At 32.8% G+C, this 49,351-nt stretch carries 50 protein-coding genes and 1 tRNA gene (1 of these 51 running past the window's edge); 24 read left to right on the top strand and 27 right to left on the bottom strand.

What is annotated here, in order from left to right; genetic code table 11:
* On the bottom strand, window positions 1-207 hold a 207-nt coding region (locus GTR01_RS21840), incomplete at its 3' end, for a helix-turn-helix domain-containing protein (protein ID WP_160137680.1).
* Window positions 208-306: 99 nt separating this feature from the next.
* Window positions 307-576 (bottom strand): 30S ribosomal protein S15, encoded by a 270-nt coding sequence (gene rpsO / locus GTR01_RS21835; RefSeq protein ID WP_045494446.1) that lies wholly within the window; start codon window positions 574-576, stop codon window positions 307-309.
* Between the two features lie 173 nt (window positions 577-749).
* Here rpsO and GTR01_RS21830 point away from each other — a divergent pair, with 173 nt between their 5' ends.
* From GTR01_RS21830 to GTR01_RS21790, 10 genes are all read left to right on the top strand, one after another.
* Window positions 750-1,298 carry a pyruvate decarboxylase gene (locus GTR01_RS21830; protein WP_160139839.1) on the top strand — a complete coding sequence of 183 codons (549 nt, stop codon included), beginning with the start codon at window positions 750-752 and terminating at the stop codon, window positions 1,296-1,298.
* Window positions 1,299-1,666: 368 nt separating this feature from the next.
* Entirely contained in the window at window positions 1,667-1,810 is a 144-nt protein-coding gene (locus tag GTR01_RS21825) for a bacteriocin-like protein (protein WP_160139838.1), read from the top strand.
* A 25-nt stretch (window positions 1,811-1,835) separates the two neighbouring features.
* Window positions 1,836-1,976 carry a bacteriocin-like protein gene (locus tag GTR01_RS21820; RefSeq protein ID WP_160139837.1) on the top strand — a complete coding sequence of 47 codons (141 nt, stop codon included), beginning with the start codon at window positions 1,836-1,838 and terminating at the stop codon, window positions 1,974-1,976.
* Between the two features lie 35 nt (window positions 1,977-2,011).
* Window positions 2,012-2,158: a bacteriocin-like protein gene (locus GTR01_RS24935; RefSeq protein ID WP_410492611.1), complete on the top strand. Its 147-nt coding sequence runs from the start codon at window positions 2,012-2,014 to the stop codon at window positions 2,156-2,158.
* Between the two features lie 143 nt (window positions 2,159-2,301).
* Complete coding sequence (locus GTR01_RS21815; protein ID WP_160139836.1) at window positions 2,302-2,445, top strand: bacteriocin-like protein; 144 nt, start codon at window positions 2,302-2,304, stop codon at window positions 2,443-2,445.
* Window positions 2,446-2,474: 29 nt separating this feature from the next.
* Window positions 2,475-2,630 (top strand): bacteriocin-like protein, encoded by a 156-nt coding sequence (locus tag GTR01_RS21810; protein WP_160139835.1) that lies wholly within the window; start codon window positions 2,475-2,477, stop codon window positions 2,628-2,630.
* Window positions 2,631-2,650: 20 nt separating this feature from the next.
* On the top strand, window positions 2,651-2,812 hold the full coding sequence (locus tag GTR01_RS21805) for a hypothetical protein (protein WP_160139834.1): 162 nt from the start codon (window positions 2,651-2,653) through the stop codon (window positions 2,810-2,812).
* Between the two features lie 162 nt (window positions 2,813-2,974).
* On the top strand, window positions 2,975-4,297 hold the full coding sequence (gene mgtE / locus GTR01_RS21800) for a magnesium transporter (RefSeq protein WP_123870408.1): 1,323 nt from the start codon (window positions 2,975-2,977) through the stop codon (window positions 4,295-4,297).
* Between the two features lie 26 nt (window positions 4,298-4,323).
* Window positions 4,324-5,079: an ABC transporter substrate-binding protein gene (locus tag GTR01_RS21795; protein WP_160139833.1), complete on the top strand. Its 756-nt coding sequence runs from the start codon at window positions 4,324-4,326 to the stop codon at window positions 5,077-5,079.
* Between the two features lie 14 nt (window positions 5,080-5,093).
* Window positions 5,094-5,561 (top strand): cupin domain-containing protein, encoded by a 468-nt coding sequence (locus tag GTR01_RS21790; RefSeq protein ID WP_160139832.1) that lies wholly within the window; start codon window positions 5,094-5,096, stop codon window positions 5,559-5,561.
* 59 nt (window positions 5,562-5,620) lie between these two features.
* Here the strand turns inward: GTR01_RS21790 and GTR01_RS21785 are convergent, their stop codons facing one another.
* Both GTR01_RS21785 and GTR01_RS21780 read right to left on the bottom strand, forming a co-directional pair.
* Window positions 5,621-6,070, bottom strand: coding sequence for a GAF domain-containing protein (locus tag GTR01_RS21785; protein WP_160139831.1), 450 nt, complete (start codon window positions 6,068-6,070; stop codon window positions 5,621-5,623).
* Between the two features lie 11 nt (window positions 6,071-6,081).
* On the bottom strand, window positions 6,082-7,509 hold the full coding sequence (locus tag GTR01_RS21780) for a TonB-dependent receptor (RefSeq protein ID WP_160139830.1): 1,428 nt from the start codon (window positions 7,507-7,509) through the stop codon (window positions 6,082-6,084).
* A 54-nt stretch (window positions 7,510-7,563) separates the two neighbouring features.
* On the opposite strand from GTR01_RS21780, the gene GTR01_RS21775 reads away from it, so the two are divergent.
* The 6 genes from GTR01_RS21775 to GTR01_RS21750 all read left to right on the top strand — a co-directional run bounded on the left by GTR01_RS21775 (window position 7,564) and on the right by GTR01_RS21750 (window position 15,850).
* Window positions 7,564-8,331, top strand: coding sequence for an MBL fold metallo-hydrolase (locus tag GTR01_RS21775; RefSeq protein ID WP_160139829.1), 768 nt, complete (start codon window positions 7,564-7,566; stop codon window positions 8,329-8,331).
* A gap of 93 nt (window positions 8,332-8,424) precedes the next feature.
* A tRNA-Leu gene (locus GTR01_RS21770) sits at window positions 8,425-8,504 on the top strand.
* Window positions 8,505-8,834: 330 nt separating this feature from the next.
* Window positions 8,835-11,573: a tetratricopeptide repeat protein gene (locus GTR01_RS21765; RefSeq protein WP_160139828.1), complete on the top strand. Its 2,739-nt coding sequence runs from the start codon at window positions 8,835-8,837 to the stop codon at window positions 11,571-11,573.
* Window positions 11,574-11,822: 249 nt separating this feature from the next.
* Window positions 11,823-12,983 carry a cobyric acid synthase CobQ gene (locus GTR01_RS21760; RefSeq protein ID WP_160139827.1) on the top strand — a complete coding sequence of 387 codons (1,161 nt, stop codon included), beginning with the start codon at window positions 11,823-11,825 and terminating at the stop codon, window positions 12,981-12,983.
* Window positions 12,964-15,228 (top strand): ThiF family adenylyltransferase, encoded by a 2,265-nt coding sequence (locus GTR01_RS21755; RefSeq protein ID WP_160139826.1) that lies wholly within the window; start codon window positions 12,964-12,966, stop codon window positions 15,226-15,228. Before GTR01_RS21760 ends, GTR01_RS21755 begins: the two co-directional genes overlap by 20 nt.
* A 1-nt stretch (window position 15,229) precedes the next feature.
* Complete coding sequence (locus GTR01_RS21750; RefSeq protein WP_160139825.1) at window positions 15,230-15,850, top strand: hypothetical protein; 621 nt, start codon at window positions 15,230-15,232, stop codon at window positions 15,848-15,850.
* A gap of 130 nt (window positions 15,851-15,980) precedes the next feature.
* Here the strand turns inward: GTR01_RS21750 and GTR01_RS21745 are convergent, their stop codons facing one another.
* The 13 genes from GTR01_RS21745 to GTR01_RS21685 form a co-directional block, all read right to left on the bottom strand.
* The gene (locus tag GTR01_RS21745) at window positions 15,981-16,241 is read right to left on the bottom strand and encodes a hypothetical protein (RefSeq protein ID WP_160139824.1); all 261 of its coding nucleotides are present in this window, start codon (window positions 16,239-16,241) and stop codon (window positions 15,981-15,983) included.
* 194 nt (window positions 16,242-16,435) lie between these two features.
* Window positions 16,436-17,194, bottom strand: coding sequence for a T9SS type A sorting domain-containing protein (locus GTR01_RS21740; protein ID WP_160139823.1), 759 nt, complete (start codon window positions 17,192-17,194; stop codon window positions 16,436-16,438).
* A gap of 172 nt (window positions 17,195-17,366) precedes the next feature.
* On the bottom strand, window positions 17,367-18,569 hold the full coding sequence (locus GTR01_RS21735; protein WP_160139822.1) for a hypothetical protein: 1,203 nt from the start codon (window positions 18,567-18,569) through the stop codon (window positions 17,367-17,369).
* Window positions 18,570-18,631: 62 nt separating this feature from the next.
* Window positions 18,632-18,808: a hypothetical protein gene (locus GTR01_RS21730; RefSeq protein WP_160139821.1), complete on the bottom strand. Its 177-nt coding sequence runs from the start codon at window positions 18,806-18,808 to the stop codon at window positions 18,632-18,634.
* A 38-nt stretch (window positions 18,809-18,846) separates the two neighbouring features.
* Entirely contained in the window at window positions 18,847-20,751 is a 1,905-nt protein-coding gene (locus GTR01_RS21725) for a type IV secretory system conjugative DNA transfer family protein (protein WP_160139820.1), read from the bottom strand.
* A gap of 15 nt (window positions 20,752-20,766) precedes the next feature.
* Window positions 20,767-21,528: a DUF5712 family protein gene (locus GTR01_RS21720; RefSeq protein WP_160139819.1), complete on the bottom strand. Its 762-nt coding sequence runs from the start codon at window positions 21,526-21,528 to the stop codon at window positions 20,767-20,769.
* A gap of 12 nt (window positions 21,529-21,540) precedes the next feature.
* Complete coding sequence (locus GTR01_RS21715) at window positions 21,541-21,945, bottom strand: BfmA/BtgA family mobilization protein (RefSeq protein ID WP_160139818.1); 405 nt, start codon at window positions 21,943-21,945, stop codon at window positions 21,541-21,543.
* 141 nt (window positions 21,946-22,086) lie between these two features.
* A complete protein-coding gene (locus GTR01_RS21710) occupies window positions 22,087-22,953 on the bottom strand; it encodes a toprim domain-containing protein (protein WP_160139817.1) in 867 nt (288 codons plus the stop codon).
* 414 nt (window positions 22,954-23,367) lie between these two features.
* The gene (locus tag GTR01_RS21705) at window positions 23,368-24,456 is read right to left on the bottom strand and encodes a hypothetical protein (protein WP_160139816.1); all 1,089 of its coding nucleotides are present in this window, start codon (window positions 24,454-24,456) and stop codon (window positions 23,368-23,370) included.
* Between the two features lie 280 nt (window positions 24,457-24,736).
* Window positions 24,737-25,012, bottom strand: a complete 276-nt coding sequence (locus GTR01_RS21700) for a helix-turn-helix domain-containing protein (RefSeq protein ID WP_160139815.1) — start codon at window positions 25,010-25,012, stop codon at window positions 24,737-24,739.
* Between the two features lie 140 nt (window positions 25,013-25,152).
* The gene (locus GTR01_RS21695; protein WP_160139814.1) at window positions 25,153-26,400 is read right to left on the bottom strand and encodes a hypothetical protein; all 1,248 of its coding nucleotides are present in this window, start codon (window positions 26,398-26,400) and stop codon (window positions 25,153-25,155) included.
* The gene (locus GTR01_RS21690) at window positions 26,391-27,611 is read right to left on the bottom strand and encodes a site-specific integrase (protein ID WP_160139813.1); all 1,221 of its coding nucleotides are present in this window, start codon (window positions 27,609-27,611) and stop codon (window positions 26,391-26,393) included. Before GTR01_RS21690 ends, GTR01_RS21695 begins: the two co-directional genes overlap by 10 nt.
* A 480-nt stretch (window positions 27,612-28,091) precedes the next feature.
* Window positions 28,092-28,562, bottom strand: coding sequence for a hypothetical protein (locus tag GTR01_RS21685; protein WP_160139812.1), 471 nt, complete (start codon window positions 28,560-28,562; stop codon window positions 28,092-28,094).
* 494 nt (window positions 28,563-29,056) lie between these two features.
* Here GTR01_RS21685 and GTR01_RS21680 point away from each other — a divergent pair, with 494 nt between their 5' ends.
* Window positions 29,057-29,302 carry a hypothetical protein gene (locus GTR01_RS21680; protein ID WP_160139811.1) on the top strand — a complete coding sequence of 82 codons (246 nt, stop codon included), beginning with the start codon at window positions 29,057-29,059 and terminating at the stop codon, window positions 29,300-29,302.
* A 284-nt stretch (window positions 29,303-29,586) separates the two neighbouring features.
* Here GTR01_RS21680 and GTR01_RS21675 read toward each other — a convergent pair whose 3' ends face one another.
* Window positions 29,587-30,297, bottom strand: coding sequence for a hypothetical protein (locus GTR01_RS21675; protein WP_160139810.1), 711 nt, complete (start codon window positions 30,295-30,297; stop codon window positions 29,587-29,589).
* Window positions 30,298-30,405: 108 nt separating this feature from the next.
* On the bottom strand, window positions 30,406-30,933 hold the full coding sequence (locus tag GTR01_RS21670; protein WP_228452312.1) for an imm11 family protein: 528 nt from the start codon (window positions 30,931-30,933) through the stop codon (window positions 30,406-30,408).
* Window positions 30,934-31,296: 363 nt separating this feature from the next.
* Here GTR01_RS21670 and GTR01_RS21665 point away from each other — a divergent pair, with 363 nt between their 5' ends.
* The 7 genes from GTR01_RS21665 (at window position 31,297) to GTR01_RS21635 (ending at window position 41,605) form a co-directional block, all read left to right on the top strand.
* Window positions 31,297-31,758 carry a DUF6438 domain-containing protein gene (locus tag GTR01_RS21665; RefSeq protein WP_160139809.1) on the top strand — a complete coding sequence of 154 codons (462 nt, stop codon included), beginning with the start codon at window positions 31,297-31,299 and terminating at the stop codon, window positions 31,756-31,758.
* Between the two features lie 273 nt (window positions 31,759-32,031).
* Window positions 32,032-33,489 carry a hypothetical protein gene (locus GTR01_RS21660; RefSeq protein WP_160139808.1) on the top strand — a complete coding sequence of 486 codons (1,458 nt, stop codon included), beginning with the start codon at window positions 32,032-32,034 and terminating at the stop codon, window positions 33,487-33,489.
* An 18-nt stretch (window positions 33,490-33,507) separates the two neighbouring features.
* Window positions 33,508-34,767 carry a hypothetical protein gene (locus tag GTR01_RS21655; RefSeq protein ID WP_160139807.1) on the top strand — a complete coding sequence of 420 codons (1,260 nt, stop codon included), beginning with the start codon at window positions 33,508-33,510 and terminating at the stop codon, window positions 34,765-34,767.
* Window positions 34,768-34,832: 65 nt separating this feature from the next.
* Window positions 34,833-35,858: a polyprenyl synthetase family protein gene (locus tag GTR01_RS21650; RefSeq protein WP_160139806.1), complete on the top strand. Its 1,026-nt coding sequence runs from the start codon at window positions 34,833-34,835 to the stop codon at window positions 35,856-35,858.
* A 12-nt stretch (window positions 35,859-35,870) separates the two neighbouring features.
* A complete protein-coding gene (locus GTR01_RS21645; RefSeq protein WP_160139805.1) occupies window positions 35,871-36,731 on the top strand; it encodes a hypothetical protein in 861 nt (286 codons plus the stop codon).
* Between the two features lie 18 nt (window positions 36,732-36,749).
* A complete protein-coding gene (locus tag GTR01_RS21640) occupies window positions 36,750-37,400 on the top strand; it encodes an endonuclease/exonuclease/phosphatase family protein (protein WP_160139804.1) in 651 nt (216 codons plus the stop codon).
* A 26-nt stretch (window positions 37,401-37,426) separates the two neighbouring features.
* Window positions 37,427-41,605: a hypothetical protein gene (locus GTR01_RS21635; RefSeq protein ID WP_160139803.1), complete on the top strand. Its 4,179-nt coding sequence runs from the start codon at window positions 37,427-37,429 to the stop codon at window positions 41,603-41,605.
* Between the two features lie 67 nt (window positions 41,606-41,672).
* On the opposite strand, the gene GTR01_RS21630 is transcribed toward GTR01_RS21635, so the two are convergent.
* The 8 genes from GTR01_RS21630 to GTR01_RS21595 all read right to left on the bottom strand — a co-directional run.
* Entirely contained in the window at window positions 41,673-42,110 is a 438-nt protein-coding gene (locus GTR01_RS21630; RefSeq protein WP_160139802.1) for a hypothetical protein, read from the bottom strand.
* Window positions 42,111-42,124: 14 nt separating this feature from the next.
* On the bottom strand, window positions 42,125-42,496 hold the full coding sequence (locus GTR01_RS21625; RefSeq protein WP_160139801.1) for a hypothetical protein: 372 nt from the start codon (window positions 42,494-42,496) through the stop codon (window positions 42,125-42,127).
* A gap of 13 nt (window positions 42,497-42,509) precedes the next feature.
* Window positions 42,510-43,367, bottom strand: coding sequence for a tetratricopeptide repeat protein (locus GTR01_RS21620; RefSeq protein ID WP_160139800.1), 858 nt, complete (start codon window positions 43,365-43,367; stop codon window positions 42,510-42,512).
* Window positions 43,348-44,751: a PAAR-like protein gene (locus GTR01_RS21615; protein ID WP_160139799.1), complete on the bottom strand. Its 1,404-nt coding sequence runs from the start codon at window positions 44,749-44,751 to the stop codon at window positions 43,348-43,350. Before GTR01_RS21615 ends, GTR01_RS21620 begins: the two co-directional genes overlap by 20 nt.
* Before the next feature lie 200 nt (window positions 44,752-44,951).
* Window positions 44,952-45,479, bottom strand: a complete 528-nt coding sequence (locus GTR01_RS21610) for a hypothetical protein (RefSeq protein WP_160139798.1) — start codon at window positions 45,477-45,479, stop codon at window positions 44,952-44,954.
* Window positions 45,457-47,586: a hypothetical protein gene (locus GTR01_RS21605; RefSeq protein WP_160139797.1), complete on the bottom strand. Its 2,130-nt coding sequence runs from the start codon at window positions 47,584-47,586 to the stop codon at window positions 45,457-45,459. The genes GTR01_RS21610 and GTR01_RS21605 overlap by 23 nt, the downstream gene beginning before the upstream one ends.
* Window positions 47,574-48,278, bottom strand: coding sequence for a hypothetical protein (locus tag GTR01_RS21600; RefSeq protein WP_160139796.1), 705 nt, complete (start codon window positions 48,276-48,278; stop codon window positions 47,574-47,576). Before GTR01_RS21600 ends, GTR01_RS21605 begins: the two co-directional genes overlap by 13 nt.
* A 3-nt stretch (window positions 48,279-48,281) precedes the next feature.
* Window positions 48,282-49,351: the 3' portion of a phospholipase effector Tle1 domain-containing protein gene (locus GTR01_RS21595; RefSeq protein ID WP_160139795.1), read on the bottom strand. It continues 742 nt past the right edge of the window; 1,070 of the gene's 1,812 nt are visible here — the last part of the coding sequence; its start codon lies off the right edge, out of view; it ends in the stop codon at window positions 48,282-48,284.

The following is a 49,351-nucleotide window of genomic DNA, read 5'->3' as shown; positions in this document are numbered from 1 at the left end:
AGTATGAAGTTTGGGTTTACTCCACTCTAAGTTACCATATCTTCGCAACCAAACCAAAACGGTACTCTTTCCCTGAATACCATACTCTTTTTGAGCCTGCTTGTAAGTGTAATCGCCGTTTTCTACTTGAGAAACAATTCTTAATTTAAAGGCTATACTATAGTCCTTTTGTGTACGCTTTTCTCTTGTTAATCCTTGATGTTTCATAAATAAGTCGATTAGTTGTCAACTTATTTCAGGACGGGACAGTATACAACAAAAAAGCAACCTCTTTCGAAGTTGCTTTATTTTGAAAATCTTTATAGATTATTTTCTTAGTCCTAATGCAGCAATAATTGCTCTATATCTTGCGATATCTTTTTTCTTAAGGTAATCTAGTAAACTTTTTCTCTTACCTACCAATTTCACTAGAGATCTCTCTGTGTTGAAATCATGACGGTTAGCCTTTAAGTGCTGAGATAAGTGATTAATTCTGAAAGTGAAAAGAGCGATTTGTCCTTCTGCGCTTCCTGTGTCCTGTGCAGATTTTCCGTGTTGTGCGAAAATTTCCTGCTTTTTGTCTGTTGTTAAGTACATTCCAATATTGTTTAATGATTATTATGTAACGGGTGCAAAATTACGACTATTTTTTGAATCTGCAAACATTATTGATTTCATAAATCAAATTTGATAGAAAAAAATGTTAAAAATTTCTTAATAAATTTTACACAATTCAACGAAAAGGCAGTAATTTTGCATTCGAATTACAAATGAGAAAATTTATATTCTTTACAGCAGTTACTACTTTTTTATTCATTGGCTTTACTTCAGTAAAAGCACAAAGAAATGCTGATGATAAAATAAAGAAAGTTCTATACTTCAATCCCGAGGTAGAGCCTGATATTGATGAAATAAAGGAGCCTACCAACAATGCATTCTTTGATGCCGTATCCGACAATTTCAGCGGTAGAAGAAATAAAATGCTTCGTGCTGAAGTTCAGGTTCCCTTTGACAGCATAGATAAACAAACGATCGTAGATTATTGCACCAATAATGATGCTGATTTCGCTATTGTTTCCAAAGTACGTTACTTCAAAGTAGGTTTTGGAAAATATGTGTTCTCCAATCAGGTGGTAGTAAGCATGAAACTTTTTGGAGCTGATGGAAATCTGGTGACAGAAACTGATCATGATACTTACCGTAAAAACATGCGTCTTTTAGGATCTACCGTAAACTCTGTAAAAATAGGTACAGAAGGTGCGATTAAAGGAATTATCAAAAAACTGAGAAAGCTAAAACCTACGGAATCAGAATTATAGTTTTTAAAGTTTAGTATCCAATTTTTTCTAAATGCATTTATTCTATTGAAACCATATCAATAGTTAATTTTGCTTTGCAAGTGAATCATCAATAATTGAGCAGGTTCTAATTTCACTTGTTCCACTTCTCGAATAAATTGATTATCTGTTGTTAAAAAACACCAAAGCGTAAGGGTAATTTACATACTATATATCTTAAAAATACACAGATTTTCTCATTGCTAAAACCATCCCCTATAAATTTTCAAAATCATTAATCACACATAAATTGTTTTGCATTTGATTGATTTTCAGTTAAATATTTTCACCAACCAATGAATAATTAGAAATTATTTACTATTTTAGTAGAACAATAAAATCTAAATTATATGAAAAATCTAAAGAAAATCAGTAGAGCGGCCGCCAAACAAATCAATGGTGGGCTCATTGGAAAATGCAGCAGAACTAATCCATGTATTGTAGGCTGGTGCTGTAATGGTGTTTGTTCACCACGTGCTTGTATTGAAAATTAAATTACCAACCATTCAAACAGATCACATGAAAAATCTAAAGAAACTTAGTAGAGAAAAGGCGAGCCAAATTAATGGCGGGTCTACTGAAAGATGCAATGAATTCAATCCATGCGCTGCAGGATGGTGTTGCAATGGTATTTGTTCACCATTTATCTGTATGGAATAATATAAATCATTTTAAACTATTCAAAATCAAATCACATGAAAAATTTAAAGAAAATCAACAGACAAGAACAAAAAGAAATTAAAGGCAACGGAATTATCAAGCGATGCATTGAGCACTTTGAGTGTCCTGGAGGATCATGTTGCCGAAACACCTGTGTTACATATCCATGCCCATTGGAATAAAATTCAACGCCTGTTTTCAGGTGTTTTTCATTTATTCAAAACAATAGAAACTAATTATTTATTTTCATTTAAATATTTTCACCATTAAATGAATAAATAGAAAATATTTATTATTTTAGTATAACATTTAAAACTAAAAAGCTATGAAAAATCTAAAAAAAATCAGCAGAGAAACTGCAAAGCAAATCAAGGGAGCAGGTCTTACAAGATGTACAGAACATTCACAATGTGTTTTCGGAATGTGTTGCAAGGGTATTTGTATGGAATATATCTGTTTTGAAGAATAATTTTGAAACTTTAATATAAAATTATTCTCATGAAAAATTCAAACCTTAAAAAACTCAGTAGACAGGCTGCCAAAGAAATTAATGGTGGCATGAGTCTTTTCAGATGCAGCGAAAAGAGGACTTGCTCCGTTGGATATTGCTGTAATGGAGAATGCATTGATCATGATTGTATGATAGAACCCTAATTCTAAATTTATTCTTGGTCATGAAAAACTTTAACCTTAAGAAGCTAAATAGGCTTGAGCAAAAAAACATTAAAGGAAGCGGAATAAAAAAGTGTGGTGACAATTCAGATTGCGGGCCATACCAATGCTGCACCAATGCTGTTTGTATCTACATTCCTACTTCAGAATGTGAACCCAATTAAAGAATATTGGAATTTTAAATTTAATTTTTAACATCCGCTTCGGTGGGTGTTTTTTAATGCCTTTTTTGGACTTCAGACTTTAATAAATCCTTAAATTTCCCAGTTTATTGCTCAGTCTTAAAAATTTGAATTATTTTTGCATATCCTAAAAAATTTTACGTTTTGAATTCTAGAGACGAACTTATCTTCAATCCTGCCGATATTGCCGAAACTCTCAGCGAACTTCCAGCTGACGAGCGACTGCTCGCATTTTTGAAAGTTCCGAAAGAATATAAAGCTGAAGTTTTCTCCCATCTTGATCCAGACTTTCAAGAAGATACGATTAGAAGTATCGGAAGCGACGAGGTTTCTGAGATTTTGAATGCCATGACTCCTGATGACAGGACTGCTCTTTTTGAGGACTTTCCCGATGAACTGATCAAGTATTCCATCAATCACCTTAATCCGCAGGAAAGAAGGATTGCCTTAAAGCTATTAGGCTACAATTCTGACTCTATTGCCCGTCTGATGACTCCTTATTATATCCAGATCCGTAAGGAATGGACTGTAAAAAGATGCCTTCAACAGATTAAAAAGGTAGGAAGAAAGGTGGAAACCATGAACTACCTATATGTAGTAGATGAAAGAAATCGTCTGATTGATGACCTTGCCATCGGAACTTTATTATTGGAAGAGGAAGATACACTGGTTTCTGATATGACAGACAATCATTTTGTAGCGATTACTACAACCACTTCCAAAGAGGATGCTGTAACCTATTTCGAAAAATATGACCGTGGAGCTCTTCCTATTATTACCGAAGCCGGTGTTCTGGTTGGTATTGTAACCATTGATGATATCCTTGACCAAATCGAACAACAAAATACCGAGGATATTCAGAAATTTGGGGGATTGGAAGCGCTGGATCTTCCCTACACCCAAACTTCATGGACAGAAATGATTAAAAAAAGGGCGACCTGGCTTATCATTCTATTTGTTTCTGAAATGTTGACTGCTTCAGCCATGGGGTATTTTGATAAAGAAATTGAAAAAGCGGTTGTTCTTGCCTTATTTGTTCCTCTGATTATTTCGAGTGGTGGAAACTCCGGATCACAGGCTGCTACATTGATTATCCGTGCTATGGCACTTCAGGAGATCAATCTTAAAGATTGGTGGTATGTGATGAGAAAGGAAATCATCTCCGGATTATGTCTGGGTGCTATTTTAGGGGTAATTGGATTTATCAGGATTATGCTTTGGCAGAAAATTGGTCTTTTCGACTATGGCCAGTATTGGGTATATGTAGGATTAAGTGTTTCTGTTTCTCTGATTGCCATTGTATTATGGGGAACTTTATCAGGGTCTATGATCCCGTTTGTTTTAAAGAAATTAAAGCTTGACCCTGCCACCTCTTCTGCCCCATTTGTGGCAACATTGGTGGATGTTACCGGATTAATCATCTATTTTACGGTAGCCGGACTTTTCTTAACCGGAAAACTTTTGTAATTTTAGGCATCTTCTAAAATGCCAATATGAAAATCGTTTCACTTGTACCCTCTATTACAGAGGCTTTATTTGACTTGGGACTCACCGACCATGAAGTTATCGGGAGAACAAAATTCTGTATTCATCCTCAGGATAAAGTAAGAAATGTAGCGATCATTGGTGGAACAAAAAATATCAACATTGATAAAATTAAGGCTCTTCAACCGGATATAATCCTCGCTAATAAAGAAGAAAACATCAAAGAACAGGTAGAAGCTCTTATGGATGATTTCAAGGTTATCGTAACCAATGTAGAAACAATTGAGGATAATTATTATCTGCTTAAAAATCTTGGAAAACTTCTGGGAAAGGAAGAAAGAGCTCAACTTTTTAATCTGAAAATCTACGAAATCCTTAATCAGACTCAACTTGAGACTCCTGTAAAAGCAGCCTATCTGATCTGGAAAAACCCTTATATGACCATTGGTTCTGATACATTTATTCATAAAATAATGGCAGAAATAGGTTTTGAGAATGTATTCAAAAACAAAACCCGTTACCCGGAAATTACCACTGAAGACCTGGAAAAAGCAGATGTGATCATGCTTTCTTCCGAACCTTTTCCATTCAAAGAGAAGCATATTGAAGAACTAAGAGTTTTTTATCCTGAGAAAAAAATCATGATTGTAGATGGTGAGGCATTTTCATGGTATGGAACTCATATTGCAAAATGTGAACATTACTTTAAAGAACTGCTGGCTGAAATTCAAAGGATGCAGCAAAGCATACATTCTAAACATTAAACATTAAACTTTATATGTCCGGAACAGTTATATTATCTGAAGGAGAAGAATTTGATCGCGTTATACAAGAGGTTTCGAGATACATCCATCTTTATGTAATGCCATTTGGAAAGGATGAACGAAGCTTCACTCGCATTGATAAACGTGAAAATATGTATGGTGGAAATGGAACGGTACATATGATACAAATGTTCGATCAAGCTGAACTCGCTAATAATCGTTTGGCTGCTTATATGGTTTTATTGAACAAAGGCGATGAATCAGGGTTTCATACTCACAATGAGAGAAATGAAGAAGAATTATATGTCGTAGTACATGGAACAGGAGAATACCGTGAAAGAACCGGAATGGAAGGAACTATTCGTAAAAAGGCTCTTCAAAAAGGAGATATTACTGCCATCAGTTCCATTGGATATCACTCTATTGAAAATACGGGCAACGAACCTTTAATTATGTTTGTTATCACCACCAACAACCCATAAAACATAAAAAACTCCGGTCATACGAACCGGAGTTTTTTTTATATTTTTATTGAATCTGATTACAAAATCTTGGAAACTTCATTACAAAGCCATTCCAGCAATTCTCTGTCTTCAGCTGTAAAAGGATCAATGGTATGAGAATCAATATCAATCTGACCAATGTTTTTCCCGTCTTTAAAGATTGGAACTACAATTTCAGCCTTAGTATCAATTGAACAGCTTAAATAATTGCTTTCTTCATGTACATCAGGCACTACAAATGTTTCATTAGAAACAGCAACCTGCCCACAGATTCCTTTTCCGTAAGGAATAATGGTATGATCTGTTGGAGCTCCTACATATGGGCCTAAGATCAACTCATCTTTATCTCCATTTTTAAAGTAGAACCCTGTCCAGTTAAAATAAGGGATTTCCTGATCTAACAGGTGACAAACTTTTTCAAGCTTCTCTTCTGTATTATGTTTTGGACTTTCAAGAATAGAGGAAAGTCTTTTCTTTAATTCTGACATTATATTAATTTTTAAGAGAATTGTTTTAAAGGAAGTTCTTCTTTATACCCGAACATTCCACGTTCTTTAATCATTTCTGCTACGCCTTCAGGAACCTGGGTTTCCCATCCTTTAACACAACATGCTATTTTTCTTAAAATTTCTCTGGAATAAATTTCCAAAAACTCAGGATTGTAATTTGTAATATCTACAATACGGTTGTTACGCATGAAGTATTTATACAATTCTTTCAGGTTTTCTTCTACTTTAAGATTGGTAGAATCTAACAACTGGTGCGTTTCAGGATCTTTATAAGGATACAGGTACACTCTCATTCCGTTTCGGAAAAACTTACCGAAGGCTTCAAGAATTCCCCCTGAAAGATTTTTATAGTATTTTTCGTCAAATACCATCAACAGGTTGTTTACTCCCATTGCAACTCCAATATCTCCGCTTGTATAAGAGGCAAAATAATCGATCAGTCTATAGTATTCTGAGAAGTTGGAAATAATAACAGTATATCCTAATTTGCCCAAAATATCTACTCGATCCAGGAAGTCTCTTTCATCAATATCTCCATCTGCTCTAAGGTTGGAAATCGTAATTTCAATAAGGACTTCTGTTTCTTCATGGGTACAGATTGCATCTTTAAAGAACATATCCATCCCGTTTCGAAGCATGTCTATATTTACTTTCGTTACCGGTCTGAAACTTCCTCTTACCGCAAAGATATTTTTCTTGTATAATACATCTGCCGGAAGCATGTTATTCCCCTGAGAATTGAAGATCACCGCATCAGTCATTCCGTTTTTCACCAATTGAAGAGACATCAATCTGTTATCCACATAAGAAAAAGCAGGCCCACTGAAGTCGATCATATCAATCTCCAGGTTGTCTTTTGCAATATCATCGTATAAAGACTCTACTAAGGTTCTTGGGTTATCAAAGTAATTAAAAGCTCCGAAAATAAGGTTTACCCCAAGATTCCCTAGGGTTTCCTGTTGCAAGGTAGCGTCATTTTCTTTGAATTTCACGTGGATGACGATCTCGTTGTAATCTTCATTTTCTTTAGTTTGAAAACGGATTCCCACCCAGCCGTGGCCTTTTACTGTTTTGTCGAAGTTGATGGTGGTTACTGTATTGGCATAGGAAAAGAACTTTCTGTCCGGATTGTTATCCCTTGAAATTCTCTCTTCGATCAAAGCTACTTCATAGCGGAGCATTTTGCGAAGTCTATTCTGGGTAACATACCTATTTTTTACTTCTTTTCCGTAGATGGCATCACTAAAATCTTTGTCATAAGCAGACATCGCCTTAGCAATCGTACCGGAAGCTCCCCCTGCTCTAAAAAAGTGACGAACAGTCTCCTGCCCTGCTCCAATTTCTGCGAAAGTACCATAAATAGTAGGATCTAGATTAATTGTTAATGCTTTTTGTTTAGGAGTTAGTTTCTGATACATTAGGACATTAAATTTTTTGTAAATTTACCAAAATTAAACCAACCTCAAAACAAAATGAAGTTGAAATTTTTAGGAACCGGTACTTCCCAGGGTGTGCCCGTTATAGGCTGCACCTGCGAGGTGTGTATTTCCGAAAATCCAAAAGATAAACGTTTACGTTCATCTGTAATGGTCACTACGGATGAAAATAAAAAGATACTCATCGATTGCGGCCCGGATTTCAGGCAGCAAATGCTTACCAACCAAGAACATACTGTAGATCTTGCACTGATTACCCATGAACATAATGATCATGTTATCGGGCTTGATGATATGCGACCCCTTATTTTTAAAAGTGGAAAAGATGTTCCCCTTTATTGCTATTCAAGGGTAGCCCGTGAGATTAAAAACCGTTTTCCTTATGCTTTTGCAGATGTAAGATATCCTGGCGCTCCGGCTTTTGAACTTCACGAAATAGAAAATAAACCGTTCCAGGTTTTGGATACGGAGGTTACTCCTATTGAGGTCATCCACTTTAAAATTAGTGTCTTTGGTTATAAGTTTAAAAACCTTGCCTATATTACAGATGCTGGTTTTATTTCTGAAACGGAAAAAGAAAAATTAAAGAATCTGGATGTCCTAATTTTAAACTGTATCAGAAAATTTGATCCGCATCCGGCTCATTTTATCCTTCCTGATGTCATAAAACTGTTTGAAGAGCTAAAACCTAAAAAATTATTTTTAACTCATATCAGTCATCACTTGGGTATGCATGACATTGAAGATAAACTACTTCCATCCGGAATGCACCTTGCCTACGATGGTTTGGAGATAAATTTTTAAAACTTTTTTTACAAAAAGCTTTTGAACATTGAAAAAAGTTCCTATATTTGCACACCAATTTGAAACAAACAACGCGTTTGGAGTAAACATCAAGCCCAGGTGGCGGAATTGGTAGACGCGCTGGTCTCAAACACCAGTTCTTAGGAGTACCGGTTCGATCCCGGTCCTGGGTACAAAAAAACCTCTGAAACCATTTGATTTTCAGAGGTTTTTGATTTTTAGGGGATCAAAAGGGGGACTAAAATATTATCCTTCTTATCAATTTACATAGACATCTTCTTTTATATACTCTCAATTCTCTCACCTTCAACTTAATATGCTGTCAATCCATTTTTTGAATATAACAAAGATCCATAATCAAAAATTCTCATTTTAACAAACCTATTATTAATCAAAGAAAACAAGGTAAATCCTAAGATCAAAAAAAATAACGATAAAAAAATCGTTAAAAATTTTTAACGATAAAAAAAATGTCATATCTTTGACGAGAAATAAATCGTCATATGAACCAGGATCTATTATTAAGAAACAACACAGGAATAAAATCCAAAGCAAATTTAATTGAAGGGTTTGTGGTAAGAACCAATCAATTTGAATCACTGAGGGAAAACCTGCTTAAAACCTCAGAGCCTAAAAATGTCATTATTATTGGACAGAGAGGAGCTGGGAAAACCACTCTTATACATAGACTCAATTATGAAATCATTGATAACGACACGCTTCGCAAGAAATATATACCAATAATGTTCAGCGAAGAACAGTATAGTCTTTCCGATTTAACAAATTTATGGGAAACCATTGCAATGACAATAGAAGACAGCTTCTATCAGGAGTCTTTATCTGAAACAATTGCAAGTATCATTGATAAAGAAAAGGATTTTGAGCAAAAATCATATGATTTTTTAAGAAACTTCCTAATCGAAAAAAATAAAACGGCAATCCTTTTCATTGAGAATTTTAATTTTTTCTTGAAGAAAATATCAGACAATGAAAAGAAAAAGCTATTCAGAATTTTAGAATCCGATTCGAATTTTAAAGTCATTGGCACATCAACAACTTTTAATGACGGAAATATCGATTTTCAAGAAGATGAATATAAATTTTTAAAAATTATTGAGCTTGACAGTTTAAATAAGGCAGATTGTGAAAAACTACTTATAAAGATAGGTCAACAATATGGAGAAGAGCAGCAAATTCGTAACATCATAGAGCAGCATCCAGGAAGAGTTGAAGCTTTGAGACGCTTGACTGGAGGTGTTCCTAGAACAATGTCATATTTATTCCAGATTTTCATGGACAATGAAAATGGAAGAGCTATAAAAGATCTATATTTATTGATTGATACACTGACACTCCTGTATAAGTCAGAACTCGACCAGTTATCAACACAACAACAGAAGGTCGTTGATGCTATAGCTAGAAAATGGGATGCAATTTCGGTTAAAGAAATTGCAAAAAAAACCAGATTAGAAAGTAAAAATATTTCCTCCATTTTATCTTATCTGGAAAAAAATCAATTTATCGAAAAAATACCAACAAATACAAAAAATCACCTTTACAGAATTAAGGAGAGATTTATGAATATTTGGTATTTAATGAGATTTGGTCGTAAAAATGACAAAGATAATGTTGTGTGGCTCGTTAGATTTTTTGATGCTTGGTGTGACGAATCAGAATTAACCAAACGTGTAAAAAAACATATCAATAATCTTAAAGGAGGAAATTACGACATCAATGCAGCAATTGATATGGGCAATACATTTTTGTCTTGTGAAAACTTACCAGAAACTCTAAAAGAAGAATTGATTAAAACCACCAACTCAATTCTTCCGGATCGTTTATTAAAAAATACGAAAATATCCGAATCAGGATTATTAGACAAAATAAAAAACCTGATCAAAAAGAATAAGTTTGAAGAAGCTGAAAATCTATTAGAGGACATCAAAATCAAAGATGCAAACTATTATACAGTAGCAACATCACTTTATATATTTAGTAATCAGATCAAAAAAGCAAGGGAATCTGCCAAAAAGGCTTGGGCATTGGATAATCAAAATGCTCAGATGGCAATTACTATAGGTACTTTTTATGAATTTCAAGATGACAATTTACACGAAGCTGCAAAATTTTATAAATTAAGTTTAGAGTTACCAAATGCACACGGATATGCAGCATACCGCTTGGGAGATATTGCTTTAGAATTAGAAGATAATTTTGATGAAGCAATTAAATTTCATGAAAAGGCTATTTCCATGAAGTTTAAGTTATCATTAAATTCTTTAGGCGATATTTATGCCGAGAAAGGAGATTACGACAAGGCTATTCAATATTATAATGAAGCAATTACTGCCAAAACCGGGGCACCTTACACGCGTCTAGCACGATTGTTTACAATGACCAGAAAACCGAAGGATGCAGAAAAAATGCTTTTACTGGCAATAAAAGCTAAAGAGGAGCACGGTAAAATAAACCTTGGCAGATTTTACTATCTAAAGCCAAGACCAAATTACAGGAAAGCAGAATTAGAACTTAGAAGTGCAATAAACGAAGGAAATGACGATGGGTATGTAGAACTAGCTCGAATGTTCTTAAAGATGAATCAAACTGAAAAAGCTATTGAAGCTCTTGAAGAAGGTGTTGAAAAAGGAAATGCTGATTCTGTACATCAGCTAGCACATGTGCTTGCGACAGAGAAGCAATATGACAGGTCAGATTTCATGTTTGAAAAAGCAAATGAGATGGGTGAACTTGATGCATTAGGATGCTGGGCTGAAACGATATTTAATGAGTTTAGAAACGATAAGAAGCTGTATGCCTTAGAATTGATACAAAAAGCACTAGACACAGATTTAGAACCTTCACCAAAATTAACATTACTACATGCTAAAATATTGCTCTGGAATGGAAAAGTAAATGAGTCTCTAGAAGTTATAAAGGAACCAATTCATAAGCTGATTGATGATATTGATACAAGAAGGGGCGAAACATTATACAACAAAATATTTGCTGATTTTGTAACATATTTTCTGTTGTTAATTGTTAAAAAAGAAAATACTATTTTATTGAATCTATTCAAAGAGATAGAAGATCTTGAAATGATTTTCAAACCAATTTATTTTGTTCTAATGGAAAATGTACAGGATGATTTCCCGAACGAATATTTGCGAGCAGGAAAAGAACTAAAAGAAACAATATATGAATTAAAGGAAGAATTAAAAATTTTAAAAGAAAATTTAGAGTAGAATGATATAGAATATTAGAAAATAAAAAGTCCAAGAAATTCTCACCCTCCTTGAACTTTTGTTAATCTCTCCGAGTTAAGATACCTTAGAGAAATTTTAGATTTGTTATTTTATAACGCACAAATATAATAAAAATTGTGTTTAAACAACATTTGTAATAATTTCTTTAAGAAGTGGATTCTGCCACTACTAATATTTCTAGCAGAACTTTTTGGAATTAATTATTAATATAAGTTTAAAACAATTTTTATGCAGAACGCAACAATAAAATACTATCCCGTAGGAAACGGTGATAATTCATTAATCACTCTTGAAGACAAAACAACTATTATTGTAGATTGTAATATCAGAAACTGTGTAGACGACATCTTTGATGTAAAGAAAGATCTTTTAAAAAATCTTCAAAAAGACAATGGAATTCCATTTGTTGATGTTTTTATATTAACTCATGGAGACCAGGATCATTGCAGAGGATTTAAAACCCATTTTTACCAGGGAGACCCAAGAGATTATTCAGATGAAGATAAAAAGAATAATTTAATTCGTGTTGATGCAATGTGGTTTTCACCAATGATTGCAGAAGAACATTCTAATGAAGATGAAGATGCATATCAAAAAGAAGCAGAGAGAAGATTAGAACTTCACAGAAAAGGCTCTTCACAGAAAGATAAGCCCGGTAACAGAATCAGAATCATTGGTTATGATGGAAACAAGGATTATCAGGACTTAAATCACCTAAGATCGACTCCCGGAACGGTCGTTTCTCGCTTCAATGATAAAGACCAGAAATTATTTTCTGTTTTTATTCATGCACCTTTTAAAGAACACTTGGAATCAGAAGGGGATGACAAAAAGAATTCCACAAGCATTGTTTTTCAGGCAAGATTTAAAAACAATGAATATCAACAAGACTTTTCAACATTAGCAATGTTTGGAGGAGACTCCGATCATACATCATGGGATATTATCTTGGACAAAACCAAGAAACATAATAATAGTAAGGCCTTGGAATGGGATTTATTTCTTTCGCCACACCATTGCTCTTGGTCATTTTTTAATGATCGTCCTCAAAACGAAAATCCAACTCCTAAAAAAACTTCTTTAGAAGCGTTGGATTACAGAAGAAGTAATGCAAAAGTTATCGCATCCAGTAAAAAAATATTGGATGATGACGATAATCCACCTCACTATGAAGCAAAAAGTGAATTTGTTAAAAAAGTGGGCTCTTCTAATTTTTTAAACACTTCTACATACGAACTTATTAATAAAGTTCCTCAACCTATCGTTTTTGAAGTAACATCGCTAGGAGTAGTTAAGCCTAAGCAAGGAGAAGGCACAGCAAAAGCTGCTGGAACTGCAGCATTAGGAATTGTAAATACTACATCTAAATATGGAAGTCATGACATATAGCAGCACTCTGCAAAAATATTCCGGAGAAATAGAGAATCCTTATTTAAAGGATTCTCTAGCTTCGCTGGAACGTTTAGCAGGAAGAAATCTTGATATTTTAGAATGGGGAAATCAAAGAATTGCCATTCCTTTTGAAATTAATGTTGATCTACCTAGCTTAGGAACACATGAAAACATCGATATTAGACAGATCGAACCCATCTTACTTGTTTTCGATATTTTGACATATCCAGAAAAAAGCCCCAATATTTATACAGATAGGCATGATTTTCCAAAGAATAGTTTAGCTCATTTATATATTGCAAGCAATAACCGACCACCAGCAATTTGTTATGTTCGAGAAAACGCTAATGAATGGTATTCAAATAAAAGAATTAATGATGTAATAATTCGCATTAGTAACTGGTTTAGAGCAGCTGCAGTCGGAGAATTGACTGAAGATGGAAATCAATTTGAACCAATGAGGCTTGAGGGATATTATAGTACAATATTATATGACTACAATTTTATCGTAAACTCCATTATAGAAAACAACCCTTTTCCAATTACACAGCAGTTTTCTATTGTTCAGTTTGAACAGATAAACCACAAGGAAAGACGAGCGTACAAATTCACTAAAAAAGTAACTCCTGCGAATTTTATTTCATTAGCAAAAGAGATTGAAGAACATCAAGAAAAAAATAAAGAAGATCTTACGAAACGTGAATTACGCTTAGCATTCATAATATGGAATGACGATAAAGTTATTAATGAAAAGTATGAGATAAATCTTCCAAGAAACTGGGAAGATTTTAAATTGTTTTGTGAAAGCTTTAAAATTAATTATGAAGATTTAGAAAAAATAATTGCTGAGTGTAAGATGATTTCATTTCCGGTAATTGTAGGCATAAGACGTCCAAAACCTTTGATTGGTTATTCTAGTGTTTTTGAATTGATGAACTTTGAATTTAATCTAACCAAAGACCATATCGTAGATGGCAAAATTGCAGGTAATTTTCCAATAAATATACTTTCACATAATCAATCTTTGTCAACGGCGCAAGCCGAAAAGATCTCAAATTATACAAACATACTAAAAAGAGGTGTTGTCTTTGGCTGTGGTGCTCTAGGATCTAAGATTGTAATGCATCTCGCTAGAAATGGAGTTACAAACCTGACGTTATTAGACCCTGATGAGTTTTCCTCACACAATGTTGTAAGACACGCACTTTTTGCTGATAGTATAGGTGAAAACAAAGCTGAAGCTTTACAACAGAAAATAGTAGATTTATATCCAGGTAAATCAGTGGACACATTATCTTCCACATCATTTAAGGATGGACTTATATATGAAGAAGAAACATTTAAGTCATATGACTGGGTTTTTGATTTTACTGCTTCTGAAGCATTTTTTAATAAACTTTCAGTATTACGAAGTCCTTCATCCTGTAAAATTGCAAGTGCATCAATTACAGATCATGGAAATTTAGGTTTATTATACAAAGAGGGAGTAAATAGAAACCCAAGAATTGATGATCTTCAAGCTTATCTATACTCTAGCGCTAATGATATACCTAAAATTTCTGAATGGCTCAGTAGAGAACAATTCGAAAATTCCAATAATTTATTAGTGAGAGTTGGAATAGGATGTAATTCCGAGACGACCGTATTATCAGATGAAAAAGTGTCATCTCACGGAGCCTACTTTACAGGATTATTAAAAAGAGAAATCACCTCATACACTGAAGAAGGAAAGATCTACATTCATAGAATTACAGATGACAATCATTACACAATCGAGACAGAAATGATGAACGTTAAACCCTTTGATGTTTATTCTGCAGTGAATAGTGATTGGGAGATTAGATTTAAAAATGAAATTCTTGATCATGTTAAAAAGCAAGCAGAAAAAGCAGGAAAAAGCGAAACCGGAGGTGTTTTTCTAGGGCAATGCAATCATAAAACAAAAACTATTTATGTAACAGATCTACTTGAGGCACCGTCTGACAGCAAAGGAAATTCTTCAATTTTCCTTAGAGGATTTAAGGATTTATCAAATGAAATTGATCTAATTAACAAAAAAACAGGTGGTCAAATCGGATACATTGGAGAGTGGCATTCACATCCTGAAGGTCCTGATTGTCTTAGTTCAACCGATATGCAACGTGTCGGGGAGCACAAGACAGAGCTAGAATCATTAAGAACACCATTACCAGTGTTTCTATCGATAATTACTCCAAATGGCTTTTACCCATATATTTTTTAATATGCAAAATGAAGTTAATTTAAAAAGTAAAAACACAACATTATTGTGGGTGTTTTTAGCAGCAAACATTATAATTATTCTAACTTTAATTTTTCCAAAGTTTCTTGAAAAATTTGATGTTTTATTATGGACAAAAACATTAGGAGCAAGTATTGCTCCTATTATATTATTTCTACTAAATGGACTATTATCTAGTCATCAAAAAGCAATTATAATTTTTTGGAAACTACAAGATCCTTTACCTGGTTCAGTAGCATTTTCAGAATTAAGTAAAAAAGATTCAAGAATTGATGCAAGGCAACTAAAGAATACATTTGGATACTTACCAAAAAAACCATCAGAACAAAATAAACTTTGGTATAAAATTTATAGAAAAAATTCTACTAACACATTAGTAGTAGATAGCCATCGAGCTTTCTTATTAGCAAGAGATCTGACATCATTAAGTTTTTTGCTAATGTTTTGTATGGGAGCTTTAGCACTTTTTTTTATTCAGCCTGTATATAAATATTATTACATCCTATTTCTAGTTATGCAATATTTTGCAAACTTGATTAATACTCGTAATAGAGGAAAAAGATTTGTAACAAACGTTCTTGCAGTTGAATCAACGACTTTGTAATTGAAAATTTTAACCTTTAATTAATTGAATTAGTCAATACTTAATCTGACAGTTATAATCAAATTGAATAACTTTAAAATAGATTAAGTACTGACTAATTAAGTAATTGAAATACCACCCTAGACAAAGTTTATATATTATCTTTTTCCAAATCCTGTTCAAGTTCGGATTCCAATAAAACTGGTTGTTTTTTAATATCTGATAAAATCTTTTCTAGATCATTTTTTAATTCTTCTGGATTCCCATAATTATCTAAAGCAACCGGATCTTCTGTCCACGAAATAGTTTTTCCAGTTTTTTCGTTGAAATAAACTTCATGCACTCCATAAAAAGGAGTTTCCCTTGTTCCTATATTGATAATTTGATAACGCCAAAAAATTATATTTTCCATTTATATTTATTTTCTTAAAAAAATATGCTTACTTTTAACAACGAAAAAACAGGATAAATAAAATCTGAACAGCTTAACGGTAGGATTTCTAAAATCTGAACAGTTTTTTCTTTTTAAGTTAAAAATAAACTTATAAAAATCCATCTCAATAATTTTAGAGATGGATTTTTTTGTCTTAAAGATTACAATTCAAATTAATTAACTATAAATTTATATGTTGTATTTTCTGTTTTAAGAAAATACATACCCCTCAGTAGATTATCTATTAATATTGAATTGCTTCTTAAGTTTGATTTCTTAATCAGTCTCCCTTCACTATTATAAATAAGAACTTCATTTACCTTTCTATTAAGATACAGATATTCACCGTTTTTAATTGGATTAGGATAAATTGAAAGCTGAGCCACCTTATTAATTTCACTAATTCCCAAATTTGAATAGCATGACCAGGAAAGATCATCAATAGCCACTCTTTGCCCAGTATTAGGATTTACAAGCTTAATAATGATATTTCCTGCGATATTTATATTATCAAGTGTTGTTGTCAAAACTCCGGAATTAAAAGGTATTGTTCCAACCTGGGCATCATTAATTTCCAGAACAAGGTTCCCCGGATTTCCTACAAATTTTAATTGTGTAGTGACAGTAAGACTTTTAATTCCTCCTGTAATAATAGAACTCGTAAGACTTCCATTTCTGATAACAATAGCTTTGCTATTAATTGTTTGATCGGTTCTGGAGTCTGAGGCCGTCCATGTAATATTATTATTTACCCAGATATTTGTTTCAAAAGAACTGGAGCTTACAGGAATATTTTCAAAATTTTCTGATCCGCAAGAAAAGAACATTTTGAAATTTTGATCAGTAATTTTCTGATTAATTGAATTGCAGTAAAGCATATTAGAGCAAAATAGTAATACACTGGTAATTAATAAATTGATTTTGTTTTTCATTTTTTTAAATTTTAAATTAATATTGTTTAAGTTTTGTTTTTTTAGATATGGAAATCCCTGTTCTGGATAGGCTCCAAAATTTTTTTGCTATAACACAGCTGTCGTAAAAATTGTTTGATTTAGTTAGTAGCTTCAGAAAAGCTGAGCATCAAGCTTTGTTGACTTAATTTTCTTATTGATATCTCTTTTTATCCAGATCGGATAAAAAATACGGTTTTCTTTTATTTTCGAGTAATATTTTCTTTAACCTCATTCTCTTATTTGCAATTAGAGAAATGTAGTTTATTCTGTAAACATTTAAAAAATTATAATAGTTTTTAAATGATTGCTCTTGATTATTGATTTTGGCAATAGCATTATCTATTAAAATTTCTATATTATCATATTCTTTAAAAGGAATTCTCAAGATATTTATTCTATTCTTCAACGCATATCTATTCTTAATCCAATCACATTTTATTGTTTTTTTAAAGCTTTTAAACCCTTTAAAATAATCAACCGGATAATAATGCTGATGTCCGTCAAACTCAATTATTAAATTCAGTTTTGGGATAAAAAAATCACATTTTAGTTCCTTTTCATTTTTCATTCCAGGGAATTTTTTTTGCTTTTTAAAAGTCAATTTTAGAAAGTTTAAATATTTTATGACTCTACTTTCACCAATCGTATCATTTGGATGACAAACTTTACACTTTACTGATGAAACGTACTTTTCCCTTTCCCATTCGGAACAACCACAATTTTTACAAATCAATTCATAGAAAATAATACTTTTATTATTTCGATCTATGGAACCGAAGAATGAAAAAGAGCTGTTCTTTTCTATTAAAATATTATTTATTTTTTCAACAAGATTTTCTCCAAATTTCTTTTTGTACTCCCTCGTTTTAGCGCAATCCGGACAAATATTATTTTTTCCTATTGAAACAGCTGTCTGTAGATAAGGCTTTTTATGATGACCAAACAAATTACATTTCACCAGAACCATACTGTTTTTGTCATTATGAAGATGACCTTCATATCTGATTACAATTTGCTTATCCCTGATAACAGAATTTTTAGAATTTTTTATTCTAGTGTTTAGTTCTGGAAGAGGAATACGGTTGTTCCCGCTTTGAATTATTGAAAGACATGGAGGACATTTTTTAGACCTTCTAAATATTTCAACATCTTGAACGTCTTGCTCAAAGGGTTTGCAATCATGTTCATTACACTTAAGCAAAACTACTTTTTTCAAACTTTTTCCAGACGGTTTATAATACACATCAATAGGGGTGTAGAAATGGTTATTTTCTGCACAAAGAATTTTTAATTTTTCAAGAGTTTCACTACAAATTCTTTTTTGATTTTCAGTCATTATTAAATCATTTTCCATATTAAAAATTTTTACAAAATTATCTCTTTAAAGAAATTTTTTAATTTTTGTCAAAAAAGATTTCAATTATTTTCTGTAGTTCCAAATAAAGCCTTGTCAAGTTCTTTATAATCTACTTTCGGCTTTTCCGCTGCTGTTTTGACTGAATCTTTTCTTATAGCAATTGAGATTAAAAAGATCATTACTATTAATAGGCTTACAATGCCCCAAACTGAAATTTTGCTCTGTAATATTTTCATAACTTTTTTGTTTTTTAATTATTTAATAATTATCTGATTTATAGACTCCTACTTGAAAAATTAAAGTTTCTTTCATTTTCTTCAAGCTCAGCGGATGAATTAGTTTCTTCATCTTCAATTATGTTGATTCCGCTAAATTCTTCACAACTATTATCGGGAGCCGGATTCATTTGCCTGGATCGATCTTGCTTGTTTTCATTTTTATTAATTTCGCCCTTGAAAAGAGAAATAATTTCATTGACTTCATCCCGAACTTTTTCATAATAATCAGTAATGACGAAATCAGGCTGATTATTAAACTGACTGTCTATCTGATATGCTAATTGCTTCCTTTTAACAGGCAAAAATTTCTCATGAATATAGGCTTCAGAACTTTCGGCAACTCTTCCGATGAATTCACCAACCGGCAGCTCCATAAAAACTGAATTTCTGAAAACGTCTCTTTCCTGTACAGATCGGCTTTGACCAACATTTCTTTTAAATGGATTTAGAAAATGACGTGAAGTATTATTACTTTCAAAATATTGATCTTTTTTACCAAACTGTTTACTGAGAATATCTGCAGTATGACTACTCGAAACCTGTCCGTAAAAATGGTTAAGACAACTTGCAAATAATACATCTGCTTTTTCTTTTGTGTAACCGTCCGTAAGTTGTGAAAGATCCTGACAGAAGAACATACTGGCTATTTTATTACTTCTTCCTGTATTTGGTAGAGTTTGAATGTCATTAATAAAGACAGTAGGAAACTCATCCAATAAAACAAAAGAATGATGCTTATTTGGTTGATTTAACTGTTTAGAAGCCACTGAAATCACCAAACTACATAATGGAGCTAACGTTGATGCAATAGATGGATTATTGCCTACAGTTAAAACAATCGGATTATCCGGATTATTAATATTTAAATCAAAATCCTCTCCACCAAAAATATACATAAATTCAGGTGTATTTATTTGTGCAACTGCTCCCTGTAATGAACCTACTACCCCTGCTAATTGTGAATTAGCCTCACTTTCTAAAGCTGTTGCAAGGGATAAAATCATTGCTTTTGTTTCTGTGTTTGAAGACAATAAGGCAATTAGGTCGTTGTGATTGGTTGCTATTAGAGCCAAGGTGTGTGGTAAGTCACAATATTTGGGATACTCTCTTTTCAGAAACCATATACAAGCGGTTAACAAATCTGTTGCAGAACGTGACCAAAAATCCTCTTTCTTAATAGATTCTTTCATCAAATTTTTAGTGATGGCAGAAGCGTATTCCCTTGCATATGCTGAGTGTGGCAAATATTTTGGATTTAAAGGATTGCATCTATGGCTTTTAAGTGAATCATTAAAATTTAAAACATAATGCTTGATATCCGAATCTGAATAAAAAAGTTCTATATCATTTGCCAGTGCCGGATACTTAAAATCATAACAGATACCAGCAAACTGTTTTTGCGCTAACTCTCGTATAAAAGGAACTGCAAAGCTTTCAGATTTTCCTGCTCCTGGACCGCCTATTACTAAAATCCCACGAAAAGGATTAGGAATTTGAACAGTTCTTTTTTTGGTTTGCAAAGTTAATCCCTGAGATTTTTTCTTTGAATCTTTCCATAATGAAAAGCCCGTAAATTGTTTATTAATAAACCCAAAAGGATAAAAAATTAGTCTTTTATAGAAATTGAAAGGTGTTTTCAGTGGCGGAATTAAAGATTTTATTATCCAGAATTGAATCAGAATGTACAAAAGCTCTGCGTATCCGAAACAAATTCCTACAACTAAAAATTTTAATCTTGACAAAAGATTCGCATCAGGAGATATCACCACTGAAAATCCATAACGAGATATATCGTATAGAAATGAATTTATGCCTATAACTTTCATTCCTAACGTATAAAGGACTAATAAAATCATCCCCACAATGACAAATTTTATTATTATAATTGGATCTTTTTCCATAATTTTTTAATCGTTTTACAGGCTTAAGCCTTGGTTATTTTTTTTATTTTGTTCAATAGTTTTTTTTATTTCGACTTCCTTAACAGATTCATGTTTCATAGCTTTTATAATAGCCTTTCTTTGCTCTTCAACAGTTCCGTTTTTCATCGCATTACAATATTCAAAAGTCTGTTTATAGCTTCTCTGAAAGGTAAATTTTTCATCAAATGATTCTTCTACTTTGTTAATGAAATTTTTCCGGTCAAAACCGCCAGTTACCTGACCTTTGCTAGTATTTTTATGGTTAGTCATCGGAGAAAGCTTCATCCTATTATTTTTGGATTTTCTGCTTACAATGATGTGGATATGAGTATCTATATTATTTTTCTGCTTCCTTTCATGATGAATTTTACCATAGTACATAAGATCTTTCGCTTGTAAGCCTTTCCCAAAATTTTCAGCATATCTTTGCATTACCTCCTTTCTGACAAAATCCTTCAATGCATCGCTTCGTTCCTTTGAATCTTTTCCAATTAACTGTAATTCTTGTTCTGAAGGGCTTATCGTAATAACAAAGAACTTTGCATCTTTTTTCCCGATTGCTTTTTTGTTGTTGTCAATAGCTTGAATTACTTCAGACGAAGAAATTTTATTTTGATCGTGAGAAAAAAAATGTTCAACTTCTTTTCCCTCCTTTACCCTTTCCATGTCCTCATGCTCCAAATAATTAACAAGACTTTCAGAACTTCCGGAGTTTGCATATCTTCCATTGCCTCCACCTTGAATTTTAACGTTCATATTTATTCTGTTTTAGCCTTTGTCATTTATTGCTTTTAAGGAATTTTTAGTTTCCATAGCAAAAGCATTAAACCCTCTTATGAAATCATTAAAATGTTCGATTTTTAAAATTCTAGAAAGATCATTTTTAATTCTTTCTTCGCTCGATACGATAGCTTCAAAACTTGGTTTTATAGTTTCTTTTTCTTGTGTCTTTATAAAAGCAATAACTTGATCAATCCGTTTTATTACTTTCTCAAGTTCTGCTTTAGAGGATTCATGTTTTGTTGGATCTAGCCCGGTACGTTCAAAAAAATCTAAGGAAATTGTTATAAATTCTTTTTTTGATATACCTTTTCTCCTTACAAATTCTTCTAGCCTTTTAAGGTCTTTTTGTGAAATTGCGATAGTTGTATTTTGAGTACTTTTTGTTTCCATTATATTGATTTATATATGATTATCATGATGGATAAAGGCTTTCAAGTGTTTTATATATCGACGATATATTGATCATAAATAAATAATTTTCGTAACTTATTGACGGTTAGTCATTTCCCCGGAGGGGCAAGAGGAAAGCAGTTACTTTTTGCAAAAAAGTACAGCTTCCTCTTGCTGGATAAATCCACCCTTATCAGCCACGAGAAACTCATTAAAATCCTTGTAATCTTTATATATGAAACTATAATCTACTGCATTGGAAAATGAAGACAATAATTCATCTTTTGTCTTTTTCCCAGCAGAATCATTGTCTAGAAAAAGTAATATTTCCGAATAGCTTTTAAGGTAATTTTTGGCTCTATTTAACATCGAAATTGAGTTAAGAATTATAATATCTTCTTTCAATTTTTCTTGAAGTTCGATATAAGAAAGCGCATCAAAAAAGCCTTCAAAAACAACAATTTTATTGCTGTCATTTTTAATGATCGAAATATCTTTTTTCAAAAGTGAACCTTTATAAAATGAATTTCTTAGTTCCCATCCTCCGGATAAATTTTCGAATCCAACAGCATACAATTTTTTATTATTAATCGTAAATTTTATCTCTTTTAAAAATCTGAATGATCTTTGAGTAAGACCTCTTTCAAATAAATATTTTTTCAGATTCCAATTTTGAATTTCCGCAACTTCAGTGATGTTGTAATTTGGCTTCTCAATTTCCGTCTGCTGATGAAAAGAAGAAAAACTTTTTTCGGATGCCCAGGAGAGAATTTCGTTGATGGAATAATTAAAATATTTCTTTAAAAAATCGATGTTATTTCCGCCAACACCTTCTGAAAATAAATACCATTGATTTTTCCTTTTATCTAATTTAAAAGAAGCTTTTGTTTCGCTTCCGAACGGACTTAGATACCAGGCTTCATTTTCATTTTCTTTATTTGGGAAGTATCCAAGAGAACAAAGGATTTCTTCCATTAGTATAGAATTGACCTGTTTACAATTTTTCATTTTTTTTTTTTTGATTAGCAAAAATTCCTTTTAATAAAAAAGAAAACTTTTAAATACTTTTAATATATATTTTAGTAATTCCCGCAAACCCTTTGTAGAGGGTAGTTTGAGTTAAAAATGAAAGGAGTGCAATACCGCAATTGACAGGAGCGCAATACCGCAAAAACAAGAGTGCAATACCGCAAAAGCATCAATTATGTCTGAGCGCAATACCGCAAACAATTGGTGAATTCACCAAGGTTTTTCCTAATCACTGGCTTTCTAGCTAAAAATTTGATGTGGAAAAGAGCGCAATACCGCAAATCTGACGGTAAAAACTGAAATTTTAACTTTTTCTTAACTTCAGAGAGTGCAATACCGCAATTGGAGAGAGCGCAATACCGCAAACACAGGAGTGCAATACCGCAAACTAAATTATATTATGACAGGATATGCATCCGGAAATCTTTTTCCGGTTTCTGATTCCCGGTAAACTTCAATAAGAAATTCTTGTAATTTCTGAAGGAAATAAATCCCTCTAATATTGGCAGAAGGTTTTCCTCCAATCCTATTTTCTTTAATAAATCTTTTGTAAGCTTCGTCAATCTGAAGCCTTATTTTTAAAATATTAGAATAACTATACAAGAATCTGGTTAAGTCAATATTTTCTAAATAATACCGCTGTCTAAAATATCTTATTCTTCGATTTATAAGTCTAACATCATTAGCCCTCTCTGTTAAAAGCCCTTCTTCAATATTCTTATTTAAATACGGAATAATTGAAATTGCATCATGTTCGTATTTATAATTGAATGATAGATGATTTAATGTATTGAGGTTTAATCTGATTGGCTTCAAAAACTTAATGCAGAAATCATTTGAATTCTTATAATTAAGATTAAACTTCTGATTAAAAGTCGAAAGTTTCAGAGTTGTACCGTTCTCAGGAATCTTAGATAACCATATTGCAAACAAAACGTGTTTGTTATTTCTGATTTTATAGACCAATTCATACATTATATGATTATATTCTGTTAAGACAATCAATTTTTTAAGCCAAAAACTACTTATTAAAAATGAAGTGTATCCTCTTTCTTCATAGCTAGGTAAAGAGATTAGTCCTCCAAAGGTTTTAATATCCTTACCCGCTATATTTTTTGATGTGTACCAACCCATTCTGAATTTTGTAAGATATTCATATGCTTCAACAATTTGTTTACTGGATCTTTTTTCTGAAATCTTTCTATTTCTGATTTTCATAGAGATAAAAACATTATTTTCAGTTTCGAATTCTTCATCAAAAAGAGTGAGTTGTCTCACTTGCTTTTCAGGCATAAACTGATCATTTCTCAGAATTGATATTATATTGAAAATAATTCTTAATGCATTTATGGGTATATCCGTTGCTTTATTATCCTGAAACAAAAAGTCATCTGCAAATTGGTTCCCTATTCTTATAAACTCAGCCCTCTCAATGTCATCATAGCTTTTTTTAACAATTTTTCTACTTTGATCGGAAACCATATGTGTCATTTTTAATTTCTCATTAACGCTTTAAAAATCCTTTGAAAAATTGAAATTGTTTTTGAAAATAAATTCTTTAACATTTCACTAAAATTTTCTCTATAATATTTGTCTACGAAATTTTCCTGAACCAGAATATTACAAGCTAATCTCCGGAGATGGTGTCTTGATAGTTCTGGATTTCTTTGAATAGAATTCAAAAATTCTTTCCTGGCTGTATTATTAGGTAAAGAATCTAGCTGTTTAATCAGTTTGTGTAATTCGTTCATGACAATTCTGACTATTTACGATTTCTTCTACCGTATTCCAGAAGCTCTTTTTTCGAATAGTAAAACCTCCCGCTGAAATTATAATGAGGAAGATTCTTATTTTTCCTGTAGTGAATAATTGTTGGAATAGAAACGTGTAGGAATTTTGAGGCTTCAGTCTGAGATATGAGGTCTTCGGGCTGGTTTTCTTCGTTTTTTGAAGGCATTATGAAATTCTGCGCTTTGTTGAGAATAATCTCAACTGCTTTTTCTAAATCATTTTTTGAATGTGAGAAAAGTTGTAGCATTTTAATAAACTTTTATTGGTTTTTCTAAATGCCAAAGTTCATGTTTAAATTGACTTAAAAAAAAATTCCGCTAAAAAACGGAATTTCAAAACAATGTAACACATTGATTTTTATTTATTTAAGATCAACACCTTTAATCATTAGCGGATTAATGAGTTTAACTCTTTTTGTATTTTTGGATCTATGTTAAATCTATCCTCTCTATGAGCTTTATTTATAGAGGAATTTTTATACTGCTCAGGTTTACTGGCAAAATGAGTTAATAAATATTGAAGATCAGGAACATTATATTCAAATTCTACCCCTTTATATTTTGAAAAAAAACGCATGATATATTTAACATCTTTAACCGTAAGATGATTTGTCGTTGGGAATTTATTAATAGATTCGTCTGCAATAAATGTAAATAAATCTTTAAAATCATTTTTTAATGGTTCATTATTATCTAATACTTTATCGACAAATCCATTAAAAAGAGTAATTACTTGGGTATGATTAATATTTAGTTTAAGTAATTTTTTATATTTTTTAATAATAAAAACTGTATTAACCTTTTCTTTTAACTCTTGGAATTCAATTTTTTGTATTTCAGTTTTTGTGACTATTTTTAGATCTAAATCAAATTGTTTATATTCTTCCATATCAAATAATATTGGAAAATCTAAAAATTCCGAATAGATTTTATTCTCAGCAATGTTAAGAGCTGAATTTAATTTACAGGGAATATTAGAAAAGCCAGCTTCAATATCATCCAATATGTAATTTTTATTAAATAATTTTACATGGTCTAAAAGTGTACGTTCTTCAAGTCTTTCAGGTAACTTAGCTATTTTATCAAGCATTCTAAACATATTCTTATTATCAGTTATTAAAGAAATATCTGTACTTAAAATATCTACCAAATCAGCCTTATCAAAAATAAAAGGAGCAATCAACAATAAATTATGATCTTTAAATATTGGTTCATCATAGTTTTCGCCCTCAATGAAAGTGAGTAGTTCTGAATTTTCTATAACTCTATCAATTATATAAAAAAGTTCCATTTTATAAAAAAGGTAAATGAAGATAATTGCGTCATTATAATCAATAATTTCAAAATTATATCTGTCCCAAAGTTCATCCCTTCCTGTAACTACACAAAATAATATCAATGAATTAATATTATCTCGATATTCTTCAATTAATTTTTCATTTGTAAAGTAAAATTCTTCACATAGTTTATATGTAAGAAAGAACTTAGGGATATCATCTAGGTAACTTTCAGCATCCAATTTCATTAACGACTTAGACAATAGCCTATGTTCATCTAGATAGTCATTAAGAACCTTTTCTGAGTTAACAGAAATATTCAAAAAATTATAAATTTTGATATGTACGTCTATTTCCATGCTTTATCCATTTGATCATCAGTAAATGCTTCAGTAACTTTCATATATTTATCAAGAACAGCATCTTTCTTAATGTTTGCTATTTTTTTAATTGCTTTGGGCTCCATACCTAAAAGAAGTGAGTTTGTTATAAATGTCTTCCTGGCTGTATGACTACTGATAAGCTCAAATTTTGGTAAAGTTTTAGAAAGCTTTTTAGAACCTACAAACCAATTTATTGTTGTCATAGTATTAATTTCAGCCTTTTCACAACACTCTTTTATATAGTCATTAAATTTCTGCTGAGAAATAGATGGTAAAGGCTCATAAATTGTTCCCTTGTATTTATCAAGAATGGCTTTAGCATACTTATTTATTTTTATAGCATGATTTTGTGTTTTTGTCTTCTGTATTGATAACACAATATGATCCTCTGAAATATTAGCTAAATGTAGCTTTGCCAAATCAGAAAATCTTAACCCAGTAAAACAACCCATACAATAGAAATCACGAACATGACTTAATCTATCATTATCAAAATCATGATTATTTAACTTTAAGAGTTCATCAAATGTTAGATATATAATATCAATATCATGCTCCGTAGCCTTAAAATCTTCAAAGTCTCTTTTATTTTGATATCCTTTTTTAATACAGAATCTGAGCATTGTTTTCAATACAGCAATGATCTTAGCGAAATAATTATTTTTTATTTCTCTTTCAATAAAACAATACCTGGATAATTCTTCAAAAAAACGATCGCTTATTGATTCAAATTCAATTTTGTAATTAGTATCATTTTCAAATTCTTTTAAAAAATTTTTGACCGTAGTCTGTGCTTTCGTTGTATTATAAGCTTTGGATAATTTACCTATCTCAATAAATTCATCAAAACAAGTAAAAAAATCAAAACTAGAAACTACTACATCTTTGGATTCAAACTTTTCAATAAAAGTCTCTTTATTAAATGAAATTTTATTGGCTTTAAAAAAAAGAAAAACATCATTAATTCTATTCTCAAGAGATTGTAATGTTTCATTAATTTCTAAATGATTATTGTATTTTTCTTTTTTAGAGTTTGGTGAAACTCTAAATCCATTCCAGTATCTAAGCTCACAACTTTCACCAGTATTGCGTTTGATAATTGTCTTCTCATGTTTTATTAAAACACGAATAGGCATTAAGCTATCTTGAGTTACTTTATCCTTTCTTAATTCGAAATAGTACTTCATTTTAAATTTAAAATAGATGAAACAAAATAAAGGGGGAATAAAAAGGGGATCATTTTAAAAATAAAAATCAAAAAAACTGACTAAACTTTAAACAATCAAATTTTATCTAACTCAAATATAGCAATATACGAACAATTAAAACTAATTAAAATTCACTAAAAAAATATGATAGTTCGGTCCTGGGTACAAAAAGTCTCTGAAATCTAAGATTTCAGAGACTTTTGCTTTTTGGGAGTAGTCAAAAGGGTGTCTGATTTTTTATTTAATTCAATTTTTTTCAACAAAAGAATTAAGGATATTTTGAAATCTTGAACTTTTCCTCTCCCTATACCCTTTTTCTTTAGCTTGTCTCATAATATATTTATTAAAAGGAAGTAATTTATTTTGTTCAGATTTTTTACATTCCACTATCTAATCTATTCTTTTGTTTTCTATCTCGTAGTACAGTATAACCCCTCCCCGTCTGTGTTAAAAGGTTTTTTACTGTTTAGATAACTTCGTTTTACTATTCAATAAGTTGTAAATTTTTTTTGTATTTTCTGATACTTTATCCCATTCTCCAACAGAATTATATTTACAACTCAATGTGGTGTTTCTGTTAATGTAATTTAATTCCACATTTCCTACATAATCAGTAGCAGCTAAAGCTGTAAATTTGGGTTTAAGAATTGAAGATTTAATCCAACTTTTTAAGCTGTCTTTTTCACTTTTGTCAAGATAAATTTTTGTTTTTACGGTGTCTTCAATAATGTATTTAGGGGGAATATTATAAATCTGTTTATTCCAGACAATATTTTCAACTTCCGAACTGTCAGAATGTTTTTCAATTGTAATTTTCTGAAAAAGAGTGATTACCTCTAATTTTTCCCAAGTGTCATTCTCTATTTCTTTTTCAGGTTGCTTTGCACATGAAAACAAAAGAATCAGAATAAATATTGATTGTATTCGCATCGTTTTTTGAGATTATGTTTCTATTTACTTGATTAAACAATTGATGATCCTGTAGGATTAACCCCAGTCTTGACAAATTATACTAGGTTCTGGATTTAACTGACATCCAAAAGATTCCATACTGGCTACATATTCTGGTGAATATTCTCCTTGTACAGTGTTTAAGCTTTCTCTTGAAACTTTTTCATAATAATTAGTTTTTGTTCCTACTCTTGGCGAAGTTTTTCGGATTCCACTTTAATTTTATTCCAAATTAATAAATTAAATCAACAATATTAAAATTATTTACAAACACCATAATTTCTTTCATCCTTTTCTTGAAAGAACATACCTCATCTTTATAAGACAAACTTAATGTCTAATTTTTGAAATTGTTTTTCACAAAAAATTCAGAATTAATTTTCAATGTAGGATCTGATTATTTAATCATAATAATTAAAAAAGCACTTCAAAATATTCCTAACTTTGATATAAACTTTTAAAATAATACTCCCATGAATTCAGAAAACACCAATCAAGAAGAACAGAACCAAAGTAATTTGGTAGAACATGCTAAAAGTTACATTGAGACGCAAAAACAAAATAATGAAGATGCGACTCAGGAAGGATGGTTTGAACTATTAATCAAAGACGACCTTGTTGGAGGTTGGAATGAAATAGTAGACAGTTTTAAAGACGCTTGGGAAGTGGCTAATACAATGATAGATTCCATGTTTGGAATGAATAAAGATCGAAAATAAGGTCATAAACAACAATTTCCCATGAATTATCCAGGCTTAAAAAGGTTATTCTGAAAATTCTGGACTTGAATGGTTTATTTTTTCAGAATAACTTTTAATATTTGTAAAAAATACATAGTTGTAAAAACAAGTTATATCATAGCACCTCTCTTCCACACGAGCCCTCTTCATTAGCTTTCCACCACTATTTACCCTAGAGAACTAGAAAAGACCATCCTTTGGGACAGCCTTTTTTAGATGAATGATTAAATGATCAAAATGTTAATTTTCTGTTGATTTTGAATTCATGATATTTTTGCTTTTATATTTTCTTTTCTGGGAGGCCAAATTGATGTTACAGGCAAATTACTGATATCTAATTTTTTACAATTTTCTATTTTTAATTCCTTTATTATATGATCATGATCTAAAAGAATGTGTTCCAATTTTGGAAAATTAGCCAGTTCCAATCTTTCAATACATTTATTTTCTCTTATGTCTAATTGTATTTCACTTCCATTAAAACAATGAAGTTCCTTTAATTCAGGGAATTTTGAAAGAATTGTATTGCTTTTTTTTCCTTCATACCACATCGCTATTTTCTTCACTGAATTCAATATTGTCAAGACTTTTCCCTTATAAGTTTTTAGCGCTAAAAAAGTAATTTCTTCAAGGTTTTGGAAATTCTTTTCAGATACATTGACTTTAGACCGATCTCCTATGACAAGATGTTGAGCATCTATTACTACATCTGCCAATTCTATATTTGATTCATGAAAAGCGACAGACTTAAATTTGAAATTTGAAAATATTTCTTTTATGGCTTGAAAACAATCATTCTCTATTTGCACCAATCCTATTCCCTCTATTTCATAACGGCTAAAGTCGGAAATAGTCATGGGGATATAGTCAACCTTCGGGCTCATTCCTAAATCCATCTTTTTTTGGGTTTCGGCAAAATTGGCAATCACCGATACTGCTTTATATTGCGGTATATAATAAATATGAGTATTCATCTTCTAATTTCTTTTTCTTCTTCTTCACCCTCATAAAGGATAGGATGATAAATCTAGCCATTCCGGCATGAAACTTATTATATCTAAAAACTGAAATCACTTCTTTATTCACACCACTCGTGTTGCATCAAAGCTTATTCCGGTTAATTTCTCTTTTTGTATTGCTTTTCTTAATACTTCACTTACATATATAGCGGAAGTTATTTTCCAATAATTATTTTTTGATGAAGGTTCTGTAAATGCATTATAGGGATTAATTTTTGAAAATGAAAAAACAGGCTTTATGGTATGATCTGTGCCCGGAACATACACCGTATTTTCCTTATCCAAAACATCCAGCATTCTATTGAATCGAGGAATATAGTAGATCCGCCGTTCTTCTGCTCTATTGATTATGGCCTCAATCCAATCCACTTGCTCATTTCCGGATAAATTGTTGTCTACGACTGATCTCATCTTTGCAGACATTAAAGGCCACGCCAAACTATTGAGTTGATAATCCTGCCATACCTCTTTTACACCTGTCAAATCATTACTTTTGATTAAACCATCTTTACCTACCTCCAATTTAATGAGATATAGCTCAAATGGAAGCTGATTTATCCCTTCCAATTCTGAAATAAGATCCTGAGCCAATGGAGTTTCTTCTGGTGCAAAAGCACTTGCTGATGCTCCTTTCTCCTCTTTTCAGCTTAATAAATAATACTTATTCACCATCATTTCATTTTTCTATTCTCTAACTGTATTTCTCAATTATCAGAATGATTCACTGTCTTATCTTTTGCTTCAATAGATCCAAATTCCAGCATTGATCTTAGCTGCAAATCTAATAATTACAGCTCTATTACTCGACATATTATGAATGACATGAACAGGATTTAATATGGATTTGTTCGTTGAATTCCTCTCTATCAATAAGGAAGTATGACAGTATGTTGAGATGAATGGAAGATATTGTACCTTTGCCACTATTTTGAACACCAACACATTTATTATAGTATGAAATATATTGTTTCATTGATCTTCCTTTCGTTTGCAATCATTTGCAGTGGTCAACAAAAAGCTAACTCTGCCAACACTGTGGAGAAAGTAATCATTAAAAAGAGCGACTGTATGTCAGGAAAATGCCTGGTTTATACGATCATTATTCATAAAGATGGGAAAGTTTATCTGGAGGCTCTAAGAAATATACCTAATAATCTGAACGGTACTTACACCTCAAAACTGGGTTATTTAGATTGGGAAGTGATTACTCATCTGGACTTCAATACCTTAAATAAATCTTACGGAAATGTTAGATATACTGATTTTTCCTCTACCGATCTTGAAATCTTTTATTCTAAAGGCAAATCTAAAAAAGTACATGATCATTTTAGTGAGGCTACTCCCGAGCTTATAAAACTCTATGAACATATAGAGCTACTTTTCATTAAACTACGCTGGAAAAGGGTTAAGCAGTAGTATATAGTCTTTAGTTTTTTAAAATATGATCACCGATTATAATGACCTCCCGAGATAAACCTCGGGAGTTTTTTGTTGAATCTTATTGGTTATTTACATTCCCTATTTCATCGCACAGATAAAATAAATCCCAAACAATTGATATATTTAGTATTTCTACTTAAAGATAAATTTAAGTATTACTACTGTAGAATATCCCCTAATTACTTCGTTCCTTTGATAGGTAACTCTCTGAGGTTATGAATATTAAATCAACCCCAAATTTATAATACAATGGACACTAATCCTAACCAACAAATTGTCATCAATGCGTGGAACATGCTTTGGAATAAGCAAAAGCATCCTGACTATTATTTACCAGATGTTATTTTAAACGGAATAAAAGCCAATGGAATAACAGTAGATCCTTTAGGAAATTTAGATATCCCTAAGTATGGCCCATTCACGTTATTTCAGGAGTCTGGACTAGGCAGTATTTCTATCGAATTTTCTAATAATATTATTCAGGGCTTAAATACAATGTCAAACGATGGAATTAATGTACCAGCTGATGGATCAGCCTTTTCTGCAACGGTAAAGATTTCAGCATTAGCATCTTCTGGTAAGTTTGACGTACTTGCTACTGGTTTAAGTATGTGTGCTGTAGATTCTGTTTGGGCTTTAGGCAGCCTAACGGGGAAAAAAGCGCTTAGTGCTGCTGATATTGATGATTCACCGGGAATTATACAGGCAAAAGATTATCGTACTAAGTTATTAAATCAAGGCGAGAATGGCCAGTTCCTGGTAAGTACTTATTATGATAATAACAATGTATATAATGATATCGCCAATGATCCTAGTACTATTTTTAATTATAACTGGGCTTATTACCAAACGAATGGTAAAGGGCCTGATGGAACAACCCAAGTCACTGTAACGAGCAAAATTCTTTCCTCTGAGACCACTGTTGCCGCTCAAAATCCTGACAGCAATAATCAAGTGGTGGGTTATGAAGCGTATAATTTACATTCCTACATAGGCCAGGGACTAATGATCAAGTCGATAGATCATAAAATAAGTGATCTACAAAATCAATATTCAGGACAAACCATACCAGCGTCTGTTCAGGCACAAATTGATAAGCTACAGCAAGCAAAGGAGGCTACTTTCGTTTTTGGAGAGAATACAAAACCTATTAACCAGGGAAACGCCAACGGTATCACTGTAAATACGGCAATGAACAATGTTCAAAACAATGCTCCTATCACCACTAGTGAAATGACAAGCAAACATAAGACCGGAATGAGCTTAGCCAAAGCTGCATCAAATGATGATTATCCGCTCTATACAGATGCTATGATTCGTGTAGATGAAATGGAGCAAGAATTCTTACAACTTAAAGCAGCCAATAAATTATCAAGAAACCTAAAAGACAGTACTCCTGTCTCCGGAACTTATAGTTTAACCATCCCTGTTCCTACTGTAACATTCAATGGTAAAATTATAACATCCGAAAGTGCTATAAGTGTGCAAATTACATCAATAACTGCTGTTATCCCTCCTCTTATGTATAATTTGAAACCCTCAGATTCCGGGAGCAGCTTGGTGACCAAAATTATGGAACACTATGCCTCAGCTACTTATATACATCAGCTTGCCCAGCAAAAAACGAATGAAGCGTTAAATAGCACTCAATTACTGGGTTATATGACGGACAGAATTAATCAAGCGTTGAATAAAGTTTTCGGATAATCATCAAATGTATTTATTATGGCAAATTTTGATATTGCAATTGGTATAAGCCAAAATGCTCTTAATCAAATCACCTCAGCTTTTTATACTGAAGGAAAAGATTCAATTTTCAAGGGTTCTATTGATGCATCGGGTATTACTGTTAATTGGCAGGCCAATACAGCACCTGTCATTAATCTTACCCCACCCTCTCTGGATAAAGCGAAACAAATTGTAGAAACCTGTAATCTTGAGAAATATCCCTTATTATCATCGATTGTATCTCCGGAAACTAAAAGCCAGGTTGCAGAATTTATGGCAGATTCAGGGAATGGGTTTTCACTTAAAATCGAAGAATTTCAGATGTCATTTGGCAGCGATCCTGTAACAGTTCCTTTATATGCTAGAGGAAGTGTTACCACGAATGGTTCACAAACCAGTTTAAATATTTTAAGTATTTCTATAACAGTTCAGGGAGCAGTGAATCAGAATATCGTCAATAAATTTATCATTCCCGAAATGATGAATGTATTAGGCGGAGCATTAAAAGGGGTATCCATTCCTCCTCTTTCTTTACCCAACATAAGCCTTGGAGGATCTCGTGCTGCTATTCAAAACGGACAGATACTGGTTTTTGCCAATATATCTTCAAATCCTTCAGTACCTTCCATTGATGGTTTTGGGTTTCCCTCAAATGATTTCTTTGCTGTTTTGAGTAATAATACTTTGCAACAGGAAGTAAATGCTTCAGTAGCAGGAAAGACTTTTGGCCCTTCCGGTTCTGTTGATCTAGGTATTACCCACGCCGATTACCATGCAACTGTTACCATTCAAAATCCGAAAGTTTCTATTTCAGGAACAGATCTCCGTATCAATATGGATCTTAAGGGGTCAGCGGGTGCTAGTATCACGATAGGCTGCAGTCATCCCGGGATAGACTTTGACGTATATGCTACTCCTTCCCCAACTGTAACTTGTACAACTTCTATCAGTAATAACAACATTTCGGTAAATGGTTCATCATGCTCTTCATTTGCTTCAATTGTCAATGTTAGTGGCTGGGTACCTCCGATTGTCAGTCAGTTTGTTGATTTAATTGCTTCAGCTATTGCCTCAACGGTAACAGCTACATTAAGTTCACAAATTGTAGGTGTTATTTCTTTTGGTTCTTTTCAACTTCCGCAGATTGGGGTTAATTATGGGAATATAAATCTCAATATTTCTGGTGCCAATATGAGCATGGGGAATATACAGAACTGTCTCACAATTCAAGGAAACATCAATATTAATAAGGGCTAAGGAGTATAAAGTAAAATATTTGACTTCAGAATCAAACAAAAAATAATCTTAAATCTAAACATGCCATGAATCCTACCATCGATACTATTTTGCATGATGAATTAGCAAGATATGATTTTAAGCTCGATCAGGCTATTGAAGAACAAGAGGGCTATTTAACCGATCTGGAAAAAAAGATGTACAAAAAAGGGAAACGCCTCCGTCCAATAATGTTGCTGTTAAGTGCAAAACTTAGTCAACGTGAGGATCTTCCGTTAGATGACAAAGTAATTCTTTCAGCAGTATCTCTTGAAATGTTACATGTCGCCTCATTGATCCATGATGATATTATTGATTGTGCTCCCACTCGCAGAGGATATCCGTCAATAAAAGAAGCAAGAGGTTCCAATATGGCAGTTCTCATCGGAGATTTACAATTTCTTCAGGCTATGAGGGGACTTTTAAAAAGTGTAGTTGTACAGGAGGATATTTCCATTATCGAAAAGATTCTAAAAGCAGGCTATGAAATTTGCATAGGCGAAATTGATGAACTGAGAGTTGATCCAGCAAAGGCCTATGATGATTTAATAGAAATGGAATGTAGTTATATGAATATCATTGATCGAAAAACAGCGGCTTTATTTGGAATTTCATGTGAAGCCGGAGCTGCATTAGCCAATTCAAAATCTGTACACCTTGCAGCATTAAGCCTTTTTGGACGGTATTTTGGACAATCTTACCAAATTATGGATGACATCAATGATTTTTTGAAATCAAGTGACAATTCCGGAAAGCAACAACATATAGATCTTGTACAAAAGAAACTCTCACTTCCCATCATTAATGCATTGAGAGAATTGCCTCCAAACAATGCGCTTTATAACTACCTAACGGATCAGGCAACAAGTGATACCGCTTTGCAAGAAGCCGTAGATGCTGTTGTAACCTCTGAAAGTTTTATAAAAACCTATAACAAAGCCAGAGAAATCATGCTCAATGCTATACATCAGCTATCTGTTTTCAGTGATTCACCTTACAAATCCGCATTAGAATCAATAGCCTTTGAAGTAATTAATGGAAAAAAGGCTGTAGAAACTACCACTACAATTTAAACTATACATACCATGAATGCATCATTAAGTTTACTGGAAGCCATTTTAAATTTGCTTCAAAAGAAAATGAGAGACTCCTCAAGTAATTACTACCTGCCGGATCTATTAAAGCAGTTAGATAATCCCAACATCAATCCGTATGTTGTAGATGGCGACTGGGATTTGGATAACTTATCAGGTGATAGTATCACCACCGGGGCCAATCAAATTTGCTTACAGGCCACTCCTGATCAATATTATCCGGCGCAGGGTATTTCTTCTTCCCCGCCTCAAATTGTATTAAGCTCTATCCAGGTAGCCGGTTTGATTAATGTATTGCCAGAAAAGCCCAATGTGATTGATCCTGACAGTGATGCACCCAAAGTATCTGTTGTCCTTGATTTCTGTACCATATTAAATTCCGGACTTCCTACAACGATTACAGTAAATGGAAATTTCACGTTGAGTCAAAGCTGCTGTATTCCCAACAGAGGATCACAAGTCTGTGATTCTTCATCATCCAAGTTCGGCACAGATGGTGAAGGAACTTTCTCGGCAGTGATCTCTCCAGCCGGACAAAACAATCAACTAACAATGAACTGTGATTCGGTTATTACGGTTCAGCCTGATTCATCATTTCTTGTAACGGTAAATTCTATGATCGTTGCTATTCCTAAAACTGCACTTACTATTTCAGTAACGATAAATTCTGCAGGAAAAGGAGATAAAAAAACGTATGAAAAGTTGGCTGAAGAAGCTCTGAATTCCGATGGAGCAAAAACACAAATACTGGCACAGCTGCAAGAACAGTTATCAAGTGATACAGCCCGTAATCAAATAGGAACCATGATCACCAATCAGCTTAATAGTATTTTATCACAAGCCGTTTTTTAATCATCTAAATAATTTGTCATGAGGATTTTATTTTGGAATGTTCAAAGATTAGGCTGGACAAGTGATGATAATCGTAGAAGTATTATCGGAAATGTTTTTTACAGCCAAGCTCCTGATATTATGCTGCTTTGTGAGTTGACGACAGCCTCACAAACGCCTCAAGCACAAAATATAACTTACAGGCTTCAAAATTCATCACAACTGTGTTACGGAGCAACGAATAATGACGGTTCATTAATTCAGCTTACAAGAATTAATCCGCCTGTGGGAGCCGGATATCCGGGAAGACCGGGTGGTAATAATTTTGCCAATCTGGTAGATCGCGCACTTGCCTATGCCGGCATTCACAATAATTATCATATTTATGTATTTCATGCTCCTGCTTACTTTATAGGAGCTGAGAGAGCTGCTACATTTCTTACTTATGCCTTAAATGCATTACATGCGGGACAAAATTGGCTTGTCATTGGTGATCATAACGTAGAGCCTTACAAATTAACTCCTTTTGTACAGAACCACGCATTTCAACCCAATACGGCCACTTATATAGGAGGAATGCCCAAAATGTACGACTATGTTTTGACCAATAACCCCGCCAATTTTTCTTTGCAGACCATTGTGCCTGGAGGAGCAGGGTCTGATCACCTGCCTATTGTTCTTGATTTTTGAAATTCTTCACCCTAAAAATATACAAGATGACTCTAGCTGAATTAAATAATTTGTTACAGATCACTAATGGTAATCTCAGATTAACCTCAGTTTCTTTACCGGATTGTCATTTTTCCGATCTACTCGAAGAATACAATCAGGGAAATGATTTAGTAATTAATAAAGCCGAAAAGACAGTTACGGAAAATGATATTACTGTAACAGGAACCTCATCTTTTCTGAATTCGGAAAATCTTCCGCTTACAGCAATATTCAGCATTGATTCATCTGGTAATCCATTAGCATTTATCAGGTATACATTAACAGGAAAATCACAAAATGGTTGGAAATTCAGCCAGAATTTCACTACTCTTCCATCTTTTTACTTTTCTAATCCACAATCTAATTTTCTAGATTCACTTGTGCTTACCGAATCGTACTATATTCTATGTACAAATGGGATGAAGGATCCTTATAATGGTGAACAACTGGCTAGAGGATTAAATTTCTACAGTAGTTTTGATCCCTTAAATATTGTGGGAATTTTTAATTCTGTTTTTAAAAAATCTAAAACTTTTTTCCTGAAAGGACAAATCCATATCCCAAGTGATAAACAATCTGCTTCGGCTGTACCTTATGATGAGTTTCCCTGGGATATGCCTGATCCGGTACCTGGGATTAATCTAAGAACAGACCTGGGGATTGAAATAAGCCTTTCCGATAAATTAAAACTTACCAATACCCGATTAAGAATATACTCTCCCATCACCAGTGACTGGTTAACAAAAAATAATTCTTACCAACCCGTAGCTTCCATTGAAGGGGAACTTTCTATCCCAAGTTTGAATGTAAGCGTAACTGTAAATGCTTATTTAAATCCTCAGAAAAAAATCACAACGATTGTGGGGAGTTTTGATGGAGTTTCATTTAAAAATTTATTGGAACTTACTGATCTTGCTAATGGAGATGGCTTAACGCAAGTATTACCTTCAGATATACAGAAAGGTATTAAAAATCTTGAAAAATTAACCCTTGAGAAAGCCAGCATTACCATTAAAAACGATTTGAGTTCTTTGGGAATTACCTCCATTTCTCTTGTCGTTGGACTACCTGGACTGTCCTGGTCTCCTATAAGTTCGTCTTTCATAGTCTCCAATATTTATTCCGAATTTATTATCATTAATCCGTTCCAGGCAGCAAGAAATGTTTCTTTGGCTTTAAAGGCCACACTCACTATAGCAGACGCTCCATTCTCTGTTCTCCTGCAGGCTCCTGATTTTATGCTTGCCGCAGAATTGCAACATAGCACCACTTTACCACTAACAAAACTGTTTAAAACCTATCTTCAGGATCTTCCAGCACCTCCTGATCTCACCATAGACGATATGTCATTTTCTTCTGATTTATCACAAGGCTCATTTAATTTCTATATAACGTTGGCTAATGACCCAGCATGGACATTGAATATTCCTAAGCCAATAACCATTTTTGATGTACGTGCTGAGGTTTCAAAAAATACACAAACAGAAGCTACCCTTTCAGGATCTTTAGAGTTTGCAAAAAATGTAATTTCAGTTTCCTATCATACACCGGGAGATTTTATGATTCGTGGAGATTTTCCAAAGATCAATGTTACAGATCTTATCAGTGAACTTTGTGACAACACTATAACTTTTCCAAAAGGGTTCAACATTGAGTTACTCAATTCCACTATTCTGATACAGAAAGTGCAATCACAAGATACTTTTTTCTTTGCTACTCAAGTAGATAATTATGGTGCTTTCTTATTTCAGGCTGTACATGACAACGGCAAAACAGGTCTTGCATTTGGATTTCAATTGGGAAGTAAGGCATTAAGTTCTATCAACGGACTTTCTATCCTTAAACCTCTGGAAGATATATTTCAGCTCTCGGATCTTATGCTACTGGTTACTTCGGTAGATCCTAGTGCCATTACATTTCCTGATCTTGATAAGTTTCAAAATCCAAATATCAAAGCCAAAAAAATATCTATTCCTTCACAAACGGGCAACAATACGGGATTTTATGCGTATGCTAATGTTGTATTTGGTTCCAGTGGCGGTCAGGGGACGCTTTCAAAGTTATTCGGACTTTCCGGACAGCTGGGAATGGTCTTATTTATAGGTGAAAACCCTTCTCAAAATGCCAAATTCTTCATCAATCTTGATTTTAAAGGAAGTTCCGGAGTTCTCAATGGATGTACCATCAATGCACAGCTGGGAGCATTCATTGCAGGGGGCGAACCAGGGATGTTTATTCTGGGTAAACTGACAACTAATTTCGGGTCACAAAAAGTAATTTTTTCACTTGAACTATTAATTGTTCCTAATGGTGCTTTTATTTCCGGTACTCTTCAGGGATCTACACCTAGTTTTAATCTTACTGATTCTTTAAGCATTACATTCAGCCAATTAGCCCTTGAAGTAGGAGTTGATTTAGAAGGCATTCCTAGTTTTGGATTTACAGGACAAATTGATACTAATAATGGATTTGACAGTTCTATTGCTGTATTTTTTGATTCAGCTGATCCGGCCAAATCGTTATTAGCTGGAGCCATAAGTGATATCAGTCTGTTTGATATAGTTTCTGTATTCTCAAAAAATATAGGAGAAGAGCTTCCGGAATGGCTCAATGATATATTAAAAGAAATTGCAGTAAAAGGGATCAACGCTTTCAGTATTGATAAAAGTAATTCTTCGGCATTGGATGATCTGGATCTGGATAAGATCAGTGCAGCCTTTGCTGCACACAATATTAAAGTTTCAAACAACATTCAGGAAAGTCTGCTGGTTGTCAATACCCGAGGCAGTATCTGGAGTTTAACAACAATGGATAAGGATAATGGAATAACACATTACCAGCTGAAACTCAATGGAAACAAGATCGATGTAAATTTAGAAGCACAACTATATCTCGCCCCTCAAAGTACAGCGATAGGCAGTATTACTTTTCCTCAGGGTTTCAAGGCAATAGGCAATGTGAGTATATTTGTTCTTCAATTGCAGTCAAATACTGAAATTTTACCTGATAAAGGGATTAAAATTAATGAGGAGGTTAATAGCATTAACTGGGATGTAGCCGGCATTGAACTATTTAAGATCAGTGGAGCTAATGGTACTGGAAATCCTGTACTCTCGATGTCTACTTTTACAGATAATACGCAACAAAATGATGATCTGAAGAATCCTCATTTCCTGATAGACGGAAAGGTTAGTTTCTTAGATATTGATGGAATTAGTATCTATGTCAATATCCGTAAAGAAGGAATCAATTTTGAAATCAATGACAAATACTTTTTAGTGGATGTGGATGTAAAAGGTACTTTTACAAAATTGGACGACTTTTCAGTAGCAGGATCTGCTGTTTTGGGAATAGGTGAACTTAACTTGGGAGCAGCCGGAAAAATACCTGTAAATACCAATATTAAAGCAGCTTTAGGGATTGCCGTTTCCAACCCTTCAAAAAATTTAACTTTAAGTGCTAATGCATCACTCACGGTAGAGATCTTAGGAGATTCCTTTAATTTAGTAGATGTATCGGTAAATATTTCTCAATCTTTCTTTGAAAACTTACCTGATACCATTGGAGACCTTATTATAGATGCCATTTTGAAAGAACCGTTGAAGTGGCTTAATTGGGTTAAAAATGGTTTAATAACTATTGCCGATGATGTCGCGCAGGTTTTAAAAGATATTTTCAACATTGTTTCCTGGAAAAACATTTGTGATCTGATGAAACAGGTAGATTATGCTTTCTCTGAAATCGTGAAAAGTATCGTCAATGTTTTTGGAGTGGCATCTACAGAAGTATGGAACTATCTTATTTCAATAGCTGAAAACTGTGCCATGGATACAGTAAGCCATTTAACAGGATCAGCAAGTTCTTATACCCTGTTTGAGTATTCACAATCGTTTTTAAGTACCATTGGAGGAACTGAAGATGCACAGCGATTATTGTTCCTATACTACAGCAATCAGGAAAATCTACAAAGTTCTCTTATGATGAATTCTGAAATCTGGAATGAATTTATTGTTCCTGACAATCAAAAATTATTAAAAATACAACCTGCAGAAACCACAATTATTTATTTAAGCAAGATAAAAAGTGTTTCACCGTATATGAGTAAGGATATTGATGAGGCGATTTCTATTCTAGCGGAATATGAGCATTTGGAAGTAGATGTATTTATCGAAAAACTGAATTAATCATGAAAGAATTGTAAGTTTTCACTCTAAAAAATATACATTTCACCACACTTTTTATATCCATGGTTTATGGAAATATTATTTTACCATTGTTGATCCATTGGTTATTCTTATTCCATTCTCCGCTACAATCGCTTTGCATATTCATAACAACTGCCTTTTGAGAAACATCAATAATTACACACAGGTAATTTTCATAGAGCCTCTTTTGGATTCCATCTTCTACATATCCTTTTGAGATATGATCCAACACAATATACCTGTGATTGGGAGAAATCCCTACAATTTCCCCATCAGAATAATTCATATTGCCATATCCTTTTATGGTATATTTTTTCCTTCCATTCAAAATAAAGGGCTGCTGATACATTTTAAACTCTTTATTATATGTATTAAAACCCAGTTTATAGGAATGAGATATAGGAATTAGCAGATGTTTCTTCCCGGATTGAGAAAAAGCAAAGGAAGATAGCTGTAGCAGAACTAATAGTATAATTTTTTTCAAGACTACATTCTTACTTATGATTCAGATTTTTGTTCAAATTCTTTAAGAACAGTAAAATAATATTTTCCTTTATTTTTTTTGAAATAAAGTTGATCACCAACAATATTATTTCCCAGGAATGTTCGTTTGATGATCAGAGCATTTTTTTTGCAACAATCCACGGTAACTTCTACAGGAGCTTGACTCCAGTAATTAACCGTTTTTATGCTTACATCTTTACCGAGCCACTTATTTTCTTTCCTGTCTATGGAAACATAAGTGCTGTCATCGGTAACTTTCTGATGTAGGATAATATTTACTCCTAATGCTTTACTCCATATCTTTTTCTCCTGTGCTTTCATCAAAACACTCAATAAAATAAGAGCCAAAGCTATTTTTATTTTCATTAAAATAACCCTATTATTTTACTCTTGTATAAACATATCCGGGAACTTTGCTTCTATCCTTTTTCTGAGTTAGCATTAAAGAAATATATTTTCTATAATATTCCTTTCCATTCTCTTTTTCCCCTATATTCCAGTAACTGTCTGCTAAATTCAGATAAGCAACGGTTCTATTTGGGGATTTACTGATAATTTCCTTCAAAAGGTCGATAGCTCCTGTATAATTCCCATTATTTAAAAGAGCAAATGCTATATTATTGTAACTATCTACATTTTTTTGAGATAAGGAAAACTTCTTTTTAAAATCCAGCAATCCTGTTTCATTAAAACGTTCTGACAACAAAGGGTAGCTCAATAAATCTTCATAAAGTTTTTTAAGATCCTTATATGGTTTTATGATTCCTTGATGATCAAAAAATGTCAAAGATTTAAACCCTTTAGAATCGATTTCCAAAGCTTCTGGATCTATATTTTTTAAGGGAAGATTAATATTTTTAGTAAGAATTTTAAAATTCTGATCTTCACATTCCTGGCAAGGATTATAGAAATTAACATTTTTTATGTACCAATCTTTTTTATATAAAAGGTTTACAGCTCCATATAATCCCCGGCCACCTCCATAATGTATTGAGATCTCGGAAGGATTTGTATATCCAAGACTGACATTGTTGAGGGCTGTAATCTCGGGTAATTCAAAACTATTTGTCTTTTTATTTCCAAAATGAACAGTTACAAGATTCTTTTCCAACACCACCTCATCCTGAAGATGATCTAGATCCAGATCATAATAATTGGATTGTGCTGATAAAAAATTCAAGAAGAACAAGCAAATAACTGATAGTACTTTAAAAGCCTTATTTTTTAATTTTATCACGGTTGATACATTTTGTGTTAAACTTAAATACATTTGTCTTTAATTCATTATAATACACCTTTCTTTCTTCCATTCCATTTCCTCCTCCGTTTACAAATTTGGATATAATCGAAAGATATTTATCACCATAATCAGATACTTCATTCATATTACTGTGTAATATTTCTTTATACTTTACTTTATTCGCCTTAGCCCCATATTCTACCTTTTTGTAAATATCCCAAAACCAGCCCGCCGAATCAATGGCAAAATATAAACTATTGGCAATTAATCCAGCTCCATCTATATCTACCAGATCAACCACTTTTTCTTTTATTTTTTTCTTCTTCTTATCTAACATCGGGTTTCCTTTATCATCAAGTTTATCTCTGGTGTAAATATACTTTTCCTGATACTGTTTTTTTCTGTCAAAGAGGTCTTCTATCTTTTTCCCCGGTATGAGCTGAGGTTTCTTTGAAATTACATAAGCTAGATATTCTTTTTGCTGGTCTCTCCATGTCAATTGCATACCTCCTCTTCCTTTATATCTTGGGCCATCACCTACTACAATATGCCCATGATCTTTAGATTCAGGATGATTACCGGGATCATAGCCTACTCCACTGGCATATTCTAAAGTAGTTCCCAATCTAGCTGTTTCATGATAACATTGAGCAAAAAAGTGTATTTTTCTTATACAGGTATTGATATGATACGTTTTGAACATAGCGTTTAACTCTTCCAGTAGTCTTTCGTAAGTAGTATCAGCAGCAGGTAAAGGACAGTTTTCATCAGAAAATATAGCTGTAGATTTTTTCTTTTCAGATGCTCTGAGTTGTTTGACAACAAGCTTTAATTCATCTAATGTCAAATCTCTGTCACAGAAACATTTTTCATCGCTTTTCGGATCCGGTACTGGTACTCCTTTTGCCTCAATACTCTCTGGGTTATGCACCTGGCCGCTATCGGTAATTTTAATATCAATCTGCCCATAAGTACAGGGTATTGTACTTTGCTGCAACAATACATGCTGTTCCTGAGATTTATAAGTTCCTACTTTTTTCCATTCTCCAAGTTTCATCACACTGGCACAAGGAAATGCAGCATTAGGACTTTTGAGGCAGTTTCCTGTAAATACAAGACTTTTAGGCCCTTTTTCCTTTACCGTTGCTGTTTTCTTTTCCTGAATGGTGGGAGTATTGTAATTTACTACCATTATTCCTTTGGGATTGGTACATAGTGTACATTCCAGAGTCGCTGTATCGATGACAACTTTTAGGCCAGCCTCAGCCTTTTCTTTTTCGGCATCTGCAGCACGTTTGTCATCCATTTTTTTTCTGTTCGCCTCCTTTTGTTGATCAGGAGTTGGAGCAGTAGGATTTTCGCCGTTGTTTACCTTATCCATAACAATGAATGTTTTAAATGAGAATGTTAAAAATTATTACCAGTTTCTTATTTTCACTTACGAAAAAGATTTATATTGAAAGTACTATCTGTTTTCTGTCTGTAATCTAAATAATCCTCTAGAGTTTCACTATTGGATCTAGAGTTAGAAAGCTCTTCTAAAGTCAAGACCGGTAAACCACTTGAAATCAGTAGACATTCTCACTTATTGTTTATAAGGCTATCATTTTTATACATCACTTCCTTTATTGTATTTTGAGAATTTTCCAAATCATTATATTGATACATCTTCCAGACTCCATTTTTCTTTCCATTACTATAATTTCCTTCCTGAGATTTTTCTTTCCAATAGCCATCTTTCTTCGACTGTTTATTAAACGCTCCCTCACCATCAATTTTTTCAATAACTGTTTTACGAAAGATATATTTGCATTGATAGCATCGATCAATCCTGTTGATGTATTTGCCAATAGGTTGATTTCTTTTAAAATTACCGAATACGATGGTATCCGATTTTTCTATCAGAAGTATTTTCCCGTTTAATTCTCCTTTATACAAAGAATAGGAAAAGTTCATATTCGGAAAGATAAATTTTCCTGTCTTTTTTTGCCTGATATCGCCATAAAAAATATCCCCTTTGTAATCTACCTGTTTATATACAATAGGTTCACTGACACATGACACCATAAAAAGTACCATAATGAGTTTATAAAAATTGGAATTCATCATTTAATTTTCTTATTATTTCATGTTGGTAATAAAACGTGGTTCCTGCAACAGAGGTATCAGGATATTCCATAATATTATCAATTGAACCCTTTTTAAACCTTATATTATTATACAGTTTGATCTTTTCATACAGCTTAATCTTATTTTCCATTTCCTTTAAGCTTTCTTCATATTCCTGCTTTTCAATCTTCAATTTACCTTCCAACTCAAAAATTCTGGTTTCCCAATCTTTTTTACTTTTAACTTTTTCATTTCCAAAATTAAATGGATAATGCTCCGGTTTTCTTTCTTTTAAGTCTTTTTTATAATTACCAATACGCTTTTCGAAATCTTCAAGGTAAATTTTCTGTTTTTCATAATAACCGTTCGGATCTATTAGTTTTGCTTTAAGTTGATTCACATATTCATCTTCATCTCCCTCTAAAAAAGTATGAGCTAATCCAAATGAATGTCCTAATTCATGAAAATAAGTATCAATATTAGAAGAATAAAAAAGTCCTCTGTTTTTATGATACCCATAGGATGCTGCCACATTATTATTTTCTCTGATTGCTGAAAAGAAGATGTACATTTCGTTATTATTGCAGTTGATTTTCTTTTCTATAAAAGTGGTATACTCGTTCCTCTTCAAAACATAATTATCTGAAATAATATTTTTCGTTTTCAACTCTGCATCATCCACTTCTAATTCTGAAACCTTATATTGTGATTTCAGATTGACCAGAAGCTTGCTGATCCCAAAACAATTAATTCCTTCTACGATATTGTTAAGCGCCGTATTTTCATCCTCAAATTTTAAAAATTCTCCATTTTTATACAATGGAGTTTCTATTATCATTTTGTTTATAGTTTCCAGATCACTTTGTTTATTACTTTTCCTCAATACTTTTACAAAATGAAAAGATTTATTCGAAAAAATAGCTTTATCATTAGGTTTAAGGATCAATAGGCCAATAAGGTTATTTTCAGAATCAAAAAACTGAACGGGCTGATCCTTTTCAAAAGTATTTTTACAGATAATCATTAAATTGGAAAGCTCAAGCTTCATACTATCGCCATCTTTTATCAATTGAGGTTCATAAGCCGTCATCTTAGGAGATATAGGTTTACCTGACTTATCATTTCTGAATTGTCTGGGCTGATTAAAATAGGCATCATTCTTTGTATCCAGAAATTCTTTTGAAATCATAAATTCTTCAGAAGCTATCGTTTTACCATCTTTGGTAAATCCAATATCAAAGAGCGATTTATCATATTTTAATTGAATACTATTTTTCTCGGTTTTTTTCGGATTTATAATCTCTACATATAAATTTAAAACTACTTCCAATTTTGTTACTTCGCCATGATTCTTAAACATATACAAATAAGGAGGATAGTAATTTGATTTATTAATATTTATTTTACTGGATTCATATTTCTCTTCAAACAATGCCTTGTTCTGGATGCAATTATCTAAAATATCCGATTTAGACTTTGTTCTGAGACTTAAAATATCATCGTGATCTCTATTCCAATCAAATCCATAATTACTCGACGTTGGAAAGTCATTCCAGATTCTCGGGTATACAATAAAATTAATGATAGCATCCTTTTGCTCCGGTACAGGTGCACCATTCGTAACTATTTTTTCGGGGATATTCACTTGACCAGAATTTGAGAACTCTACCTTTCCGCTTTCCGGAGGTGTTCCCGGGATAGCTCCAACTCCCGGTATAAATGATTTCTTCAACAAAACCTCGTTATCCTGTACTTTTACACTTCCAAAATTTTGCCATTCTGTAAGCGTATTTAAAACAAAACCATCCTCAAAGATAAAATTAGGTACCTGTTTCTCTACTACAGTTCCGGTAAGTTTATCCTGTGTTGTGGGTACATCATTCAGAACTTTAAAGGTTCCCGAATGAGCATTGAATTTAATCTTTGCTCCATCTATGGCCAACAATAAGCCTTCTTCTTTTTTATCCTTCCCTTCATTTTCAGCTCGTTTTTCCGCCATCTTTTTACTGTTCTCTGCCTTCATTTGCTCATTATCCTGAGCAGAAGCCTGATTCTGAGTTCCAAGAATATTTTCCGATTCTTTGTCCTCGTCCTTTAGCCTATCCATAATAATGAATGTTTTAAATGAGAATTTTGTTTTTTGATTTCTATGAAACCTTCTTCATATTGATCTCTTTTACAGATAAATACTCCTTTGAAGGACTCAACATCTGATGCTTCCAGATTTTCCGCTGATACTCTCAAAGTCAATGTATCTCCGGATTTTACAGGAGTCATAATTTCTGTAAAACCTTCGGTGGATTCTCTTTTCATTTTAGTATCAAATGAATTCAATAGCCCATTAAAAAGTAATCCAAACATGTTATAACTTCCCAGAAAGTCTATCAGCTTTACCTCATCTTCCAGCAAATCACTGATCTGGCTGAAATAGCGATCTATCGCTTCTCCTTTATGCGTTTCAGATAAATTAGCCAGGATTTTTGTCCATCTTAATCGTAAAAACAGGATATTATCTACTGCGGTAATATTTCCTTCATCATCTACTTTACACTCTATTTCGTCAAATAAATAGCTTATCTTTTTTAAAAATTGATCCATAGTACCCTCCTCGTCAGAAAAATCAAAGTGTGTCACCAGGATTTGAAAATCATGCCGATCCTTTACTTTTCCATAATAATAGACCTCTACTTCCCTTGCATAATTTTTTTGCGTGGAATAAAACGGATTTTTTTGTTCTATGACAATGGTCTCCAGCCGATAGGTCTTCTGATGAAGGTTTTGCAATACGTTTACCACCATATTTTAATATACTCTTCTTTGATAATCACTGTTTGGATCCATTCCCATCCAGTCTCTGTTGGCTGACCAATGGAGATATTGATTCCTTATGGTTCTTAATAAAGCTTGAGATTTGTTGATATGAAGACGTACCTCAGGAATATTCATCACGGGATGTTCATTTTCAATGGTTACTTTAGGCTGTTCCACAGGATCATTTGCTGCAAGCCTTTCATTTTCCTTTTTAAGTTCAGCGTCACTGATAAATGACCATGGTTCTCCATTTTCAAACACATATTTATGAAGAATTTTTTCAGCCTCAACCAAGTTTTTATCATCAGTTATGGGATAATCATTTTTTGTTTTGGTCATCAATTGATGATCATAAATCCCTTCTCCAAGTTTTTCCATGAACTGAAGCGGGATATAGCTGTATTCTTTTCGAAGGAACCGAACTCCTCTGATTTTCCTGTATGCAGTTCCAAAAGATAGAATATTAAGGGCTGTATTGTGGATGGTAATCTGAGGTGGTTTAAACCAATGTTCATCAATCAATTGCTGTCTCCGTTCCTGTAATGCCCCGAACGTTTTATGGTTGGAGGTTTCAATTTCGTCAACTTCTTCTGTTCCGTTTTCATATGCGCCTCCAATATCACAGTGAACTCCCGGAAATTCTTTTTCAATAATATGCGGATTATCTTTAGGCTCTTTTACTCCTTTTGAGGTAAATGGAGTTAAGGAGAAGTTCTCACGATGCTCATTTTCTGCCGTGAAATGAACCGCCTTTCGGAAAGGTCCGGGATTTCTTAGTTGTAATTGCTCTACATCATTTGCAAAATTACGTGCTGAACCTAGCGAAGCATGCAATATCCCTCTATAGCCTACTCTTTCCAGAGTTCCCATATCTCCAAACTCCTCATAAGAAGAAACGGTGTCATAAACGCCTATAAAACGGACTTCAAGCTCCAGATTTTCTAGTTGTTCAGTGGACAATATTTTTTTACTTAAAAGATAATATCCCAAAAAACCGAATTTTGGAAGTTTTCCATCAACAAGGTATTTCGGATCTACTTCTGTTTTATCTTTATCCAGCC

The organism is Chryseobacterium sp. c4a (assembly GCF_009900745.1).
Lineage (GTDB): Bacteria > Bacteroidota > Bacteroidia > Flavobacteriales > Weeksellaceae > Chryseobacterium.
Note: the sequence above shows the minus strand (reverse complement) of the source record. Positions and strands in the feature narration are given on the sequence as shown.

Coding starts and splice junctions, on each gene's coding strand:
- GTR01_RS21685 (WP_160139812.1), bottom strand. CDS start 28,562: ATGCGAATACAATCAATATTTATTCTGATTCTTTTGTTTTCATGTGCA.
- GTR01_RS21815 (WP_160139836.1), top strand. CDS start 2,302: ATGAAAAATCTAAAAAAAATCAGCAGAGAAACTGCAAAGCAAATCAAG.
- GTR01_RS21720 (WP_160139819.1), bottom strand. CDS start 21,528: ATGAACGTTAAAATTCAAGGTGGAGGCAATGGAAGATATGCAAACTCC.
- rpsO (WP_045494446.1), bottom strand. CDS start 576: ATGTACTTAACAACAGACAAAAAGCAGGAAATTTTCGCACAACACGGA.
- GTR01_RS21640 (WP_160139804.1), top strand. CDS start 36,750: ATGAGGATTTTATTTTGGAATGTTCAAAGATTAGGCTGGACAAGTGAT.
- GTR01_RS21825 (WP_160139838.1), top strand. CDS start 1,667: ATGAAAAATCTAAAGAAAATCAGTAGAGCGGCCGCCAAACAAATCAAT.
- GTR01_RS21610 (WP_160139798.1), bottom strand. CDS start 45,479: ATGATGAATTCCAATTTTTATAAACTCATTATGGTACTTTTTATGGTG.
- GTR01_RS21715 (WP_160139818.1), bottom strand. CDS start 21,945: ATGGAAACAAAAAGTACTCAAAATACAACTATCGCAATTTCACAAAAA.
- GTR01_RS21775 (WP_160139829.1), top strand. CDS start 7,564: ATGAAGTTGAAATTTTTAGGAACCGGTACTTCCCAGGGTGTGCCCGTT.
- GTR01_RS21785 (WP_160139831.1), bottom strand. CDS start 6,070: ATGTCAGAATTAAAGAAAAGACTTTCCTCTATTCTTGAAAGTCCAAAA.
- GTR01_RS21710 (WP_160139817.1), bottom strand. CDS start 22,953: ATGAAAAATTGTAAACAGGTCAATTCTATACTAATGGAAGAAATCCTT.
- GTR01_RS21675 (WP_160139810.1), bottom strand. CDS start 30,297: ATGAATACTCATATTTATTATATACCGCAATATAAAGCAGTATCGGTG.
- GTR01_RS21735 (WP_160139822.1), bottom strand. CDS start 18,569: ATGGAAAATGATTTAATAATGACTGAAAATCAAAAAAGAATTTGTAGT.
- GTR01_RS21605 (WP_160139797.1), bottom strand. CDS start 47,586: ATGGATAGGCTAAAGGACGAGGACAAAGAATCGGAAAATATTCTTGGA.
- GTR01_RS21665 (WP_160139809.1), top strand. CDS start 31,297: ATGAAATATATTGTTTCATTGATCTTCCTTTCGTTTGCAATCATTTGC.
- GTR01_RS21655 (WP_160139807.1), top strand. CDS start 33,508: ATGGCAAATTTTGATATTGCAATTGGTATAAGCCAAAATGCTCTTAAT.
- GTR01_RS21615 (WP_160139799.1), bottom strand. CDS start 44,751: ATGGATAAGGTAAACAACGGCGAAAATCCTACTGCTCCAACTCCTGAT.
- GTR01_RS21805 (WP_160139834.1), top strand. CDS start 2,651: ATGAAAAACTTTAACCTTAAGAAGCTAAATAGGCTTGAGCAAAAAAAC.
- GTR01_RS21745 (WP_160139824.1), bottom strand. CDS start 16,241: ATGGAAAATATAATTTTTTGGCGTTATCAAATTATCAATATAGGAACA.
- GTR01_RS21725 (WP_160139820.1), bottom strand. CDS start 20,751: ATGGAAAAAGATCCAATTATAATAATAAAATTTGTCATTGTGGGGATG.
- GTR01_RS21740 (WP_160139823.1), bottom strand. CDS start 17,194: ATGAAAAACAAAATCAATTTATTAATTACCAGTGTATTACTATTTTGC.
- GTR01_RS21690 (WP_160139813.1), bottom strand. CDS start 27,611: ATGAAGTACTATTTCGAATTAAGAAAGGATAAAGTAACTCAAGATAGC.
- GTR01_RS21650 (WP_160139806.1), top strand. CDS start 34,833: ATGAATCCTACCATCGATACTATTTTGCATGATGAATTAGCAAGATAT.
- GTR01_RS21730 (WP_160139821.1), bottom strand. CDS start 18,808: ATGAAAATATTACAGAGCAAAATTTCAGTTTGGGGCATTGTAAGCCTA.
- GTR01_RS21700 (WP_160139815.1), bottom strand. CDS start 25,012: ATGCTACAACTTTTCTCACATTCAAAAAATGATTTAGAAAAAGCAGTT.
- GTR01_RS24935 (WP_410492611.1), top strand. CDS start 2,012: ATGAAAAATTTAAAGAAAATCAACAGACAAGAACAAAAAGAAATTAAA.
- GTR01_RS21625 (WP_160139801.1), bottom strand. CDS start 42,496: ATGAAAATAAAAATAGCTTTGGCTCTTATTTTATTGAGTGTTTTGATG.
- GTR01_RS21755 (WP_160139826.1), top strand. CDS start 12,964: ATGGAAGTCATGACATATAGCAGCACTCTGCAAAAATATTCCGGAGAA.
- GTR01_RS21830 (WP_160139839.1), top strand. CDS start 750: ATGAGAAAATTTATATTCTTTACAGCAGTTACTACTTTTTTATTCATT.
- GTR01_RS21780 (WP_160139830.1), bottom strand. CDS start 7,509: ATGTATCAGAAACTAACTCCTAAACAAAAAGCATTAACAATTAATCTA.
- GTR01_RS21680 (WP_160139811.1), top strand. CDS start 29,057: ATGAATTCAGAAAACACCAATCAAGAAGAACAGAACCAAAGTAATTTG.
- GTR01_RS21635 (WP_160139803.1), top strand. CDS start 37,427: ATGACTCTAGCTGAATTAAATAATTTGTTACAGATCACTAATGGTAAT.
- GTR01_RS21705 (WP_160139816.1), bottom strand. CDS start 24,456: ATGGTTTCCGATCAAAGTAGAAAAATTGTTAAAAAAAGCTATGATGAC.
- GTR01_RS21790 (WP_160139832.1), top strand. CDS start 5,094: ATGTCCGGAACAGTTATATTATCTGAAGGAGAAGAATTTGATCGCGTT.
- GTR01_RS21795 (WP_160139833.1), top strand. CDS start 4,324: ATGAAAATCGTTTCACTTGTACCCTCTATTACAGAGGCTTTATTTGAC.
- GTR01_RS21760 (WP_160139827.1), top strand. CDS start 11,823: ATGCAGAACGCAACAATAAAATACTATCCCGTAGGAAACGGTGATAAT.
- GTR01_RS21810 (WP_160139835.1), top strand. CDS start 2,475: ATGAAAAATTCAAACCTTAAAAAACTCAGTAGACAGGCTGCCAAAGAA.
- GTR01_RS21660 (WP_160139808.1), top strand. CDS start 32,032: ATGGACACTAATCCTAACCAACAAATTGTCATCAATGCGTGGAACATG.
- GTR01_RS21645 (WP_160139805.1), top strand. CDS start 35,871: ATGAATGCATCATTAAGTTTACTGGAAGCCATTTTAAATTTGCTTCAA.
- GTR01_RS21820 (WP_160139837.1), top strand. CDS start 1,836: ATGAAAAATCTAAAGAAACTTAGTAGAGAAAAGGCGAGCCAAATTAAT.
- GTR01_RS21695 (WP_160139814.1), bottom strand. CDS start 26,400: ATGGAAATAGACGTACATATCAAAATTTATAATTTTTTGAATATTTCT.
- GTR01_RS21750 (WP_160139825.1), top strand. CDS start 15,230: ATGCAAAATGAAGTTAATTTAAAAAGTAAAAACACAACATTATTGTGG.
- GTR01_RS21765 (WP_160139828.1), top strand. CDS start 8,835: ATGAACCAGGATCTATTATTAAGAAACAACACAGGAATAAAATCCAAA.
- GTR01_RS21600 (WP_160139796.1), bottom strand. CDS start 48,278: ATGGTGGTAAACGTATTGCAAAACCTTCATCAGAAGACCTATCGGCTG.